Source organism: Microcoleus sp. w1-18aA5, assembly GCF_036701705.1.
Lineage (GTDB): Bacteria > Cyanobacteriota > Cyanobacteriia > Cyanobacteriales > Microcoleaceae > Microcoleus.
Map to the genome: position 1 here is coordinate 1 of NZ_JAUPTE010000046.1, position 49,258 is coordinate 49,258.

The window sequence follows — 49,258 nt, forward strand, 5'->3', positions numbered from 1 at the left end:
GATCGCGTTTGAGCCAGTCGTCGAGGACATCAAATATGCCTCTTTCGGTCTGGGCGCGTCCGACTGCGATTGTCATTTACGCAAATCTCCAAATGGATATAATTACAACGGATCTGTCTCTAGTCATGAGTCTTCCACCGTTGCCTCTGCTTAGCAGAAAACAAGTTGGATTATGAACAGACTTTACTTTTCTTTACCGTATTGACGATTATAGAGGTAATTCTTTACAAGAGCAAGTTTTTCTTAAAAAACTTTTGGGTCTTGACTTGTGACCGAAAGCATCCAGGATACAAGCCCCCGGATTCATTCCGAAAGCAGACTCAGGACCCAGAAAGAAAAAACCTGTATCGGATAAAGGAGCCCCCGAATTTATCCGTGGGGTCAATGGTTCAAATCTAAAATCTAAAATCTAAAATCTAAAATCGATTGACTTGTGCGAAGTCCCCGAATCCCTCGAAGTCTCCAAAGTCTTTGCCCTGCATTTGGGAAATTCTACTATATAGGAGCCTCTGCGCTTTGCGTCAGAAGCCCGGTGGCTTGGTAGATGTATCGCCCTCAACCTCTGATTTTTCTAAGAAACTGGGTTTCCGTGGGTAAGTCCTATATATATACTGAGGATAGAGCTCCAAACTTAGGTTTTTAAGACTATATGTTCAGCATTGACATCATTGTGAAAAATACGCCCGTCTCGCTGTCGGTGCAGCGGAAGTTGGAGGAAGACGCTGAGACTGTTTACCAGCAGGTACTGGCGGCGATTCGCAACTCCCAACCGCAAATTTTGGAACTCACCTGCGAGAAAAACCCTGAGAAAAAGGTGGCTGTACTCAGCAGCGAGATTTCTGGGGTGGTGGTTTCTCAGAAATCGGGGGCGTCATCTACAGGCAGATCCCCTGGCTTTGTCTCGATGACAGCAGAATGAGGGCTGGGGGTGTTGGTGCCGATATGAGCCAATCAGCCGTTGCTGTGCGGGATTTGGGTTTTTGCTGGCCGTCGGGCGATCGAGTGTTGCAAGGTTGCTCTCTGGATGTACCCAAGGGCGAGTTTTGGATGCTTTTGGGCACTAACGGCAGCGGCAAGTCTACGCTGTTGAGGCTGATGGCTGGGCTGCTGCACCCCCAGTCGGGGGAAATTGACCTGAGTGGGCGGGTGGGGTTTGTGTTCCAAAACCCCGATCACCAATTGGTTATGCCGACGGTGGGTGCGGATGTGGCTTTTGGTTTGGTGGAGGAAAAGCTTTCTAACGTTCAGGTGCGGGAGAGGGTGGCGGAGGCTTTGGAGGCTGTGAATTTGCTGGATTTGCAGCGGCGGCCGATTTATGCTTTGAGTGGGGGCCAGAAGCAGCGAATTGCTCTTGCTGGGGCGATCGCCCGTCACTGCGAAATTCTGCTGTTGGATGAACCGACGGCTTTGTTAGATCCGGATTCTCAGTTGGATTTGGTGGCGGCGGTGCAGCGGTTGGTGAAAAATCGCGGGATTACGGCTTTGTGGGTGACTCACCGTTTGGATGAGTTGAATTATTGTGATGGGGCTTTTTTGTTGGAAAAGGGCCAAGTTGTCGATCGGGGAGATCCGGCACGTTTGAAGCAGCGGTTGATGCAAAGCCAAGATGTTTAGCTGTTAAGTGGCGGACGTAAAATAGCTGTAGAAGTCAAAGAGTCGCTAGGAGCAAAAAAATGACCGTTGAAGAAGCCATCATCGATAAGGTGCGGGTGCTGCCACCTGAAAAGCAACAAGAGGTATTAGCGTTCATCGAGTTTTTGGATTCGGATGAGTGGGAGCATATCTATAAAGGGCGGTTTAAGGAACTCCAGCAAGAAGTTCAGATCGGAATTGATGCGGCGGATCGAGGAGATGTCATTGATGCTGACGTGATGTTTCAAAGGTTGCGGGACAAACTACGGCAGCAGCAAGCTCAGGTAGGTCAATGAGCCATGTTTGCAGGTTTACAGTTCCCGCCAGTCGAGATATCGAAGCGATCATTGACTATGTGGCTGATAACAGCAGCTTTGATGCTGCGGAACGGTTGCTCAATAGAATTAACGATCGGTGCAAGAGGTTGGCAAGCTTTCCCAGTATGGGACGGAAGCGGGATGAGCTGGCTCCCAAGGTGCGAAGTTTCCCGATCGATGATTACCTAATTTTCTATCGTGCTATTGAGGAAGGTATTGAAGTTTTGCGAGTCGTCAGCGGTTATCGGGATTTACGGGTTTTATTCTCACAATCTGATGAGGATTGACCGTGTAAGTGAGTAGCCATGAAGCATTGGAAGGTGAAGAGCTTCAAGATCAGGTAGCAGCGTGCCAGCTTGATACCAAATTAATCTCGCAATCCTCGATCGCGCAACCAAGCATCTGCCCAAAGTGTATCGGCTTCTGACAGCGGTGGTATGACTTCCCAGTTGCGATAATCTATCTTCAGGTCGTAACTTGCTATGTCGTAAATTTGAGTGAATAATTCCTGCAAATTGATGACAGGTTCAGTATCACCCGATCGCAGCGGCAGAGGAAAGGCAGGCAGCGGGTTCTGCACGTTAAAAGCGTACAAATCTGCTCTGGGACGGCGATTTCCCCGACACACGAGAACGCTATAGTGGCTTTCAATGTCATTGCCAATAACTGGCATTTTTTGACCGCGCCGCAATAAATCTATTTCAATTAAATGAGTGCGACTGGATAAAATTTCTTCTCGCTTTTCTTCGTACATTTGTCGTCCTTTTCCTGGGCGCTTATTGCTAGGCGAGAGGATTTCAATCAGGGTGATTAATTCTTGGTTTCCTCTTTCTCTAATTTCTAAATAGCCTTCCCGAACCTGGTAGGGCATGGGAATATTTACTGTCAAGGGTTGTGTGGGTGGCGCTGCAACGGCTACGTTTGATGTGATTAATTCGGTTGTAGTTCTGGGCTGAATTACGTTTACATCAGGAATGCCAATTGATAAATTGTCGTCAGCGGTTTCATAGATTCTCACTTCCAACGAGACTAAATACTTAGGACGCAGTTGGGGAGACAAAAATCTAAAAATTTCACTAATTAACAAGTGATGTAGGGCAGGCCAGAGTTCAGGATGCTCTAAATACGGGTCCATACCGGGAAAGGGAGATGGCATTGATGTGACTCCTTGACTCAAATCTATTTCTAGTTTAGTTGAATATTTGTGGAACAGGCATCTTGCCTGTTTCTTGGGCGGGCAATATGCCCACCCCACAACATATTTTAATGTTTGTGGAACCGGCATCTTATCTGTTGTTCGCACTGTTCAACGCTTAAACTTCGATCGACAATTGCATCGGAATTGACACGCTGTTTTCATCCAACACAGACACCGCATTTACGAACACAATTGTATGCGGGACTGCGGGCATTAAGTGGCGCAGTGCATTTAGGTAAGATTCGGCATCGGGGCGGCGGGCGAAACGGGCGACTGTTAACCGCTGACAGTTGGGGAGGTGGCGAATTAGATGCCAAGGTTGAAGTCGATCGCGATAAGTCGATTGTTTTGGTATCATAGGAAAATCCTTCCCACTTTTGTGGGTGGTTGAAGAAAGGCGATCGCTCTAGATTTCTCAGGTCACGGGGCGATCGCTGTTAACTGTATAAATAATCATTGAATTACGAGTAGTCGTAATTGTCAAGGGCGGAATGGGACGAATTAGACTGCGAGTTCGAGAACTCGCTCAAGAGAAGGGTTGGACTCTCAGGGAAGTCTCCAACAGAACGGGTATTCCATACACTACGATCGCCACCTATGCCAGTTCTCCAGGTATGGCAACTGTTGACTACACGGCTTTGGACAAGATGGCTCGTGCTTTTGAGATTGCGATCGAGGATTTAGTGGAAATTCTGGAACAGTAAACTGATTTATCAGCGGCAAGATGGGGCTAATTCGTTTGCGGGTTCGAGAACTAGCTGAGGAGAAGGGTTGGACGCTGAAAGAAGTCTCTGACAGAACGGGAATTCCCTACAGCACGGTTAAAAAATACGCCCAAGCTCCCAAAATGGCAACGGTAGACTATACGGCTTTGCAAAAACTTGCTGCTGTCTTCGATTTGATGATCGAAGATTTGGTTGAGGTTTTGGAACGGTAAACTGATTTGTCAGCGGGAAGATGGGTCTAATTCGATTGCGGGTTCGAGAACTAGCCGAAGAGAAGGGTTGGACATTAAAAGAAGTTTCTGAGCGATCGGGCATTCCTGACAGTACGGTTAGAAGCTATGCCCATTCTCCCAAGCTGGCAACTGTAGATTATACGGATTTGAACAAAATGGCTCGCGTGTTTGATATTGTGATCGAAGATTTAGTTGAGATTTTGGAACAGTAAAGAAAAAATAATGCTCGTGAAGACTCAAAGAGAGTTGATGGTCTAAGGACATAATAATGTTGTGTTTCTAGTATTTTACTCAAAAAAACCAGGACACAACATTGTTGTGTCCCTACTGTATTGTCAGCAATTGAGAAATTGTATTTTACTCAAAAAAGCCAGGAGACAACATTGTTTCGCTTCCCTACCTCATCTCATATCCAAACAAATTCGGATCGACTTCTCCCAAATTCAAATCTGCCAAACCATACTCAGCCCAACGCCTTTCGACCATCGCCGCCACATCCGGATCGGACTCCAAAACTTCCCCCCATTCGTGATCGGTTTCCGGCGGCATCTTCGTAGTAGCATCAATCCCCATTCTGCCTCCCAAACCAATCTTTTCACTGGCAAAATCTAACGTATCAAAGGGCGTATTCGGCAGAATAAATACATCCCGAACCGGATCGACTTTAGAACTAATTGCCCAAACTACTTGACGCGGGTCGCGAATGTTGATACTTTTATCGACAACAATCACAAACTTAGTGTAAGTAAACTGCGGTAATGCACTCCAAAATGCTAAAGCAGCCCTGCGCGCTTGACCGGGATATGCTTTATCAATCGAGATAATTGCGGCTTTATAACTCAGCGCTTCCATCGGTAAGAAGAAATCGACAATTTCCGATACTTGCTGCCGCAAAATAGGGGTATAAATACGGTTAAGCGCGATCGCCATCATTGCTTCTTCTTTCGGTGGCCGCCCGCTAAATGTCGTCAGATAAATCGGGTCTTTGCGGTGCGTCATGCAGTGGAACCGCACCAACGGCGAATCTTCCACACCGCCGTAATAACCCATGTGATCCCCGAAGGGCCCGTCGGGCAGAACTTCCCCCGGCGTAATCGTTCCTTCTAACACGATTTCCGAGTCCGCCGGTACTTCCAAATCTACGGTTTTGCACTTCGCCAATTGCACGCCGGAACCGCCGTAAAGTCCGGCAAATAACCATTCCGATAAATCTACAGGAATTGGCGTTGCTGCAGCGAGAATAATCAGGGGATCGACTCCAAGGGCGATCGCAACTTCCAACTTTTTACCAGCCTGCGCCGCTTTCCGCAAGTGCCGCGCCCCGCCCCGCACCGATAACCAGTGTACAGTCATCGTGTTTTTTGACTGCAACTGCAACCGATAAACCCCCACATTCGGCGTACCCGTTTCGCAATCTTTGGTAATTACCAAACCCAGGGTGATAATTTTGCCCGCATCTCCGGGATAAGGGCGAATCATCGGGATTTTGTTCAAATCCAGCCCTTCTCCCTCAAGTACCACTTGCTGACAAGCTGGGAAAAAGTCGCGGCCCGGTTTGGCTTTCACTACGTCAAACAACACTTTGCCGAATTCTATCGCTTGGGAAATCTTTTTCGGCGGTTTTGGCTGTTGCAGCATCCCCAGTTTTTTGCCGAGCTCTTCTAGTTCGTGAGGCTTTTCCATGTTCATCGCCCAGCAAACGCGCTCTTCCGTGCCCAACAGGTTAATGGCGACGGGGAATTCGGCCCCTTTGACGTTTTCAAACAGCAATCCAGGGCCGCCTTTTTGCAGCATTTGGTTGGAAATTTCGGCAATTTCGAGGTCGGAATCGACTAAGGCGCTAATCCGGCACAGTTGTCCCCGTTCTTCGAGTAGTTTTAGGAATCCCCGCAAGTCTCTAGCCATTGTTGTTAAAGAAATATTAAGTGCCCCTACTATTATGCGGCTATCGGGGGATGGAGTGCGGGGTGGGGGCGATCGGGCGATCGCTCAATAAATTTCTATTGTTATCGTTACTGTATGACTTGGTATTTCTCTGATTCATCAAAAATTGACTTTAGCTAATTTTTCTTTGCAATACTCTTAACCATAATTTAAACAAAGCTTATTCTATTGTTAGTTAATCTACTATTAACCAAAATTTAAAACAAGCTTATTCTATTAAAGCTCTTTCCTTGGGGGTTTCAGTCTATCCTATGGAGGAGATTTGCAAAGTCGGCTATTAAGGGAGAGGAGGAATATGAATTTTTTCACAGGACGTTGGCGACGTAGTTTTATAGTGACACTAGCAGCAGCAGCATTTTCGCTAAGTTTGATTAGTTCCGCTGTAGCTGCTGTTACCCTAAACGGTTCGGGAGCAACTTTCCCCAAACCTCTTTACGATCGCTACTTCTCTCAGATGAGAAGTGCAAATCAAATTACTGTAAACTACGAAGGAACTGGCAGCGGTGCTGGTATCAAAGCATTAATTGCAGGCACTGTTGATTTCGCAGGCAGTGATGCGCTGATGACTGCTGCACAAATCGCTGAGGTAAAGCGGGGTGTAATAGCTGTTCCCACGGCTGGCGGCGCTGTTGCAGTTGTTTACAACTTGCCCGGAGTGACGAATCTGAGGCTAAGTAATGATGCCATGAAAGGCATATTTGAAGGGAAGATTACTCGCTGGAATGATCCTAAAATAGCCGGAATTTCTGGACAAGCTAAAGGCTTGCCAAATACTGCGATTCGAGTAGCTGTACGGGCAGATAGCAGCGGTACTAGCTTTATTTTTGCTAATCACTTGCAGGCAACTGGTAGCACCATCAAAGCTGCCGCGCAACCGAAGTGGCCAGAAAACGCTGTCAGGGGTCAAGGGAACCCCGGCGTAGCTGCTTTGGTGAAAAATACAGCGGGTGCGATCGGCTACGTTCAAGATACTTTTGCTCGGCAAAACAATCTCCAAACAGCATTTATTCAAAATAAAGCTGGTCGGTTTGTAGATCCTAGCTTGGCCGAAGCAGAGAAAGCTTTCGCAGGGGAAACATTCCCCGCAGACTTCCGCTTAGTAGAAGGCAATCCTAACGACGGTTATCCCATTGTTGGTTTGACTTGGCTGTTAATCTACAAACAGTATCCTGCTGCGAAAGCAGAGGCTATTAAAAAGATGGTTAATTGGGTGATGACTACAGGTCAAGGTATCAACAAACAGCTAGAGTTTACTACAATTCCTTCAGCTACAGCTCAAAAGGTGGTTCAAGCAGTTAATCAGACTGTGATTGCCAGAGGTTAATTCCGGCGATCGCACGGGGTTATGAGTTGACGAGTTAAATGTATGACTCAAAATTCATAAATTATCAGGTTAATGTGCGCTAAATTTACTGTGTAAGGTACGCCCTGCGTACCTTACAAACCAGGTTCGCAGGGCGCACCCAGCCCATTATAATTCCTCGTCCTTTAAACAAATATTTCACTGTGTACGCACTAATTTCGGTATGACAAATATTTCAAAAAAACGGAATAAGTTGACTCGCAAACCGACAGTAATAAACACAGAAGTAGATTTGACAGATACTGCTGGTGAAGGTCTATGGATGGAGTCAGGATTTACACTATTTGTATGGGGTTTTGCCCTAGCGACAGCGAGCACGTTGTTTTGGATGAGTGCGGTAATTTTTAAAGATGCTTGGCCTGCTATTAGCCATTTTGGACTCTCCTTCTTGTGGAATCCTAAGTGGGATATCGGCGAATTGCAGTTTGGGGCTTTGCCGTTTATTTACGGTACTGTAATTAGTTCTGCGATCGCCATAATCATCGCACTTCCTTTAGGGCTGTCAGTAGCTATAGTGACTAGCGAGAACTTCTTACCCGTTTGGGTGCGATCGCCCTTGGGATTCATGGTTGAATTAATCTCGGCTATTCCCAGCGTGATAGTTGGGCTGTGGGGAATCTTTGTTTTGATTCCCTTTTTGTTGCCATTGCAGCAGTCCTTATTCGATAATTTCAGTTGGTTTCCCCTGTTCAGCAGCGAACCTTTAGGCCCCGGGATGCTGCCTGCAGGAATACTGTTATCAATTATGATTTTGCCCACAGTAGCCGCCATCAGCCGCGATGTATTGATGTCAGTTCCAGTAGATTTACGCAGTGCTTCCATGTCCCTCGGTGCCACCCGCTGGGAAACTATATTTAAGCTGTTATTACCAGCGGCTAGTTCAGGAATTATCGGGGCTACTATCTTGGCATTGGGACGCGCTTTAGGCGAAACAATGGCCGTCACAATGGTGATTGGCAACTCGATTCAAATTAACAAATCCCTGCTAGCTCCCAGCTACTCAATTCCTGCTGTTTTGGCAAGTCAATTTCGGGAAGCTCTCGAACCGCTGCACATCGGCGCTTTGATGTATTTAGCCTTAATTCTATTTGTCATCACTCTGTTGGTAAATGCGATCGCAGTATTGTTGGTTCAGCTAATCGGCGCCAAAAAAGCTAAAACTTAACATCATCGAAAGCAATTTGATCGCAACCCGCGCCGCCAGATTGCCCCGCTGGTTCAATCTAAAATCTCAAATCTCAAATCGCATGACTAAAGCACAAAATTCCAACAGTATTCTGGATGCAGAAATCAACAACCCCCTGTCGCTAAGTCGAACTTTTTTCAGTTGGGGAATGACAGTTATCGCTTTCGCTCTGACAGCTCTCGCCCTGCTCCCATTGTTTGCTATTTTATACAAAATATTGGGGGAAGGACTGACACATTTGAGCTGGGAAGTGCTAGTGTCTCTACCAGCACCCGTCGGAGTTGAAGACCAGCCCAACGGCTTTGCAAATGCGATTCTCGGCACTGCTTTAATGGTAGGAATTGCGACATTGATCAGCGTACCCATAGGCGTAATGACGGGAATATTTTTGTCGGAGTTTGGTATAGAAAACAAAGCGATAGCCAATAGTATTCGGTTTATCACCGTCATTCTCAGCAGCGTTCCCTCGATCGTAGTTGGCGTCTTTTCCTACGCCCTAATTGTCGTTACCACCAAAGCATTTTCATCCTTAGCAGGCGGTTTTGCCCTCGGCATCATCATGCTTCCAGTTGTTGCCCTGACAACAGAACAAGCATTAAAATTAGTGCCTACTTCTTACCGCCTCGCTTCTGCTGGTTTGGGAGGCGGACGCTTTCAAACTATGTTTCGCATTATCATACCCTCAGCACTTCCAACTATTACCACAGGTATTTTACTCGCTGCTTCCCGGGCCGCCGGCGAAACCGCACCGTTGATTGTAACGGCGTTGTCGAGTCAATTTTGGCCTCCTTTAGTTGATAAATTGGGCGAGATAATGCAGTCTCCCATAGGTGCAGAAACTATCTCAAAACTCAAAGAAATTCCCGAAACACTCCTGACTCCGACTCCTTCTATGTCAGTATTAATATATAGCTACGCCAGCTCTCCCTACAAAGAGCAGAACGAATTGGCGTGGACTGCTGCCTCTGTGCTTTTGGGCATGGTTTTGATTGCTAGCGTCGCATCCCGTACAGTAACTCGGAAACGCTTGCAAAACCGATAATTAAATAACTCAAGTGCATCTTTAAGTCCAATATTAACAATATAACGAGGCAAATAATGAAACCTAAAGCTAACTTGAAATCCGAAGACTATACACATCACTTCTTAGACGAGGCTACGCCGGAAATAGATCCCAATGCAATGCCAGCCCTGCGGGTTCAGGACTTAAGTTTTTATTACGGAACTCACAAAGTCTTAGAAAATTTATCGATGAATATCCCTCATCCGCAAATTACGGCTATTATTGGACCTTCAGGTTGCGGCAAATCTACCTTTCTCAAAGCTCTCAACCGGATTGGTGAATTGGAGGGAAAGGTTAAAATTAAAGGAAGAGTAGAGTTTTTTGGACAGGATATTTACAGCCCCAAAGTAAATATTAATAGTTTGCGACGCCAAATTGGGATGGTGTTTCAAAGACCGAATCCTTTTCCGCTGAGCATCTACGATAATATTGCTTACGGTGTGAGGATTTTTGGTCGCAAAAGCAAAGCAGAATTAGATGAAATTGTGGAATCTGCACTCAAAAGTGCGGCGCTTTGGAATGAAGTCAAAGACGATTTGAAGAAATGTGCTCAAGGGATTTCGGGGGGACAGCAGCAGCGACTTTGTATTGCTCGCGCTTTGGCTGTGAAGCCGAAAATTTTGCTAATGGATGAACCTTGTTCTGCTCTAGATCCGATTTCAACGATGAAGATTGAGGAGTTATTTCAGACTCTGCGGCAGCAGTTAACTGTTGTGATTGTGACGCACAATATGCAGCAGGCTGCTCGTGTTTCTGATTACACGGCATTTTTTAATACTGATGAAAGTCGCATCGGCCGCATGGTTGAATTTGGGCCGACAAGTAAGATTTTTACTTCTGCGGGCAATTCGAGTACGAGAGATTACATTCAAGGCCGTTTCGGTTAATACTTACATCTTGAACCTCTTTCAGAACAGGCAAGATGCCTGTTCCACAACAGACAAATATTTTTGTGGAGCAGGCATCTTGCCTGCTATAGTTATATCTTCAGAACAGGCAAGATGCCTGTTCCACAACAAACAAATATTTTTGTGCAGGCATCTTGCCTGCTATATTTATGTCTTCACCACTTCTGAAGCGAGAGTTGGGTATTTTCGGCGCAACTCTCATGGGCCTGGGATCAATCCTCGGTACCGGAGTATTTGTGAGTATCGGCATGGCTGCGGAAGTTGCTGGGCCAGGAGTGATTTTGGCTGTAGGTATTGCAGCTTTTGTTGCTGTTTGCAATGGCCTTAACAGCGCTCAATTAGCGGCAAATCATCCTGTTAGCGGTGGTACTTATGAATATGGCTACAAATATCTCAATCCTTGGCTGGGTTTCACGGCCGGCTGGATGTTTTTGTTGGCGAAAACGGCTTCTGCGGCTACTGCTGCTTTAGGTTTTGCGGGGTATTTTTTAAATGCAGTTGGTGTAGCCGATCGCACTTACCTGATCCTAACAGCTTTAGTCGCCCTCGCCGCCCTCACTTTAATTGTATTGACGGGAATTAGGCGATCGAATATTGCAAATACTGCCATAGTCTCAGTTACACTCCTATCCTTAGCGGTGTTTGTTGCTGTCGGTTTGCCAGAGGTAAGGTGGGAAATGGCCACCGTACAGAATGATAGCTCGATCGGCTCCATCTTCCAGGCTACCGCCCTGATGTTTGTCGCTTATAGCGGTTACGCCCGCATCACCACAATGAGCGAGGAAGTGCGGGAACCGAGGGAAACCATTCCCAAAGCCATAATTTTAACTTTGGTGCTGACAATGCTGCTTTACGTGGGAGTAGCATTAGTTGTCGCGGGCGCGGGGGGAGCCGATAAATTGTCTTTACAACCAGGGGGCACGACTGCACCCTTGGAAGTCATCGCCCGCAGTTTCCGAATGCCGGGAGTTTCTCAACTGCTAGCCGTCGGCGCAATTACCGCTATGTTGGGAGTTTTGCTGAACTTAATTTTAGGGCTGTCGCGCATCTGGCTGGCGATGGGGCGGCGCTTGGATATGCCGAGAGTCTTGGCGCGGTTGAATCCTTCGGGGACAACTCCCTACGTGGCTGTGGTGGTTGTCGAAGTTACGATCGCACTTTTAATCCTCGTCGGCGATGTCAAAACCACTTGGTCATTTAGCGCTTTTAGTGTTTTGATATACTACGCTATCACCAACCTCGCCGCGCTGCAACTTTCCCACGCCGAAAGGCTTTATCCGCAGTGGTTGGCTTGGGTGGGTTTGGGGAATTGTCTGTTTCTGGCTTTCTGGGTGGAGAGGGAAATTTGGCTGACAGGATTGGCACTGATTGCCGTCGGTTTAATTTGGCGGGCGATCGTCCGACTCCCGGCGAGAAACTAGAAGTGTGATAAATTGAAACAGCATCCCGCATTGTAGAGGGCCATGCCCGATCGAACTTCCGAGCTTGCGACTCAAGAATCTCCCGCATTCAGCGTCATCAGTCGCTATATAGCTCAAACCCTAATTACCATTCAGGAACAGCATCCCGAATGGATAACTGAAAAATACAGGAAAACCCCCTGGGCCAAACCTGATTTTCAGTCAGTTTTGATTGGAAAATTGGCAAAAAGTTTCAGCGTAGCCAGCGATACTGATTCCCTGCTGCTGACTGCAAAAAAATACCTACAAATTCTGCTGATTCCAGAATTCGTTAATTCACCTCAATTCAGCAAATTATGTGCCAAAATTCAGCAGCTAGCCCAATCTCAAACAGCACCACCTAAATCACAAAACTCGGTTTCGTCAAAGCCTCCCACTCCCACCACAAATCAAACAAATTCGCTTCCTATCGGCATTGCTATCTTGCTTCTAGATGTCGAAAACTTGCAACTCACCATCGAAACCGAAAAATTCCTAGAGGGAATTTGCCACTATCCCATCCAAATCAAAGTTGCCTTTGCCAACTGGCGCAGCATGGGCAAAAAAGATGCCGAATTTCACCAGCGCGGCTATCAACTAATTCACGTTCCCCCCGGCAAAGACAGCGCCGACTTAAAAATGGCTACAGTCGGCGCATCGATTTTCGTACATTATCCCACAGCCAAAGAGATTTTTGTCTGTTCGTCCGATCGCGCCCTCACTCACCTCAGCAATACACTGCAAGCCCACGGACTAACCGTATTTCAAGTCCGTAAACAAATAGATAAAATCATAGTTTTAAACAGCAAAACCGGACAAGTTGAAACTCATTCCCTTGTAACCATACCGGAAATTACACCTCTCGAAGAATTAGTTATTCAGCTCAAAGAATTAATCAAAAAAGAGCAGAAACGCACCTCAACTCAGTGGATAAAACTTTCCACTGTTTCAGCTTTATTTAGAGAAAATTACGGCTTAGTCCTCAATCAAGTTGTTGCCCATCATTTGCTCGGTACTAAGACCAGGGATATCTTTCTGAAATATCCCACCGATTTTGTCCTCCACAAACCCTCAGAAGCTTCTCAAACTTATGTCACTCTTTTTGAAGTGAGATTATCGCCCCCACCGCCAATACTTAACCAAGAAAATCTGAATAACCACCAGCCAGCACCTGCGACTTTGACCGATATTAATTCTCTGGAAGACTTGGAAAGAGCTCTGGTCAAAATAGTTGGCGACTTAACCGACAACTCTCCTGAAAATTCTGTATTTCTCTCCAATGTAGGCAGCGAATTTCACCGACAATACGGCAAACAAATTACCCAAATAATTAAAGATTTTAATCTGGGTAGGAAATTTACTAAATTTTTGCAATCCTGCGCTTCTCTCCAGCTAAAAAAAGCCGAAAAAGGCTGGCAAGTTTCCCTCAATTAATTAAAAATTAAAATATATAGCCATCCTAAATAATTTGTGAATTTCTTACTCCCTCCCCTTGATAAGAGGAGGGTTGGGGTGGGGTCAAAAATTTACGACTCCTGCAAGGATTGCTATATCAACATCCCCATTACTAGCAACTTGAGTTATCATACAATCTGGACGTAAAGAAATGTAAAGGGATATGCACGACAAAGTTGTGGTTGTGGTGGGTGCGACTGGCGGCATCGGTTCAGCAGTGGCCCGGAAACTTGCTGATGCGGGTGCGCGGCTAGTGCTCGCCGCCAGAGACAGCAGTAAATTAGACGCTTTAGCTAGCGAAATTTCGGCAACAGAGGTACTGTGCGTGCCCACAGATATCACCGATTTGCCACAAGTCGAGACTTTGATGCAGACAACTCTGGAACATTTCGGACAAATTGATGCCCTCATAAACGCCGCTGGTGCCGGAATTCTCAAGCAGTGGAACAAGTTAGAACCCGCTGATTTAGATGCAATGCTTGACTTAAACTTAAAAGGCAGTTTTTACACGTCTCAAGCAGCGGCGAATTTGATGAAAGAGCGCAAATCCGGCCACATTTGCAATGTCATCGGAATTTTGGGCAAGCATTCGATGGCGATGGGAACGGCTTACTGCGCTTCAAAGTTTGGGGTAGTTGGTTTCAGCAAGTGCATGGCAGATGAGCTGCGACGCTACGGCATTAAGTTTACGCTATTCTATTTTGGCGGGGTGGATTCTCCGTTTTGGGATAATGTGAGTTTGAAGGTAGACAGGTCAAAAATGCTGAGTACCGAAACTGCTGCCAATGCGATTATGTTTGCTCTTTCGGCTGACCCGCAAGCTGTGCCTATGGAGATTAATATTCAGCCGGAAAGTCATTTGTTCTTTTAGCTATTGAGGAATGATTTGAAGGCAGAACGCAGCGGAAGCTGAAGGCAAGAAAAATTATGATATTTTTAGGTTTGAGAACTTGTACAGCACTTAATTATGTAGGTGCACGGGCTGGCGCACCTTACCCCTATAATTCGCGCGTCAAACTATTTGTTTTTTGCGTAAGTCCTTTTGGCGAAGGCGTCGTGGCAAACCCAAGTTATCCCAGACACCGGGTGTCTTTTCTTTTAAGTGCTGACTTATTTCTGCCTTCAGAGGGAGCTAAGATATTCACTCTTTAGGTTATTATTAAGTGGGCGCTCAATAAAAAGTATGAAAAATATCCATTACTCAGTCTCTACCTTGCAATTTTGCCTTGAAAATCAGCAGATTTTCCATTTTTCAGTTTCCATTTTCAATTATTGATTATGGAGTTCGATCGCATTCAATTTTACGTTGAAAACGCTAAAGTATCCCGCGACTGGTTTGTCGGCAAGTTAGGCTTTCAATCAATAGCAAGTTATGCCAACAGCCACACTCACACTGAAGCTGTCAGCAGTGACAATGTATGTTTTGTTTTATCTTCGCCTCTGACACCCGCTAGTCCCGCTGCTAGTTGGTTGAAGTTTCATCCTCCAGGGATTGCCGATGTAGGTTTTCGGGTAAAAAATATTGAATTAGCGGTAGCTAGAGCGGCTGCTGAAGGCGCTAAAATCCTGGAACCGATTCAAGAAGACCTAAACGCAGGAGGCTATTTTAAGCGGGCAAAAATCGCAGGCTGGGGCGATTTAAGTCATACGCTCGTGGAGCGAATTGGCAGCCATTCACTGCTATCGGCTGCGGATAAGCTGCCGTTGTTTACCCGGATTGACCACGTAGTGTTAAATGTTGAATCTGGCGATTTGTCAAGTGCTGTTAGTTGGTATCAAAAAATATTAGGTTTTCAACCGCAGCAAAATTTTGATATTCAGACTGAGAAATCGGCTTTGCGGAGCCAAGTTATGGTGCACGCTGAAGGTGGGGTGCAATTCCCGATTAATGAACCGGCATCAGCTAATTCTCAAATTCAAGAGTTTTTGAGCGCAAATCGAGGGCCGGGAATTCAGCACATGGCTTTGCAAACTAATAATATTGTGGGTGTTGTTGCCGATTTGCGATCGTGTGGTTTGCCTTTTCTGCCAGTTCCTCCAACATACTACTCCGAATTACAGCAGCGGCAAGACTATTTGCCCGCAGATTGGCAAGCAATTGCAGCTTGTCAAGTTTTGGCAGATTGGCAAGATGATACTCCAGCAGCAATGCTGCTGCAAATATTTACCCAGCCAATTTTTGCAGAGCCGACTTTCTTTTTCGAGATTATTGAGCGCCGAGTTAGTTTAGTTAACGGCAAACAGGTGCAAGCTGGAGGTTTTGGTGCGGGGAATTTTAGAGCTTTATTTGAGGCAATTGAACGCGAACAAATGAAGAGGGGAAGTTTAATAGATGATTGACAAAAGCTTCCACTTTTTAGGTCATAAAGGCGTGTTAATCAGCACTGCGATATCTTTCCAACCATAGGCAATTTCTTTGAGTGCAACTCCTGCTCTAGTTGTTTCCTGTTCGTCTACTTTTTCACCTCCTAATAATTCATAAAACCTATAGGCTGAATTGTCTCCTAGTACCCAAACTAGCATGGAGTTCAAACTTAATTCTGCCAATTTTGTGGCAACTGTTCTCACGAGTTGCCGTCCAATTCCTTGACGCTGATATTCCTCCAAAATATAGATGGCAAATAATTCTCCTTTATATACATATTTGCCGGTGCGCTCGCAACCACCCGCAGCAAAACCCACAATTTCTCCTGATTCATTCTCAGCAACGCAGACAAAAACCCCAGTATTTTTGACGTTTGTCAGGGTTTCTTGCCAACGGCTTTCTGCTTTTTCATAGGACAGTTGCGCGAGGTAATCTGCTGGTACAATTTTTCGGTAAGCTGTTCGCCAAGTATCTAGATTCACCCGTGCGATTGCAGGTGCGTCAGCGATTTTAGCTTTTCTTACAATCATCAGAACATACTCCTTTCTGGCCCTGAAATTCTATTTTCAAGTCTAGGGCAACTATACGATCGCGTCCTTCTAGTTTAGCTCGATACAGCGCTCGATCGGCCTGTCCAATTAACTCCTCCACCGATAGACCAGCAGCAGGTACAGTAGTAGCGATCCCCATACTGAGAGTTATAAACTTACTTATCTTGGAAGCAGCATGAAAAATTTCCGCTGCTTTCAAATCGCTGCGAATTGCTTCAGCTACCCGCTTTGCTCCTTGCACATCAGTTCGCGACAAAATTACCGCAAATTCTTCGCCGCCGTAGCGGGCGGCTAAATCTCCTGCCCGCTGAGCGTTGCTAGCTAAAATCTCGGCTACTTGTTTTAAACATTCGTCGCCTCCTTGATGCCCGTAACGATCATTGTAAAGTTTGAAAAAATCGATATCGCACAAAATTAAAGACAGCGACTCTTTTTCTCGCTCCATCAACTGCCATTCTAACTCCAATTTTTTGTCAAAACAGCGGCGGTTGGGAATTTGAGTCAATCCATCCACCGCAGCGAGGCGCTGCAATTCCATGTTAGCTGCTTGTAATTCTAATTTGGCTTGCTCTAAAGCTAAATTTTGTCGAGCTAATTCTTCACTTTGGCGTTTTTCTTGTTCGTACAAAAATCGGATTGAAGCTTCAGCTTCTTGCAATTCTTGCTCTGCATATTTGCGCTTGACAAATTCTCCTAATTGAGAACTTACCACAGCTATGATCTGAAGTAAATCTTGATCCGGTGGCAGTTCTTCCCGGCAAAAAAAAGTCATTACTCCTACAACTTGGCTCCTAGCGTGAATGGGGAAACCGAATCCCGATCGCAGTCCCGCTTCCTCTGCCAAGCGCGATCGCACGAAACTGGGATCGCCCACAAGATCAGTAATCCACTGCGTAGAACCGCTTCTGGAAACCGCTCCCGGCAAACCCTCACCCGCAGCCAAAGTAATCTGCTGATCATTTTCGGCAAACTCCCTAACTTCCTCCGCAGCCTGCCAAACTGCCACCCGCTGCCAACAAGGAGTTTCCTCGATCGGACAACAAAGTGGCAGGCACCAAAGCGGATCTGTTTCAGATTTTATTTCCTCACCCAATCTAGTTTCTTTCTCCGCCTCTGCCGGCATCCAAAGTTCGCCAAAATCCCACCCAAAACTTTGGCAAATAGCTTGCAAAATTTTCGGACTTGCGCTATCTAGAGAAGTTGATTCTGACAGGATATGAGTAACAGCATACTGTGCTTCTTGACACTTTTTTATGCGTTGTTGTTTGGTAATGTCTTTGCCGATATAAACAAAATCTTGTATAACCTCGCTATCTCCATCCTTGCTTCCTGTGCTTGTCTCAAAATTAGAGCATGAAAACGCAACAATCAGCTTTAAACCTATTTTCGTTTGGCAAGCTACTTTTACTTGAGGCCAATATTGGCTTTTAAGTGCAGGAGGTAGCTGGCTGACTTTGCGTAACAATTCCTCCTCTGCTGTAATCAGGGATATGGATTGGCCGATTAATTCCGATTCGGTATACCCAAATAATTGCTGTGCAGCTTGATTCACTTTTTTGATTTGGCCCGATGTTCCTGTTACGAACAAAACATCCCCTAGGGAATTAATAATTTTGTCAATATAATCGCCAGCCGCAGCTAACTTATCGCCTTTAATACTTGTTTTATTGGCAGCCTGAAAGATAGTTGGCTGACCTCCAAGGCTATCTGTCACATCTTCACATAAAATAATCAATCTGTCAGCATTGGCTTGTCCCTTATAACCAAAAATGTACAAATCTAGATACAAATAAGATCCGTCTTTGAGAACTCGGCTAATTGATTTTAACTGACAATCTTGCTGTCGTTCTTCAATAATATCTTCAAGGATTCCTTCAATGCCGATTAGTTCAGGAAAACTATCGCGCACGTCTTTTCCTTCGCCTACTTCCTCATGAATGTAGGCAAAATCTTGCACTTTCAAAGATATTTCTTTAATCTTAAGTTCCCGATCGACTGTGAGGTACTCAATCCTGCGTAAGGATAACAGCTTATAAAGAAGAATATTAATACTTCTGGGGCTGCTCTCTACAGTTAATGTGGGAAGCATCTCGTTATTGTAGAGCATGTCTCTCAAAGGTTAGCCGGTAAAGTTAGTTGTTGTTTGGCTGCGATTTCTCATAGGAATTTTTATCCTGGCAAATGTCATCACCTGTTACCGCTGGCTAATTTATGCAAACAGTACACTTTGGATTCTCCAAGCAGTTTTTTGCTTATTTTAAAAATGGGGCCAAATATTAATTGAACCAATTTTTTTTGAGAAAACGAAGTCAAAATCAGCCTCGATTGAGGTTGAGATTTATGAACAATATGTAGCGGTTTACACTATTTGTGCGGCACATTTTAATTTTAAATTCCCCGATATGGCTGACAACCGCTCAAGTTGAGGAACAGCACAGTTTAATTCAAATGTTTGCTTTAATTAGCACCATTCCTATAGACCTTACCTCCCCTGGGTATTTGTGTCAATTTTTGTAAAGAAAGTGTTACCTTTAAATGATATAGTATCGAAGGATTTGTATAAAAGCTTAAAAATACTCTGCTAAATGCTGAGACTTATTACCGACTTTGACGGCCCGATTATGGACGTGTCCGATCGCTACTACCGAGTTTACCAGTATTGTCTCGCCGAGACTCAACGTGAGGGGCAACCAGTGCGGGAACTCCCCAAGGCAGAGTTTTGGGACATGAAGCGCGCGCGGGTTCCCGAAACCGAAATCGCCCTCCTCTCAGGATTAGACGCAGCCCAATCCCGCGATTTTGCCCAGAAACGCCGTCAAACAGTCCACACCCTACCCTACATGATTTACGATCGACCAGTTCCCACCGCTCTGGAGACTCTCGAAAAGGTGCAGCGCGCTGGAGTAGACTTAGCGGTGATGACCATGCGCCGCGTTAGGGAACTAGATGAAGCCTTCAACCGCTGCAATTTAGGGCATTTTTTCCCAGAAAACCGCCGCTATTGCCTCCCCAACGATTACGTTAAAACCGGGGATGTCAAAGATAAGCCCCTGCTGATGGCAAAAGCTCTTGCCGAACTGCCTCCGGCTTCTGACACTTGGATGGTTGGGGATACGGAGGCAGATATTATAGCAGCCAAGACGCACGGTGTCAAGGTAATTGGTGTTTTGTGCGGAATTCGCGATCGCACCCAACTAGAAATGCACCAACCGGATTTAATTGCTAACAATTTGAGCGAAGCAGTTGAGATTATTTTAGATAGTCAGTAGTCAGTAGTCAGTAGTCAGTAGTCAGTAGTCAGTAGTCAGTAGTCAGTAGTCAACAGTCATCAATCATTAGTCAACAGTCATTAGTTATTGGTAATTGTTAATTGGTAATTAGTAATTGGTAACAATCAACTAACTACTAACACCTAAAAACTACGAACCAACCAATAACAATTAACTAATAACAGTAATTAACTACTGCCAACTGTCAACTGACAACTGACTATCGCAGAAAACTGCTGACCAGCCACAGAATTAAAAACGTAAACAAAGCGATAAATTTCTCTGTTGTTATAAATGCCGGACTGACCAAAGAACCCAAAAATCCTCCCAGCAACAAGCCTATAACCAAGCCAGCCACAGTCAGCAGCACAGCCCGACCAAATTTTTGTTCCTTGCGATTAATAAAATAAAGACAAGAGCCGACCCCAAGAGCCAAAGTCAACTGTAGTAAACCATCATTAGCCGCCGGATAAATACTCAGTCCGCCTAACCCCACATACACCCCAGCCGGCCACAAAATGTCCGATCGACTAGGAGTATCGATCAGCCGCTGCAACCAAGCTGGGCTGCCACTAGGAGGAGAGGGAGTAAAGCTTGGGGGTGGGGGAGTCAGCCGCTCGGGAAAGCGGATGCGCTCGGGCACTTTAATTTTACCTTCCTGTCGCTGCCGCAGGCGATCCATAAGGATCGCATCGTAAGCTGCTTCGAGCAATTCCAAACGTTTCTTGTCACCGCTGTACTGCTCAGCTAGGCGCGTGCGGGCCTCTTGCACTTCATCAAAGGAAGCATCTTCATCGACTTCAAGAAGTTGATAGGGAGTTGGCTCACTCATGGTAATAACCCGCTGAAGACTCTCGTTATAGAGCAATCTTAACAAGAGAGGAAAGCGGGGCGGGAGCTCTGCCGCTTTCCCAAAAGTTTTGCTGCTAGTTTTTGGTGCTTTAAAACAGGAACCAGCAAACCTTACGAAAATAGAAACTAGAAGGCATTTGGCATTCGTAAATAAAAAATAATGAATCCAAAGATTGTTATTTTTATCTTGGCCGTCTAAAATTTTACCTTCTGCCAAATGCCATCAGAAGGGACTTGTCCTGCTGGAACTCACAATTCCCGACCACTGGACTTTTTTAAGTCGATCGCGGCGGTAGGAAAAAAAGCGAGCCGAGTCAGAATAAGTACAGAAAGGAGCGATCGCCACTTGAGAAAGATCGATTCCCAACTGCTGCAATTGCAGAGCATTGCAGAGGCGAACATCCAAGCGTACTTTTCCCGGTTCTGGATCGGCTAAGACAGGCGTTTCCGGCAGTTGATGCAAAAACTCGCAGATGCCGTCTGCTGTCGCACTAACGGCACTCTTAGGAGCAATGGTGGCTCCCAGTTCCGCTGCTACTTCCACAGATACCTGGTAAACCTCTCCAGCGATCGCCGGCCCCATAGCAATCTTCAGATTTTCTAGTTGACTGCCTTGTGCCACAAGTTGAGCGATCGCCTCTGGTAATATCTTAGCAGCAGTCCCGCGCCAACCCGCGTGAACTGCCGCAACCAGTCCCGTGCGATCGTCAGCAATTAGCACCGGCACACAGTCAGCCGAGCAAACCCACAGCGCCTCCAATTCTCGATGGGCAACCAAGCCATCAGCCTCAGCATAGCTTGGGGCAGCGGTTTCCGGTTTCTGAGCCACAACCGGTGACAACTCAGTGGTTTTGAGTACCGCATTGCCGTGTACCTGTTGAAGTCGGTAAACCTTAGCTCCAGGTTCGAGAACTTCCGTCAGCTCAATCGGCCCCTGGGGCGAGAAATCGCGAGTAAAAAAGCCGTGAGACCAGCGAGAAAGCAAGCTACAAGTCAGATAGGGCAAGCCTTCAGAACTCTGCCAGTCCCAACTGATACCGTCAGGCTGTCCGAAGCACTCAGAGTTTGGAACATTTGTCAAGCGATCGCCAGCTACAGTCATGAAACCTATCCTTACCCAAGCGAATCATTTAGCTTGTATTCTAAACAATCAAAAATTTTGTCCGCGAATTTTAAAAGCAGGGCCAGCTTTCAGGAAAAAATCGCAATGAGTAGGCGGTTTTAGAACAACTCACATTTTGCAGCCTTCTCGCTTACCAGGCTTTCCGGCTTGTTCCACAAAGAGTAGATTTTCCTGTGGGGAGTAGGGGGTTGGGCAGGAGAGTCCGCCCTGAAAAGATTATTGAGAATGGTGCAATATTTCAGGACGACCGACAGCGCAGAAATTTTGCAGAATCTGACAAATATAGGCAACTAATTAACATAGACGAACGCCAAAGCGCTATCATCAGTGTGGCCCTAAGACACTTTTACGCAAGTGCCATCAGGATCAAAAAAACCGGATATCGATCGCAAGTGAATGCGTAAGGCATTTGAGCTTGTTCTATGTGCAAAAAAAATTGCCTCAAGCCCGGTAAAATCAGTTAGGCCTGTATATAAAGACAAGGATTGCCATACATTCGATCCTGACTTCGAGATCCTTGTGCCCCCTGTTGAGTTGGGAAAAAAAATCGTGAAACCAGTTCCAGACAAGCAAATAACAGCCCCTTTGAACACCAAACAGCAAAAAAAGAACCCTACAGGCGCCCGGACTCGATCGCGCCTTTTGTCCGATCGCTCACTGCTGGTGGGACTGGGTTGCCTTGCCAGTCTGGGACTGCTCAGCAAAGGTTTAGTTTGGGCCCAAGCCGAAACTCCGCCAGCAGAACAAGCCGTCCCCGGCGCAGCAGAACTCCAGCCATTATTTGAAGCTCCTCTCCCGCCCCCGGAACCCGAATACAGCCAAGGGTCGCCAGAACCCTACCCTGAACCGCAGGCAGAAGTTCCACCATCGGAGCCTTTCGATGCCGCACCGGCCTGGGAGCCGGAGTACGCCAGCGAACCACCTCCCACCCAATATTATCTGCCGGAGCCCGCGCTGATTCCCCTGCCAGAAGCGACGGCCCAGGAGCCGCCTTTTGAAGCGCCAGTTAACCCAGCCCACGCTGAAATCGATCAAACAGACTACAGCGTTGGCGCTACCAGCGAGTACGAAGCTCCAACCAGAATAGAGTTTGCAGAACGATCGACTGGGTGCGAAGGAGAAGGCGGTTTGTGCGCGCCTCCTCCTGTTTCCGAGCCGGTGACGGCAGATGCAGGAGAACCCAACTACAGACAGGAACCTCCGATCGCAGACGACGGCTATATTGCAGCCCCTCCTCCTCGAAATCTGCCAGAAAGCCTTCCGGGCGAGGTTCGGGGAACTGTTGCCGGAAATAGTAGCGGAAATCCTGTGAGTAAACTCGGTCAAGCCGTTCAACAAATAGGCAGCCAGGTTTGGGGGGGTTCAAACCCGCCGGAATCAGCTTACGCACCCCCGCGCTACTCGGCTAACGCTGGATACTCCGCAGACACCGGCTACTCGGCTAACATCGGCTACTCCGCAGACACTGGGTACTCAGCAGACGCTGCGTATTATGCCGGATCTGCATCTTACGGCGGCGGCCCTCCAGCGCCCAGCATGGGACTCGGGCCGGTTCAAGTCGGTGCCGTTAGTGTCAGCAGCGGCAGCAATACCGGTTTTGCTTACTACAATCTCACGCCACGTCCCGCAGGCTTGCCCGGAAATGGCAACACCAGCTTGCTGTTTCCGCTATCTATTGCTTCGGCCATTACTTCGCCCTTTGGGTGGCGGACTCATCCAGTTATGGGCTACGGCAGGTTTCACACCGGAACTGACTTGGGAGCCCCAATGGGAACGCCTGTACTGGCAGCCTATGCCGGTCAAGTGGCGATCGCCGATTGGTTGGGCGGCTACGGTTTGACGGTAGTTCTCAACCACAACAAAAACTCTCAGGAAACTCTCTACGCCCACCTTTCGGAACTGTTTGTGAAACCGGGAGAGTTCGTGAAACAGGGAGAGACGATCGGCCGCGTCGGGAGTACGGGAATGTCTACAGGGCCTCACCTCCACTTCGAGGTGCGGCAAATGACTGACCAGGGTTGGGTGGCGATCGATCCGGGTTCTCAGCTAGAATTCGCTCTGGCAAAAATGATCGGTAGTTTGGAAACCGCCAAAGTACCGCAAATGCCGAAAATGGTGGAAATACAAACCGCCAGCGGACTCAAGGATTTGGAAAACGATCTGCCCCAGCTTCCACCTCTGCCGCTGGGCATGGACATCGAAGTTCACAACCTCCAGCCGCCATTCCCGGAACTGTTAAAAGCTGACACTTCTAAGCCCAAAGATACTGAAGCAGTCAAACCCAAACCTCAGAAGCAAGCTAACAGGTAAAAATTGGGGATTGCCTAGATTAATTTTCTTGTGGAACGGTCGAAAAGCCCACCCCACAAGAAAATTTATGTTTTGTGCAACGAGCTCGCGTGTTCGTTACTTTTCCTCGTTACCAGGCTCTTTCGGGTAACGAGGAAAAACTGATAAAAAATGGTAACTTGCAGCTTATGCTAATAGCGCAGCATTTGTGGGAATTAATTTTATTTCTGATTATTCTAGTCGGCCCGATTCCCTTAAGCTTGTCTCTTGTCTTCGAGAATCAGAAAGAAAACAATAACTATTCATTTCCCCATTTTCTCCTCGTACTCGTGACGGGATGGAGCATTGCACAAGTTTGTATCGGCTTGATTTTAGGAAGTGCCGATCGACTAAATATTACTGCGGTGATTATAGCAGAAATTCTGATTTGTGCGATCGGCTTAATTCTGATTTATGCCAAAAACCACAAAACTTTTACCTTCTCGCAGTGGCAGATTCCCCAACTCAAGCAACCTTTGGGCTACTCAGAATCCCTAATTATTGTTGCCACCGCTGTTGTAGCAGTTGTGCTGTTGGAAACTCTAGCAAGCAAACCCACAACCAATTATGACTCATTGTGGTTTCACCTACCTGCGATCGCCCGATGGTATCAAACCAATTCATTGACATTATTAGATGCTGCTGGAAATTGGATTTTTGAGCAAGAACAAGCTAGAGTATATCCCTACAATTGGCACGTTTTATCTGCTTTGTGTGTGCTTCCCTTCGGAGAAGATTTTCTAGCAGCTTTTCCTATGCTAATTGCGTGGCTACTTGAGGGAATTGCCGTCTATCTATTAAGCGTAAAATTTGGAGCAACCCGACTTCACGGTATGGCAGCAGCATCTTTAGTATTGACAGTACCGATGATGCTCAACCAAGTTAACACCCTTCAGCCAGACTTACCGCTAGCTGCAATATTTACAGTGGGTTTATATTTTGGTTTATCCTATCATAGCAGCAGAGCGCAATCTGAACTATCCCTATTTTTGGCAGCCGTAGGAATGCTAGCCGGAATAAAAATCACTGGCATAGTCTATGCAGCCTCACTTTTAGGAGGATTAGCAATATTAGAAATTAAAAGATTCGCGGTTAATAAAAAATCTACATCAGCTAAATTTAAAATTCGCCACTTTCTCAAACCAGTCTTGCTGTGGGGCGTAGCTTGTTGCTTACTTTTAGGAGGTTTTTGGTATGCGAGAAACTTGCTGCAAATCAATTATCCTGTCAGCGAAGTCGGCGATATTAAAGTTCCCTTAGAGCCTGTTCCCTTACCGTCTCCCTTACCGGCACCAACACCTCCGGTACAGCAGCCACCCGCTTCGCCACTTCTAAAGATTTGGCAAAGCACTTTAGCAGCTCAATTTAATCCCAGCAATATTTCCCACTGGCAAACTGTCGGCTTACAAATTATCATTAGATTGCAACTGCCCTTTCTGGCGATCGCGCTTCAGATATTGGCAGCGCCTCTGGCTTTTATCCAGGGTAAAACCAGAATAATTAATCAAAATAATATTATTTTAATTATACTTCTCGCCAGCACAGGAATTCTGTATATAATTACACCTTACACCTCCGGTACTGCCGGAGAGTCGATCGGTCAACTCAGCCCTATACTCGGTTTTAACCTCAGATACGGATTTCCCTTTTTAAGCGTACTCGCCATCGCCGCAGCAGCTACAGCAACTTTCTTGAAAACTCCAAATCTAGTTGTTCTGGTAGTGGTTTTCTTTAGTGGTTTGTTCGGAATTATTAGCAACACAATTTTTGATTATATTAAAAATGCTTCTTTCACCGGAGATAGTATTGTTTGGGGGAGTTTGTTGATTGACAATTTTAAGTCTAACCCCATAGAAGCTATTAATAATATCGGAAAAATATTACGCCCCAGTTGGCAATATATATTACCATATCCAATATTTTATATTTTGTCACTGACTCTGGCTGCGATATGGTTAAAAATCAATCCGGCATTAGGATGGCTAAATCATCTATTTCCTACCCGCAAAAAATCGATTTACCTAGTAATAATTGGTGTCTGTATAGGATTGATAGTAATTGGTCATTGGAGGGAAAAGCGAGATATTGCACGTACCGAACTGTATCGTGGTATTTACGAATATATTGATAAAAATACAGTACCCGATGAAAGAATAGGCTTCTTTTTAAGTTCGCGCAGCTACCTGTTTTACGGGAGAAATTTGGACAGACAAGTTTTATATGTACCATTTAGAGCCGATCGACTTTCGGCATGGATTGACAACCTGCGGCAAAATAAAATTAGGACTGTGGGATTCGGGCCCCTGACTGAGACAAACGCAGCTACCAGAAAAGCTTTATCTTGGCTGACAAGTGCCCAAGGCCCGCTGCAACCCGTTTTCGGTAAAGATTTTAATACTGAGTCGGTGCTATATCGCTTGAAAAATTAAAAGTTATTAGTTACCAAAAAGAATTGGTTTAAAGCCCCAAGCATAAGCGGGGGAAATTAAAAGAAGGCTATTCATTACTCCAATCCTTGGACTTCCACGTAGAAGTCGCTATAAAGCGGTCAACTGTCAACTGTCAACTGTCAACTGTCAACTGTCAACTGAACATGAACCAAGCTAAAACTCTATTTTCGATTATTGTTCCGACCTACAATCGCCCCGATAAATTAGCGGCGTGTCTTCAGTCTTTTGTTGAGATTGAATATCCGCGCGAGAAATTTCAAGTTATTGTCGTCAACGATAGCACCGAAATCTCTGTCGAAAATACAATTTCGCCTTTTCAAAATCAGCTAAATATCACTCTTCTGACACAACCCAACTCCGGCCCGGCAACGGCGCGAAATACTGGATCTTTTGCCGCAGAAGGCAAATTTTTAGTGTTTACAGACGATGACTGTACTGTGGGGGTAGATTGGCTGCAAAATCTGGAAAAGCGATTTGTGGAAACACCAGATTGCTTAATCGGAGGTCGAACTGTAAACGCGCTGCCGGATAACATTTATTCTACTGCCAGCCAGCAACTTATCGATTACCTTTACAGTTACTATAATGCTATTGGCGATCGCGCCCAATTTTTCACTTCTAACAATTTTGCCCTTCCGGCTGAGGCTTTCCAAAAAATCGGAGGCTTTGACACGACTTTTTCTCTCGCGGCTGGAGAAGACCGGGAATTTTGCGATCGGTGGTTGCATTCAGGCAATGCCGCAATTTACGCTCCCGAAGTTATAGTCTATCACTCACACGCATTAACTCTTCGCAAATTTTGGAAACAGCAATTCAATTACGGTAGAGGTGCTTTTTTGTTTCAGCAAATGATCTCGAAACGCGGGACTAATGGGAAACTACAACATCCGTCATTTTATCTGAATTTGCTAACTTATCCATTTTTCCACGCACCGGGCTTTCAAAAGCTATTAATTGCTGCATTGTTTTTAGTTTCTCAGGCGGGAATTGCTGCGGGATTGTTTTGGGAGAAAAACAAATTTGTTGAGGAATAGAGTTTGATTATTGAACCGCAGAGAACGCAGAGAACGCAGAGAGAGAATTACAACGGTTCCCGCTGTTATGAGGTACAATAACAACAATGAGCCAGCCAAGTTTGGAAATGTTGAGAATTTTTAAGTTGAGGGTACTTGCAATTATTGTATCAATCATAAAGGTGGTAGTTAGAGCGAACCTATGTAAAAAATATTTGAGTTGTGACCACCACAGTTCAATGGGGTAAAAATCTGGGGAGTATGGGGATAAACACCTAAATTAATTTATCTGGGAAGCAAGTTGAGTTGAACTCAAAGTCTAATGATTAAAAACTTTTCACAATTGAGCGGTTTCTCCCCTGCTCTTTAGCTTCATATAATACTTTATCAGCCGCAGCAATCAAGATTGAGGGGTCCGAGGTGTCCTGGGGAACTACACTGGAAACGCCTATACTCAAGGTGACGTATTTATTAACAGCAGATTGAGCATGGGCAATTTTAAGATTTAGAACTTCATTCCGCATCGCCTCAGCAACTTTTAGCGCTCCTTCAGCTTTTGTATTAGGTAGAATTACAGCGAATTCTTCACCTCCGTAACGAGCCAATATATCTGCCGGACGCTTAATAGCACGGCTAATCGCTTGAGCCACTTGCTGTAGACAGAAATCCCCGGCTAAATGACCATAAGTATCATTGTATTTTTTGAAATAATCAATGTCACCTAAAATCAAAGATAAGGGTAATTGATCTCGTGCCATCCGTTGCCACTCTTTATTGAAAGATTCATTGAACTGACGACGATTAGCGACTCCTGTTAAGCTATCTAAAGAGGCGAGACGCTGTAGCTTGATATTAGCTTCGACCAAAGCAGATTCAGCTTGTTTACGATCTTTAATTTCCTGTTGTAGCAATGTATTTTGCTCGGCGATTTTCTGTGCTTGCTTCTGAAGTTGGAGATACAGATTGCGGATAATTAGTTGGTTTTTAATGCGAGCTAAAACTTCGGCTGACTGAAAAGGTTTGCTAATGTAATCTACCCCTCCAGCATCAAAGGCTTTTACTTTATCAAATACATCATCGAGAGCGCTGATAAAAATTACTGGAATCTCCGCTGTTTGTGGATGATTTTTGAGCAACGAGGAAACCTCATAGCCATCCATTTCTGGCATCAAGATGTCAAGTAAAATCAGAGCGGGGGGAGAATTTTGGGCAACTTTTACAGCTAGCTGACCGTTAATTGCCTTCCGGACTTGATATCCAGACTCGGTAAGGATAGCGGACAAAACTCGGAGGTTGTCTGGATGATCGTCAACGATGAGGATATCCCCAAAGGAAGCGGGTACTTGATGACTATTCATTAATAGATGCTCGGATTAGATCAAAAAGTATATCTAAGCGAAAGTTATTAACCAAATCTGTGAGGGTGTGTGCTAAACTTGCCTCGCTTTCGGGAATTTGGTCAATTAACTGCAATATTAACAGGTCGTTACCACAAAGCACCTCTTGTCGGAACTGTGCTATCCACTCAGAAGACATGATATTTAGATCCTCTGGTGTTAAGTTTCTCGGTGTTGCTGGCTGAGGTGAGCTATGCGACAAATCCTCTTGATAAAGATAACGGACTCCTAAGTGTTGAGCCATCTTGTCAAATAGTATCGACTCTCGGAAAGGCTTATGTATAAAGTCATCGCAGCCTGCTGTCATAATCTTGGCTCGATCTTCGTCAAAAGCACTAGCAGTTAAAGCAATAATTTTTGTTGCGTTGGTAGGTGATAAGTTGGCAGGTAAGTTGTGATTCTCTCCAGCTACTCCACTTTGCTGTTCCAAAGCTTTTATTTCTCTAGTTGCTTCGTAGCCGTCCATGACGGGCATTCGCATATCCATCCAGATTAGGTCCGGTTTCCAAGTTGACCACAAAGCGATCGCTTCTTGACCGTTAACCGCTTCTCGCAGTTCAAATCCTAACGGTTTAAGTATTTTTAAGAGCAACTGACGGTTCTCTTCGACATCCTCAACAACTAGAATGCGGTACACAGGTTGATTTGGCTCTAATCCAATAACCTGCTGGGTAATCGATAAACTCTTCTCATCAGGTTCAGCAACCTCGCTAGCGAGGATATCAAATGTGAAAATTGTTCCCTGACCGAGTTGACTGCTGACAGCAATTTCTCCTCCCATCATCTCTATAAATTGTTGGCTGATGGGTAAGCCTAACCCCGTTCCTTGCATCGATTTGCGACCTGCTTCTGTTTGGACAAAAGGGTCAAATAAATTATCCAGTTCATCGGGGGCAATGCCGGGGCCAGTGTCTTCAATTTCAAACAACAAATAGGTTTTGGATCTGAAGTTGTGGAGGTCAGATTTTTCGGATATCCGACCCTTTTTCACTCGCAATGCAATGTGACCGGAAGCAGTAAATTTTATGGCATTTCCCAAAAGATTAATTAAAACTTGACGCAATTTATTTTCGTCAGCTTGCACGTATTGGGGACTATTTGATGCTGGTAGTTCAAAAGTTAGCTGCAAGCCTTTGGAAATCGCTTTGAGTTTGAGCATCTGTTCTAAATCGTTCAGTAGCTGATACAGGTCAAAGCGATTTTCATTGAGCGTAGTTTGACCTGCTTCAATTTTAGCCATTGACAAAATATCGTTGATTAAATTGAGCAAATGTTCGCCACTACGATTGATGATTCTTAGCTGTTCTTTTTGCTCAGAGGCAACGGAACTACTGCGAACCATCACCTGGCTAAAACCGAGAATGGCGTTGAGAGGAGTACGCAGTTCGTGGCTCATGTTGGATAGGAAGCGGCTTTTAGCGATGGATGCAGCTTGGGCGGCTTGGAGCGCTTTTTGCAAGGCTGCTTCTGCCTTTGTGCGTTCGCGAAGCGCAGCTTGCTGTTCGCTGACATCTATGGCATGACCTACGGCACGAATTGCTTGTCCGTTGGCATCTCGCGCGATCGTACCATAATCGGACAGGTAAACGTAGTGACCATCTCGATGGCGAAGTCGGTATTCCAACACGTAATAACTTTGAGTTTCGTTCGCAAAGGCTTCAGATAGTTGCTGAGAAATTTTGGGGAAATCTTCTGGGTGAACGTGTTCGTTCCACCACTCGAACTTAGCTTCAGCTTCTTCAGGAAGGTATCCAACGAGTTCAAACAATCCCCGCGTTCGTAAAATGATATTCTGCTTGAGATCCCAGTCGTAAATAAATCCTTTTACTGCCGATGCTGCTAGTTGAAAACGCTCGTTGCTTTGTTGCAGCGCTTGCTCCATTTGCTTGCGATCGCTAATATCGAAAGCTAAACCTTGAAGCACTTGAGTCTTTCCGTCAGCGCAAAAAACGAGATTGGCTCGATCTCTGAGCCAGAGCGTTTTGCCATTGCAAGTTATCATGCGATACTCGACGCTCAATGGTTCTCCCGTAGAAATCGTGGTGCTGACAGCTTGCCAAACGCGATTGCGATCGTCTGGATGGACGTAGTTCGCCCAACTATTAAAAAAGCCAGCAGACCACTCTTCTGGAGGAACTTCCAGCAATTGTTGCAGTTGCGGGCTGATGTAAGCTTCTTCGGTTGTTGCCTCAAGCGGAGAGATATAAACGACTCCGGGAATTTGTTCGATTAAGGTGCGATATTTATACTCTGCCTGTTTGAGCTTTTCTTCTACAAGTTTGCGATCGGTAATATCTAATATCACCCCATGCCAAACTTTAGAACCATCTTCGCGGCATTCGGGTTGAGCTTGGGCGCGCAGCCATCTTTGTTTTCCAGAAGGAGTTATATTGCGCCATTCAGAAGTGAGAGGTTGCACGTTTTGAACGGCGCGAACAACTGCTTCTTTATGCTGAGGTTCGTCTTCAGAAGAAAATTGCTTCAAAAGGGTACTTTGCTCTTCTAGTGCCTGCTCCGGCTCAATTTCAAACATATCTCGGCAACCGAGACTGATATATTCAAACTTGGCCGAACCATCGGGATAGTATCCATAGGAGTAAAGGGTTCCCGGAATGGTAGCCGTTAGGTGTTTGAGCCGACCTTCGCTAAGGCGCAGTGCTTCTTCTGCTCGTTTGCGATCGCTCACATCTTCGACAATGTACGACAATCTCGGACGGCCCTCAGAGCCAATGGTAATCGGGCAAACGCTGGCAGATAGCCACTTTTGCTCTGTAGGAGTTTCGTGAGCGTATTCAAATCGTACTGGAGCTTGAGTTTTTACAGCTTCCCAGTAATGGCTGAGCCAAAGTTGCAGGAGCGATCGCGGCATTCCCGATTTGCCAACTAAGTGATTCTGCATCGCCTCTGGGGTGCTGCCGAAGAACTGCGCGGTTGCTGGGTTCGCAGATAGATGCAAAAAGTCATCTTCATACAGCTCTACAATGCCCATCATCATGACGCTACTGTTGAAGAAAGCTCGCAAGGTAGACTCGCTCTGCCGCAACGCTGCTTCCATTTGTTTCAGTTCGGTGAGGTTACGCAGACTAACCACCACACTTGAAATAGTGCCATCTGCTTCAAAATAAGGAGCGTAGGTAGTGCTGACAAATTTCTCTTCGCCGTTGGGATATTTAACCCACAGTTCGTATTGGACAATTTCCCCAGTTAAACATCGATCTAGATTTGGTTTTAGTTGAGTTTCAAACAGGTCTGTACCCAAAACTTGACTAATAGCATTTCCGACTATCTCTTGCTCACGGCGCTGATGCCAAGTTAAGTATGCTTGATTAACAATTTGATAGGTATAATTGCGATTGATCAAACAAATTGCATCAGTAGTAGCAGCAACAATCTTTTCGTATCGTCGCAGGTTTTCTTCAGCAAGTTTGCGATCGGTGATATCTCTCCCTACTGCTTGCAATTCTACGAGCTGACCATTGTCATCAAATATGCCTCGGTTAATCCATTGCGTCCAACGTATTTTCCCGCAAACAATGACTCGATTTTCAACAGTAACAACTGAATTTTGCCAACTGATTTTATTGACGGATTGAGTGACATATTCTCGATCTTCCTCAAGCACAACGGGTTCGTAGTTACATCCCACAATTTCTTCCCGCTTTATGCCAAAAAATTGACAGTAAGCTTCGTTGACATAAGTAAAAGTGCCATTAGGTAATAACCGAGCAATGAGTTCTGTCTGATCTTCAAGAATGGCACGATAACGCGCTTCGCTTTGTCGCAGTGCCTCTTCTGCCTGTTTGCGAGCAGTTATATCAGCAAACGAGCAAACAACTCCCTTAGGAAGAGATTTATCAGATCGAAATATAGGTCGAGTATTAATGGAAATCCAGGTAAAACTACCATCTGGTTTGTGGACTCCCATCACCACGTTAGAGAAAGCTTTATTCGTTCGCAGCGTCACCATTGCCGGGTGTTCTTCTCCTGGGAATGGGGAACCGTCTTCGCGAACGGTTCGCCAAGCGGGATCGAGGGAAGTGCGCCCCATCATTTGCTTGCGAGACAAGCCCAAAATGCGTTTGGCACTGGCATTACAAGTACGAATCGCACCGTTGGCATCTTGCAAGACAATACCCTCGGCCATTGCTGCTATTACAGTACGGTACTGTTCTTCACTTTCTTGAAGCGCAGCTTGCGTTCGCTTGCGTTCGGTGATGTCGCGCACAAGACACACGACCTCATCGGCACCGCTGTTTACAATGCGCGTTTCGTAGCTGTAGATGCCATCCGGTTTTTGCAGGTCGTGTTCATAAATTTGTAGCGTTCCGGTTGCCGCTGCTGCCTGGAAACGTTCGAGCAAGTCGGTTTTAATTTGTTCGGGAATGGGGGTGTCCTGTAACTTTTTGCCAATTAGCGCTTCGCGCGGCATCAGTAAGGCACTCTCATTTCCCGCCACATCTAAATACGTGCCATCTACCCGATGCCGCACCATCAAATCGGGTATCGCACTCAAAAGCGCCTGCATTCGTTCTTCGCTTTGCCGCAGTGCGGCTTCCGTCCTCTTGAGTTCGGTAATATCTGTAGAAATACCGCACAAGCCATAAACATCGCCGTCAGAATTTTTTAGAGGAACTTTGGTCGATAAAACGTGATGCAACTCTCCATTACTATCGATTCCAATTTCCTCAAAGCGATGGACGACACCGCTGTTTGTCACGCGATCGCAAGTTTCTTTGTAAGCTAGAACAAATTCTTCAGCAAAAAATTTGCAATCGTTCGCTCCGATAATTTCAGATGCGCTATACCCAAAAAATTCCTCAGTTAAGCGATTGACATAGACGTAGGTGCCATTCAAATCTTTGATATAAATACAAGCACCTGCATTATCTAGGACGACTGATAGTTTAGCTTCGCTGCGCCGTAATTGGTCTTCTATTTGCTTGCGTTCCTCAATTTCCTGCTCTAATTGAGCATTTGTTTGAGTCAGTGCAGCCGTGCGTTCTTGTACCTGAGTTTCTAGAAGTTGATTGTAATCTTTTAAAAGTTGTTCTGATTGTTTGCGCTCGGTAATGTCAGTAAGAGTGCCGATGTAACCGATGATGTTATCATCAACATCTTTTTCCGCGATCGCTTGTGCCAATACCCAGATAATGGTGCCATCACGTCGCTGTAAGCGGAGTTCGCAGTAATAGGGAATGCCTTGTTGTACGAAGCTATACCAAGCAATAGTAACGCGATCGCGATCGTCTGGATATAGCCTTGTTGCCCAACCCTCACCGATTAATTCTCCTAAAGAAAGTCCAACCATCTCTAAACAGCGTTCGTTGCCGTACACGCAATAGCCTTGAGTATCGTTACGGAATATGCCGACAGGGGCAGTTTTCGCTAAAGTAGCAAAGCGTTGTTCGCTTTCCTGCAATGCTTTTTCTGCTTGTTTGCGTTCTGTAATGTTGGTAACAATTCCAGTGGCAAACCAGTAATCTTCAGACTTATGCTTTTTAGCGAGCAAAGTGTTAGATAACCAAAGCAAATTGCCATTTTTATGGCAGAATCGATACTCTATAGTTATTTGCCGTCCGGCATACAAATCTTGCATTGCTGGCAGAACGATTGCCTCAATATCTTCGGCAGGAACTCTAGAAAGCCACAAATTCGGATCGGCAGCAAATTCTCCTCCTTTGTAGCCAAGAATCTCCTCTCCATTGGGAGAATAGTAGTCGTATTCCCAGACTTTATCGGGATGGATGCGGGCAGAGGAAATAAAAGCGGCTGTATTGTCAAGCACTTCTTTGAGTCTGGTTTCCGATGCTTTCAGGGCAACTTGTGCTTGTTTGAGTTCGCGCAGCGCGGCTTGCCTTTCGGCAATTCCCTGCCGCAATTCCTTATTTGCTGTTGCGAGTAGGGCACTACGTTGTTTGACTCTGACTTCTAACTCGTCGCGAGCCTTTTCTAGAGCTGCTTCTGCAACTTTGCGGTCGCTGATATCGCGAGCGATCGCTAAAACCGATTGCACCGAGCCATCACTGCCAAACTCAGGCACCACACGAGAAGCATAATAAGTTAGCCCTGCAACAGATGGAATTTCGTATTCAATGTTTTGCTCGCAACCTGTTTTAAATACTTGTTCAATGGCTGTTCGCCAAAGATTAACTAACGAGTTGGGCGTACCCAACTCGTTAATAGTTTTACCGAGAAACGCGGCAGGAGGAATCCCGGATAGTCGTTCAACTATGGGATTGATATAGAGATAGCGACATTCCCGATCCAATCGCATGATAATGTCAGGCGCATTTTCTACTAAAGCGCGGAACTCTTGTTCTCGCTGTTGTAGAGCTGCCTCTGCTCTTTTGCGAGCAGTAATATCGATTGCTACCCCACCCACCAAAACTTCCCCCGATGAACTGGGCAGTGGAAACTTGTAAACCAAAAATTCGCCGATACTACCGTCTTCAAGGGGAGCAAGCTCAATCGCTTCGAGCGTTTGATTGGTTTCTACAACTTTGCAAATATTTTTTAAATATTCTTGAGTAAACTCTAGTGGATATATAGAGTCAAGAGCTATTTTGCTAACTAAATCTTTGGGCAAGTTGAATATACGGGAATAGGTTTGGTTGAAGTAGAGAAGTAGCCCATCTCTATCTGTAATCCAAGCAGCAGCGGGGCTGGCATTCATAAATGCTTGGAAGCGGGCTTCACTTTCTTTTAAGGCTGCTTCTGCCTGTTTGCGTTCGCTAATGTCGCGCAGAAAAACGGTAAAAACTTTTTCCTCTGACAATTCCAATTGAGAAATTGAGGCTTCAGCCGGAAATTCCGTACCATCTTTACGACGACCAATAATCTCGCCGCGCTTGCCCATCTTTCTTGCTGTTTGGGTAGATTGGGCAAATTGCCTTACCTGCTGCTGATGGTTTGCCGCAAAGCGTTCTGGCAAAAGTCGATCGAGTGTCTGACCGAGCATTTCCTCGGAAGTATAACCAAAAATCCGTTCCGCGCCCTGGTTGTATAAGGTAATTTGTTGGCTGGAGTCTACTGAGATAATGGCTTCGTCGGCAATGTCTAGAACCCCAGAGAGGCGTGCTTGAGAGGCTCGCAGTGCTTCCTCTGCGCGATAGCGATCGCTGATATCGCGAGCGCAGGCAAAATTGTATTCTTTCCCGTTAAATTCCAGGTAATTCAGCGTTATTTCAACGGGAATAACACTGCCATCTTTTCTGAAATGTTGAGAAGTAAATGAAAGTGTTTTCTGCTCTTTTAGTTCTTGCCAATGGTGCGGCCATACCTCAATGGGAAAATTGGGATCGGCATCCCAGACACGCATCGACAGCAACTCTTCGCGAGAATATCCTCTTTGCTCGCAGGCTGTTTGGTTCACCCGCAAAATTCTGGCATCGCGATCGACCCAGGCAAGGCCGAGAGAGGAGTGTTCGAGCGAAAAATCAGCCAGTTGCAGTTGTTCTTCTATTTGCTTGCGTTCGGTAATATCTTCAAAGAGATAAAGCCGTCCGAAATAGCGATCGCTATCGTCGCGAATTTGTGTCGAAAAACGACGAATCGTGCGCCCATCGCTAAAAGGAATTTCATCTTCAACAACGGCTCGATTCTCTTCACTTTGCAACGGTTTACAGGATTCGGCAAAAGCCGGAACATCTGCAAGTACGGGCAGGCAGTGAGGAACGATATCGTTGTTTTTTAGTTGACCCCGCTGCATCTGTTCTTCTAAGTGTTCGATACCCCAGATTTTGCAGAAGCGGTGATTGAAGTAGAGAATGGCATCGCTACGGTTATCTACAACAAAAAAAGCGAGTGGCGAAGCGTGAGTCATCGAACGCAGCAAAGTTTCTTTCCAGCGCAGCTCTGCTTCAGCCTTTTTGCTTTCTGTAATATCGGTAGAAGAACCGACCATTCTAATCGCATTGCCATCGTCATCCCACAATGCCTGACCGCGATCGAGAATCCATTTATAAGTCCCGTCTTTACATAAAATGCGGTGTTCGGTTTGGTAAAAAGGTGTTTTTTTAGTAAAGTGATTTTCGATTGTTTCCATTACCCAGGTAAAATCGTCTGGATGGACTCGTTTAGCCCATTCATCTAGATAGTGGGAAATTTCGCAGTCTTCATAACCCAGTATTTTCTTCCATCGCGCTGAGAAAAAGACTTCATTCGTTCTGACATTCCAATCCCAAATTCCATCTTTGTTACCCCGCAATGCTAACTGCCAGCGTTCTTCACTTTCTTTCAAAGCATTTTCAGCCTGCTTGCGCTCCGTGATATCCATGCTGACGCCAAGTAAGCGAGTGCGCGAATCGGGATCTACTAAAGGCGTTAAAGTGGTGAGAAAGCAACAACTCTGTTCTCCAAAAGGCAGATTCTCCTCGTAAGAGATTGTTTTGCCTTGCTGCAAACAGTCATGGTAGTGCGCTCGAATCGTAGTACCTGTATCGATGTCCCACAGTTCGTCCAGCCGTTTACCAATCCAATGCTCAGCCAAAGTTCCACTTGAGGTTTCAATGGCTCGATTCATGCTGACAACTTGAAACTCGCCATCCTCAAGCTGTTCCACCACCCAAATGGTGTCTGTCACGGAGTTATAAATGTTGCTTAAGAACTGCTCTCGCTCTTGAAGGGTTGCTTCTACCTTGATCCGCTCTCTAATTTCCTGCTCTAGTTCTCGATTAGCTGCCTCTAACTGTGCGGGACTGGGAAGCGCTAATACTTTTGGGATTAACGGCACCAGCACTATAGCTGTCACCACTGAAACCAATGCGGTGATGGCTTTGAGGCAGCCACTCAGCCAATAGGTAGGATGCCAAAGCGTCCAAATCTCCATCAGGTGAGTGGTGCCACAAGCGATGATAAAGGTGCTAAATAGCAGAAATATCCAAGGGTAGGGCAAATCTTGTCGCTTACGAACAAAATAGAGCAGCGTAATGGGAATTGAATAATAAGCCAGGGCAATCAGCGAGTCGGAAGCGATATGAAGACTCACCAATCCTGGCTTCCAGAGATAGCAATGCCCGTGAGGGATAAACGGTGCTATAGCAAAAAGGTTTTTCCAAAGTTCCAGCATTTTTTTCTAACTGCCATAACAACTTTTGCGATCGCCCTGGGAGGGTGACAACCCGCCTGAAATCTTTATGGAGTAAAGATTTTGCCCACTTATGCTACAAAAAGATAGGCAGCCGAATTGTTACAAGCTAGCTTAACGCAAAAATAATGTTACCCCATTGGTAACAAGTTAGAAGCGAGTAGATTTTGTCAATACCCCTTTGTGTAAGAAGAATATAATTAAATAATAATGATAGCAATACTCCGGATAGTTTTAAATCATCCTAATCTTCCTTCAGTCTTGTCTTATGGTACTCTGGCTGCTTAAAAACTGTCCGGAGTATTGCTAAACTCCTGTTATCAGGAATTAAAACTTGACACACGTTGATTCCCGTTTTTGCGCGATTTGCACGGCAACTGCACTGTCAAGAATCTAAGATCTGAATCTAAAACCTGAAATTACAGCACTTCCGGGTGTTATGAGGTACAATAAGAATAGATTAGAAAAACACACCACTGAAAGCATATTCAGTAGATTTGCTTTCCAAAAATAGTAGCAGCACATCAAGATCAGAAGCTGTCCATGAGAAAAACAGCAGCGATATTTTCCGTCAGTAAAAGCTCTTTTCAGAAACTGGTCAAGCAACAAAAAATTGAGGGGAATTTACAGCCCAAACGAGAGTGGTAAACCGAGATACAGTCATTTGAATAATTCCACAGCTTCTTTGAGAGAAATAGTGGCAGCACATCCCGATGCAACCTTACTAGAATTGTGTGAGTTATTTGCCCAGAAAACGGGAAATTGGGTGGGTAAAACAGCCATGTGTAACGCCTTACAAAAGTTGGGATTAAATCGTAAAAAAAACAGTGAGAAGTAGCCAATTCGGCACTGAAACAGTCATGGAATTAAAGTTATAGTATTGGGAAAAAGTCAAGCATATGGACCAAAAAAATCTAGTATTTTTAGATTAGACTGGAGTATTACGCTTGTTTAACCAGAACTCATGGACGTTCCCAAAGAGGAACGACAGCCTATGCGGTCAAACCTTTTTATCGTGGCAAGAAAGTCACAGTAATTGGTGCAATTAGTTTCCAGCGAGTAGTGGCATTAATCATGACCATAGACAACTCGATTGATAGCCAAGCATTTGAGGTGTTTATCGCTCAATGTGCTGTAAGATTTAGTAGGGTGGGTCTGCTTTGACCAGTAAATTATTAATATAATAATTCGCTCCTGATACCTTCTACAACTCAAAAACAGGTTCACCTGCCTGTTCCACAAACAGTGAGTTTTTTTGTGGGGTTGGCAGGATAACCCGCCCGTAAAAGGCTTATTGAGGATGGTGTAATATCTCAGATATTAGCAAGGTGCGCGATGCGTACCCACAGATTAGATAAATCCGTGTTCTGCTAAGAATTCTGGTGTAATTGTTCCCAAACTGTTGATTGTGGGGGTTTCTTCCCACGGTTCGGGATGAGATTTTGAGCCGCTGCGGAGAAATTTGGCGACATATTTGCCTAGAATATCTGCTTCTAAGTTTACTAAACTTCCTGGTTGCAAATAGCTGAGGTTTGTCTCACCAAAACTGTGGGGAATGACAGCAACTTCAAACCAATTGCCGTCAGCATCGCAATCGGCCACGGTTAAGCTGATGCCGTTGACGGCGATACTGCCCTTGGAAACGATGTAAGGTGCGATTTGACGTTGCCATCCCGAATTTGCTGTTGGTGGGGCAGTAAACCGCATCTCCCAAGCGTTCGCGGTTTGGGTTGATGTTGCTAAAGTGCCGATCGCATCTACGTGCCCCGTCACGAAATGTCCCCCCAATTTGCTACCGGCGCGCAGGGAGGTTTCTAGGTTCACCAAAGCATCGGGGAATGATCCCAGAGTTGTGCGCCGGAGAGTTTCTGGCGAAGCGACGGCGACAAAACCTTGCGGCAGAACTTCCACTACCGTCAAACAAACTCCATCCACGGCTACGCTGTCCCCAATGGCTAAATCTTGTAAAATCTGGTAGGAGTTGTTTGATGTGCAGGAAATTTGGAAATAATCGTTGCCTAGCGACTTCAGCTTTCCGAGAGATTGAATTAGTCCTGTAAACATAAGTATTTTTCCGTAGTCGATCGCTTATTTACATGAAACCATAGAGACAAACCATAGACAGGAGGTTTTGCCGTCCCCTCTCCCCCCGAGTCAATCTAAAATCTAAAATCTAAAATTGGAAATCGACAGTCCCCGATCCGTAGTTGATCGCTTATTTACATGAAACCACAGCCATAAACCAGACACAGCAGCTTTTGCCGTCCCCTCTCCCCCCGAGTCAATCGAAAATCGAAAATCTAAAATCTAAAATCGATAGTCCCAGATCTGTTGCAGATTCCGGCGAAGATCAAGTCATACTGGATTTAGGTGATCTTTATGTCCAAGTTCTCTACTGCCTTACAGTTTCTTAATTCTATGAGGCCGATCGAATGATTGAAATGAAAGTCGCTGGAATTGCCTTAGATGCAGCCACGCGCAGTCCTATTGTCCTATTGAGAGACGCTACGGAGCGACGGGCTTTGCCTATTTATATCGGTCAGGAGCAAGCAAAGGCTATTATTAGCGCGATCGAAGGCCACAAGCCTCCTCGGCCCTTAACTCACGATCTGATGGTCAATTTTTTAGAGGCATGGAGTCTTACCTTGGAGCGCATAGTTATTCACTCGCTGCAAGATAACACGTTCTATGCCGTCCTGATCGTCCGTCAGGGAGAAGTTAAAAAAGAGATCGATGCCCGACCTAGCGACGCGATCGCCCTGGCCCTGCGTACGAACTGCCCCATCTGGGTGATGGAAGAAGTCGTCGCTGATGCTTCGATACCGGTTGATCGAGATGCTGATGAGGCCGAACGCCGGGCCTTCCGGGAATTTATCTCAAACCTCCGTCCAGAGGATTTGATTAAGAGAAGCGGCTTCAGCCCAGGCGAAACTTCCTAAACTTTATGCGCTATCGACGGTTTGGCAAAACGGAGTTGCACCTGTCTGTATTTTCCTTGGGAACCATGCGCTATTTGGCTTCTGAGGAAATTGCCTGTCAGACTGTACAACAGGCGGTGTCTCAGGGAATCAATCACCTGGAAACGGCGGCAGGTTACGGTTTCAGCGAGGAATATCTTGGCGCGGCCCTTTCGGCTGGTTTGTCTGTCGATCGATCGCGCCTCCACGTCACTACAAAAATTTCCCCAACCGAGGATGCAGCAGCAATGGAACGCTGTATCGACGCATCCCTCAAACGTCTGAATTTAGACTATATCGATTGTCTGGCAATTCACGGTTTGAATACTTGGGAACATTTGGCGATTGTGCGATCGCCCACAGGCTGCATGGAATCTGTACGGAAAGCCCTGGCTGATGGTCGCATTCGGCACGTCGGCTTTTCGACTCACGGGCCTCTGGATCTGATTTTGGCTGCAATAAATACAGATTTGTTTGAATTTGTCAACCTGCATTATTACTATTTTTTTCAGCGCAACGCCCCGGCAATTGAACTCGCCAAAGACAAAGATATGGGCGTTTTCATCATTTCCCCAGCCGATAAAGGAGGGCAACTCTACACGCCCCCGGAAACACTCGCACAATTGTGCTCGCCTTTCTCGCCCTTAGAGTTAAACTATCGGTTTTTACTTAGCGATACTAGGATTGGGACTTTGAGTGTGGGGGCTGCAAATGCGACAGAATTAGAGCAACCTCTGAAATATTGCGATCGCGACTTTCCCCTCACCAACGCCGAAATCGCTGCGTTCGATCGGCTAGAATCGGCTATTGCAGACACTTTGAAAACCGACAAATGCAGCCAGTGCTATGCCTGTTTGCCTTGCCCGGAAAACATCAACATTCCCGAAGTATTGCGACTCCGCAATCTCGCTGTCGGGTTCGACATGACTGACTTTGGCAAATACCGCTACGCCATGTTTGAAAATGCTGGACACTGGTTTCCCGGCAGCAAAGGCAACCGCTGCACCGATTGCGGCGAATGTTTGCCCCGGTGTCCCGAAGAGTTAGACATCCCAACGTTGGTCAAAGATACTCACCAGCGACTCGGTGGCAAAGCAGGCAGGCGGTTGTGGGATTGAAAAAAATGTGAAGCAGGGAAAAGGCGATCGAGCGTATCTAAGTTTTGCAATAATTACGCTAAACTTGGGTTTAACCTTACATCTTGCACTATTCTCAAGAACAGGCTTTCCGGCCTGTTCCACAAAGAATTAATTTCTTGTAGGGAGTAGGGGTTGGGCAGGAGAGCCAGCCCATAAAAACCTTATTGAGAATGGTGCAACATCTCAGTTTAACTGAATTTACGATACAGTCGATCGAGAAACTACTTCGTTTTACGACTGTATGCGAGAGCATCCCGATTTTGCAAAAAGCGTTTTTGAGGAGTGCGAGTATCTTGCACAGCAAAGCTTACCTCTAACCGCGAACACTCCTGTGAAAGCACTCATTTGGATGTTCCGAACACACTTTAAATAGGAGCCGATACTATATGTAAAAGCAACTAAATAACACAATCTGATTAACACATAGAAACTGATTTCTTTGAGAATACCAGTCATTTTATTGTTTGCTTAGTTGGCGGTGGCGAGAGCGAACAATTTTATGATAAGTGATTAACCGAACTCGATATAAAATATAAAATCGTTCAACGGCTCGCTCACGCCGAAGTCTAAAATCTAAAATCTAAAATTAATTCCCTGTCCGATTAATTGATAGCCTGTCATCTACAACCGATCTCGCATCTACTACTATGGCTCATACTCAGTTAAACGACAGCCAGCAACATTGTCTGCAGCAAACTAAAGTTGCGACTTCCGAAAGAAGATTGAAAGCAGCTTTCAATCCGTCCACTTACAACTTGTCCGTCACCAGAAAACAGCTAATTGGACTGGTGGCTTTACAAACAATTTTGCCAGTTGGGCTAACGGGAGCAGCACTTTTGCTAACCTCGGCCGTTGCAAACAATCAACTGCAAAATCAAGCAAAGTCAGAACTGAGCCTTAGTGAAATTAACTACAATCTCCAACTCGATCGCGCCACCGACCGTTTGCAAAACTCCTCTGACCGCAAAACGATCGCCCAAACAGCCTTAGCTTACAACAGTGGCAAAAAAGTATCAGATTTGCAAAAATCTGTCAAGCAAATTCTAGAAAATCAAGTCAAAACAGGGGAAATAGACAGCGCGGCATTAGTGGGAAAAAACAGGCAGATAGTGGTTAGCGTCAACTCCAACCAGAAGGGAAAAAGTTTTAACCTGCAAAAAATAGTCGATCGAGCATTTGGTGCAAAAAACCCAATTACAGCTACGGAAATCATTGCAAAATCGGAAGTTCAAGAACAATTCGGATCTTGGCCACCCGGAAAGGGATATCGCCCTGTTCTCGTCCACTACGCAGCAATTCCCGTAAAAGATCCAAAAACTCAGACAGTGATTGCTGCCTTAGTGTTAGGAAAAATTATCAGCCAAACGTCGGCAGTTGCTAGCAGCGAAATGCTCAACTTACAGGGTGGCGGATATCAGGCTATCTACGCACCGCTGGCTGACGGCAAATTTGTCTTGGCAAGTTCGCAAGCAGTTACAAAAAAACAACAGTTACCAGACTTGCTGGCAGAAAAATCGCTGCTGAAATCTGCACTCGCCGCCGGCAAACCAGTCGCCGGAAACGTACAAATAGGCACTCAAACTTATACAGTAGCTGCCAAATCCCTTGGCAATTTAGCGGGAAAACCCGCAGCAATTTTAGTTCGGGGCATCCCCAAAACCTCGATCGCAACTTGGTGGGGCAACAACTGGCTGCTGGCAATGTCTGCGGCTGCCGTTGTCCCCTTCGCCTTGGGAGTTGCCGTCACTCGCCGGATTGCTAAACCCGCTAACTCAGATTTATCAACAGCAGACGGGAATTGGGCATTTAACTCCAGCGCCGAACCGCCGCAGCGATCGCGGACATTTGATATAATTTATGACAATTTAAATTTCGGCGAATTCCCCGATTTATTCCCTAAAAAATCGAGTTTAAACGGTAAATTAGCGGTCGATTTTCGATATAAAAAAAATCAGGGCGCTCTCCCGATCGCAAATCCCCACATCCCGCTCGCTTTCCAACCCCTAGAATTGCCCGAAAACTCCGTCTCAAACCAGTCGCGACAGGTAAATACAGAAAATACAGAATTAGAAAAAAGCGCGATCGCCTTAAATCTAGTCCAGGAAGCTTGGCAAGACTTAAATCGCCTCAACAGGGAATTGCAGCCAGAAATACTCGATCGCCAAAATACTCAAAAAGCCCTGCGAAAGAGCGAAGCACTGCTGCAAGCGATTTTAGACAACTCAACAGCAGTAATTTACATCAAAGATGTTGACGGAAAATACCTGCTCACCAACCGCCATTTTGACAATTTGTTCGACATCGCAAAAGAGCAAATAACAGGGAAAACCGATGGCGATATTTTTCCCCAAGACAAAGCAGCAGCCTTGCGAGAAAACGACCTGAAAGTTCTCGAATCCTGCTCGCCCCTAACCATCGAAGAACTCATCCCTCAAGACGACGGCCCGCACACTTATATTTCTCTGAAATTTCCCCTCTGCAACTCCGAAGGTAAAGTTTATGCAGTCGGTACAATTTCTACAGATGTGAGCGCTCGCAAACTTGCCGAACTCACCCTAGAAAAAGCCAAAGCAGAACTAGAAATAGAAGTCGAACAGCGCACCCTATTCCTCAAACAAGCCAACGAACTCTTGCGGTTTGAACTCGCAGCCAGAGTCCGCGGCGCCATCACCGTTAGACAAATGACGGCTCAGGTAGCCCGACACGCCCGAACAGTTGACGGGATTCTCGGCGCTTCTCTTGACCTAATTTTTCTAGTAGATCGATCGGGAAAATACACCTATGTCAGTCGCACCGCCGCTCAAGCTGCCGGCATGAACCCCAGAGAAATGATTGGCAAAACCTGGCAGGAATTAGGCTGGTCGCCAACAATTATGCAGCGGGTTCACCAAGAATGCCAGGGCATATTTGCCACAGCCGAACCCAAGAAAGGCGAAGTAATTGTCCCCACGGCAAACTGGGGAACCCGCGACTACGAGTACATTCTCAGCCCGGTTTGTGCGACAGACGGCAGCGTCGAAGCGGTGGTGGCGACGCTGCGAGATATCACCGAACGCAAAGACGCTGAGGAAGCGTGGCAGTTGGCCAAAGAAGCCGCAGAACTCGCCAACCGCGCCAAGAGTGCTTTTCTGGCAAACATGAGCCACGAGTTACGCACTCCCCTCAACGCGATTATCGGCTACAGCGATATGCTAGCGGAAGATGCCGAAGAGTTAGGCAACTTACAGGTTGTCTCGGATTTAGACAAAATTCGCACTGCTGGCAAACACTTGCTGCGGCTAATTGACGACATTCTCGACATTTCCAAAATTGAAGCTGACAAGATGGAGATTTACCTCGAAAGCTTCGATGTTGGAGGCTTAATCGAGGAGGTGATAACAACTATCAAACCGCTCATGGATAAAAACGGCAATACTTTGGAAGTATTGAGTTCTGCCAATGTCGGCGCGATGCACGGCGATTTGATGAAAGTGCGGCAGGTAATGCTGAATTTGCTCAGCAATGCTGCTAAATTTTCTGCTAATGGGGCGATCGTACTTACTGTCGAAAGAATTAGCAGTGAAGAATTAAAAAATAAATATCAACCGAGAGTTGCTCAAATGTTAATTTTGGATGCAGATTTTTTAATTTTCCGCGTGACGGATACGGGTATCGGCATGACACCAGAGCAGCAAAAGCGACTGTTCCAACCTTTCACTCAAGCGGACAATTCAACTACTCGCAAGTACGGCGGTACGGGTTTGGGACTGACTATCAGTCAGCGTTTTTGTCAGATGATGGGCGGCGATATTGAAGTTTCTAGCGAGTTAGATTGCGGTTCTACTTTTACTGCTTGTCTGCCTGCTTCATTGTTTAAGCGATCGGAATTTTAACAACAATTATTGTCCCAGTTCACAGTAAGAACTTCAGCAATCAAAATTTATTTTGTGAATACTAAATTACTCACTACAAACCTATTTTACCGGGTTCGATATTAACAGATAACTTTTGTGAAAAATCGGCACTTACAAATTTATGAATTACCAAAACTTTCGCCACAATAATCAAGTTTTCCGCCGCAGGCACGGCATTTTGACAAAAAGTTTATTTTTGTTCCTGATAACGGGTTCTGCGTGCCTCGGAACCTTGCTGGGTGAGCAATCTGCGGCTTTTTCCCAGGAGCCTGTCTGCCCTACTGGCAGCGCTGCTAATTTCCCGTCGCCCCCGCTTTCGCAAACCGAAAAAAGCGTGCCGAGTCTGTGGTTAGCTCAAAAACTCTTTGGCGGCAAATTGCTCGATCGCTGGTTTGTCGATCCCGGTAATGCTTGGGTAATTATCATAGTCAACCGCCAACTTTGGAGTTTGCTCGATTATATGGAACGCTATCAGTTTGTTAACCGCTTTGGCACTGTCGCCAACGATTATGGTTACAATGTGCGAGTTTGCAACCGTCAAGGCACTGCTTTGGCAGTTTATTCGTGCAAGGGCGATCGGCTTAACTGTCGGATTGATTTAGAATCTCTCTCAAATCCAGGTCTTCGAGGAAGGGTGAAAGGCTTTTAGATTAGTGTCCTTATAAGAGCTATGTACCTCACTGTAATTTAACTTCTCACTACTTGCCTAGTTTCTTGCCAGAGCGATCGATACAGCGAGATCCCCGCATCCCCAAAAGGCAGCAGAAAGTCGCTAGCAGCAAGAATCTTAGCATCCGGCAACAACACAGAATTAGTGCGAACAGCTTCCGGCAAATCTTCGGATTTCATGCCGACAATTATCGGCGAACTAGCCTTAGCCAGCAAAGATAATTGAGGAGCAACCCGAGGCTGCAAGCAAAAATCAATCCATTTTTCCACTAAAGAAACTGGATTCCCTGATGCTGGTTGTACCCACAAATCCGTCCAAAGTGCAGTTCCCGAAACCGGAACTACTAAAGCAATATCCTTTTGAGTTTGCAGCAGCGGCAGCAAGTCCCCAGATGAACCTACAGCTAACCAAGTATCGCCTAAAATTAATGGTTGCAGGTAAGCGTCAGAACTATAAAATTTAACTTGTTGGTGCAGATTTGCTAGTTCTTTTTTAAGATTTGGGACTTGATCTAATTGCTGGGTATTGTAAGATTGGCCGAGTTTTTTTAATGTTAAACCGATAACTTCTCTGGGACTGTCCGGCAGAGAAATTCGATCGCGCAATTCGACTCGCCACAAGTCTTTCCAATCTGTCGGAGTCCACCCCAAAGCCTTAAATTTGTCGGTTCGATAGGCAATTACCGTACTTCCCCAGCGGTAAGGTGCAGCCCACACTTTACCTTGAGGATCTAATTTACCCTCATCGTTGCGCCTGACGAGTTTTTGCCATCTTTCGGGCAATTGTGGCCAATTAGCAAATTTAGCAGGATCGATCGGCTTAATCAATTTTTGCCTAATTGCTAAAGTCAGCCAGTAATCTCCCAACATCACCAAGTTAGCTTGATTTTTTGATTCGGGAACCCGTTTCCACTCCTGCAACAGGGCGAATAATTCTTTTAATTGTGCTTCTTGCGTTACCTGCAAAAGCGGAGACGGTTGTACATCCCGGCTAAATTTGCTTACCAGTTGGGCCGGAATACCGTTTTTGAGCGATCGAATTTTGAGAATGGGCTTCGAGTCGCACCCTGCCGCCAATTGACTTAAAGTTAGGGTGGCGGCCCCCAATAGCAAAGACCTTCGTTTCACCTGTGAATCCGCTTTTCTAAATATTGACCCATCGTTTTGTGTTCTACAGCCCGGGAAATAATTGTTTTTCGAGTCCGGTAGTTGGCGCCGATTTTGTCTTATTTCTTCCTCAAACACAGAGCCATTGTACTCGATTCTGCTGCTAAGAGAGTCTGTTTGGCTCTTGCCCTGATTTTACCTTCTAACTTGTTGATCGAGCTTTCCGATGCCAAAAACTCCTCAACTTAACGCCTAATTTCTCTGCTGCAAGTTCCTTTGAGCCTGTTGTGCTCGCCAGCCGGGTCGATCGACCGCATCTGTGTTACATTTTTTAATATAACGAAACAACAAGAGCGCTGCCATCTGCAGTTGGATGAGGCTTTTCACACAACCGAAGTAAAAAAATATTTTTAAATCGGCGACAGCTTAATAACTAAAAAAACTAAAAATTCATTCATCTGAATCCTGAAAGCACTGGCGAGAGCGCAGTCAATCTAATAGGACGCTCTGCGATCCGACTCTCAGAAACCCGACGTTTTAGCTCTGATTGAAGGTTTGAACGAAGTATGGGGGTTAACCCACCCGGTTCCTGTGTCCAAGACTATCTAAAATCTAAAATCTACAATCTACAATCGACTCACGAATGGCGAGCGATTATCTTCAAGCTGCCTCCCTAAATCTACCGTCAGGATTGGGAACACAACAATTACGTCAAAAATTAAATAATTTAGTGATAAATCCAAGTTATGTAAAGATTTACATAAAATGTAAAGATATTAAGTTACGAGCCAAAGGATGATTGTATGGAAGCGCTCCGCCAGCAAGTTACAGTATTGAGCCAACAAGTCGAGGCCCTCTACAAACTCATAGAAAACCTCAATGAAAAGCTCTTGGAGTCTGCCAAGGAGACGAAGCTGACCCAGCAACAGAGAAACGATCGCTCTGGAACGGTAGGAAATAACCAAACCTCGCCCTATCAAAGCTACAGCAGTCTCGACGGCCTCCTCGAACACAAGGACATACTGTTAGATGACAGCTACTTCGACAAGAATTCTCAAAGCTTGGAAAAAGAGCTGAGCGCAGAGATTCAAATCCAGCGTTTAACAGCTCAGCTAACAGCAGCTTACAATCGAATTGCCGCCTTGGAAGAACAGTTGCTCTCCAAAAGAATGCACTCGCAACATCTAGGCGGGCCTAATTAAATATTGCTAGCCGGGATTGGGTACTAATCAAAAAAAAATACAAGTTGCGTTGATTTATGCTCGTCTACTTATAGAGTTATTACAGAGAGTTTTTCCCGTCGGGAATTAACAGGAAGAATACTGCATGAAAGCGAGATATTGTGTAGAAATAGGAAGGCTATTTCTTTGGTGAACAAGATTTTTTTGACAAACCGCAGAGGGCGCAGAGGACGCAGAGAGATAGAAGAAAGAGCAGAAAGAGAAGAAAGAGAGAAGTTCACAAATCCGGCATCGATTCTTATAACTCAATACGCTTGGGTTAGTGATAAAAACAGATCCTGCGTAGGTTGGGCCCGTGGAACGAACCCTCCGTTTCACTCCGCCCAACATTTTCGCTACAATTTTCCTTAACCCAA

36 protein-coding genes are annotated in these 49,258 nt (G+C 45.7%); 25 read left to right on the forward strand and 11 right to left on the reverse strand.

Translation table 11 applies throughout. The features are described from left to right. Nucleotides 1-649: 649 nt before the first annotated feature. The 4 genes from Q5691_RS17245 to Q5691_RS17260 are packed head-to-tail and all read left to right on the forward strand — an operon-like array spanning nucleotide 650 to nucleotide 2,236. Nucleotides 650-919, forward strand: coding sequence for a hypothetical protein (locus Q5691_RS17245; RefSeq protein WP_190663726.1), 270 nt, complete (start codon nucleotides 650-652; stop codon nucleotides 917-919). A 23-nt stretch (nucleotides 920-942) separates the two neighbouring features. Continuing rightward, nucleotides 943-1,614 carry an ABC transporter ATP-binding protein gene (locus tag Q5691_RS17250; RefSeq protein WP_333171476.1) on the forward strand — a complete coding sequence of 224 codons (672 nt, stop codon included), beginning with the start codon at nucleotides 943-945 and terminating at the stop codon, nucleotides 1,612-1,614. Nucleotides 1,615-1,673: 59 nt separating this feature from the next. Next, nucleotides 1,674-1,928 (forward strand): hypothetical protein, encoded by a 255-nt coding sequence (locus tag Q5691_RS17255; protein ID WP_333125018.1) that lies wholly within the window; start codon nucleotides 1,674-1,676, stop codon nucleotides 1,926-1,928. After that, complete coding sequence (locus Q5691_RS17260; RefSeq protein ID WP_333311490.1) at nucleotides 1,925-2,236, forward strand: type II toxin-antitoxin system RelE/ParE family toxin; 312 nt, start codon at nucleotides 1,925-1,927, stop codon at nucleotides 2,234-2,236. Before Q5691_RS17255 ends, Q5691_RS17260 begins: the two co-directional genes overlap by 4 nt. Before the next feature lie 80 nt (nucleotides 2,237-2,316). On the opposite strand, the gene Q5691_RS17265 is transcribed toward Q5691_RS17260, so the two are convergent. Beyond that, nucleotides 2,317-3,105, reverse strand: a complete 789-nt coding sequence (locus Q5691_RS17265) for a DUF4058 family protein (RefSeq protein WP_333311504.1) — start codon at nucleotides 3,103-3,105, stop codon at nucleotides 2,317-2,319. A 157-nt stretch (nucleotides 3,106-3,262) separates the two neighbouring features. After that, nucleotides 3,263-3,505, reverse strand: coding sequence for a hypothetical protein (locus Q5691_RS17270; protein WP_333213321.1), 243 nt, complete (start codon nucleotides 3,503-3,505; stop codon nucleotides 3,263-3,265). A 133-nt stretch (nucleotides 3,506-3,638) separates the two neighbouring features. Here Q5691_RS17270 and Q5691_RS17275 point away from each other — a divergent pair, with 133 nt between their 5' ends. The 3 genes from Q5691_RS17275 to Q5691_RS17285 are packed head-to-tail and all read left to right on the forward strand — an operon-like array spanning nucleotide 3,639 to nucleotide 4,317. Further along, nucleotides 3,639-3,851, forward strand: coding sequence for a helix-turn-helix transcriptional regulator (locus tag Q5691_RS17275; protein WP_333174585.1), 213 nt, complete (start codon nucleotides 3,639-3,641; stop codon nucleotides 3,849-3,851). A 20-nt stretch (nucleotides 3,852-3,871) separates the two neighbouring features. Then, nucleotides 3,872-4,084: a helix-turn-helix transcriptional regulator gene (locus Q5691_RS17280; protein WP_333213320.1), complete on the forward strand. Its 213-nt coding sequence runs from the start codon at nucleotides 3,872-3,874 to the stop codon at nucleotides 4,082-4,084. 20 nt (nucleotides 4,085-4,104) lie between these two features. Then, nucleotides 4,105-4,317, forward strand: a complete 213-nt coding sequence (locus tag Q5691_RS17285; RefSeq protein WP_333213319.1) for a helix-turn-helix transcriptional regulator — start codon at nucleotides 4,105-4,107, stop codon at nucleotides 4,315-4,317. Between the two features lie 184 nt (nucleotides 4,318-4,501). Here the strand turns inward: Q5691_RS17285 and Q5691_RS17290 are convergent, their stop codons facing one another. Further along, nucleotides 4,502-6,010: a UbiD family decarboxylase gene (locus Q5691_RS17290; protein ID WP_333345855.1), complete on the reverse strand. Its 1,509-nt coding sequence runs from the start codon at nucleotides 6,008-6,010 to the stop codon at nucleotides 4,502-4,504. A 334-nt stretch (nucleotides 6,011-6,344) separates the two neighbouring features. On the opposite strand from Q5691_RS17290, the gene pstS reads away from it, so the two are divergent. The 8 genes from pstS to hppD all read left to right on the forward strand — a co-directional run bounded on the left by pstS (nucleotide 6,345) and on the right by hppD (nucleotide 15,803). Beyond that, nucleotides 6,345-7,373 (forward strand): phosphate ABC transporter substrate-binding protein PstS, encoded by a 1,029-nt coding sequence (gene pstS / locus Q5691_RS17295; protein ID WP_333213317.1) that lies wholly within the window; start codon nucleotides 6,345-6,347, stop codon nucleotides 7,371-7,373. Between the two features lie 202 nt (nucleotides 7,374-7,575). After that, a complete protein-coding gene (pstC, locus tag Q5691_RS17300; protein ID WP_333345858.1) occupies nucleotides 7,576-8,577 on the forward strand; it encodes a phosphate ABC transporter permease subunit PstC in 1,002 nt (333 codons plus the stop codon). Between the two features lie 82 nt (nucleotides 8,578-8,659). Continuing rightward, nucleotides 8,660-9,640, forward strand: coding sequence for a phosphate ABC transporter permease PstA (gene pstA / locus Q5691_RS17305; RefSeq protein ID WP_333213315.1), 981 nt, complete (start codon nucleotides 8,660-8,662; stop codon nucleotides 9,638-9,640). Between the two features lie 56 nt (nucleotides 9,641-9,696). Then, a complete protein-coding gene (gene pstB, locus Q5691_RS17310; protein WP_333213314.1) occupies nucleotides 9,697-10,548 on the forward strand; it encodes a phosphate ABC transporter ATP-binding protein PstB in 852 nt (283 codons plus the stop codon). Nucleotides 10,549-10,718: 170 nt separating this feature from the next. Then, on the forward strand, nucleotides 10,719-11,990 hold the full coding sequence (locus Q5691_RS17315; RefSeq protein WP_333345862.1) for an APC family permease: 1,272 nt from the start codon (nucleotides 10,719-10,721) through the stop codon (nucleotides 11,988-11,990). A 42-nt stretch (nucleotides 11,991-12,032) separates the two neighbouring features. After that, nucleotides 12,033-13,442, forward strand: a complete 1,410-nt coding sequence (locus Q5691_RS17320; RefSeq protein WP_333213312.1) for an NYN domain-containing protein — start codon at nucleotides 12,033-12,035, stop codon at nucleotides 13,440-13,442. A 184-nt stretch (nucleotides 13,443-13,626) separates the two neighbouring features. Further along, nucleotides 13,627-14,334: an SDR family oxidoreductase gene (locus Q5691_RS17325; protein ID WP_333213311.1), complete on the forward strand. Its 708-nt coding sequence runs from the start codon at nucleotides 13,627-13,629 to the stop codon at nucleotides 14,332-14,334. 407 nt (nucleotides 14,335-14,741) lie between these two features. Then, a complete protein-coding gene (hppD, locus tag Q5691_RS17330; protein ID WP_333345865.1) occupies nucleotides 14,742-15,803 on the forward strand; it encodes a 4-hydroxyphenylpyruvate dioxygenase in 1,062 nt (353 codons plus the stop codon). Between the two features lie 21 nt (nucleotides 15,804-15,824). Here the strand turns inward: hppD and Q5691_RS17335 are convergent, their stop codons facing one another. Both Q5691_RS17335 and Q5691_RS17340 read right to left on the reverse strand, forming a co-directional pair. Beyond that, nucleotides 15,825-16,358, reverse strand: a complete 534-nt coding sequence (locus Q5691_RS17335) for a GNAT family N-acetyltransferase (RefSeq protein WP_333213309.1) — start codon at nucleotides 16,356-16,358, stop codon at nucleotides 15,825-15,827. Beyond that, a complete protein-coding gene (locus Q5691_RS17340) occupies nucleotides 16,339-18,486 on the reverse strand; it encodes a diguanylate cyclase domain-containing protein (protein WP_333311495.1) in 2,148 nt (715 codons plus the stop codon). Before Q5691_RS17340 ends, Q5691_RS17335 begins: the two co-directional genes overlap by 20 nt. 478 nt (nucleotides 18,487-18,964) lie before the next feature. Here Q5691_RS17340 and Q5691_RS17345 point away from each other — a divergent pair, with 478 nt between their 5' ends. Beyond that, nucleotides 18,965-19,648 (forward strand): HAD family hydrolase, encoded by a 684-nt coding sequence (locus Q5691_RS17345; RefSeq protein WP_333345867.1) that lies wholly within the window; start codon nucleotides 18,965-18,967, stop codon nucleotides 19,646-19,648. Between the two features lie 220 nt (nucleotides 19,649-19,868). Here the strand turns inward: Q5691_RS17345 and Q5691_RS17350 are convergent, their stop codons facing one another. Continuing rightward, nucleotides 19,869-20,480, reverse strand: a complete 612-nt coding sequence (locus tag Q5691_RS17350; RefSeq protein WP_333085136.1) for a CPP1-like family protein — start codon at nucleotides 20,478-20,480, stop codon at nucleotides 19,869-19,871. A gap of 243 nt (nucleotides 20,481-20,723) precedes the next feature. Continuing rightward, nucleotides 20,724-21,602, reverse strand: a complete 879-nt coding sequence (gene pgeF / locus Q5691_RS17355; protein ID WP_333345869.1) for a peptidoglycan editing factor PgeF — start codon at nucleotides 21,600-21,602, stop codon at nucleotides 20,724-20,726. 570 nt (nucleotides 21,603-22,172) lie between these two features. Between pgeF and Q5691_RS17360 the strand changes: the two genes are divergently transcribed. The 3 genes from Q5691_RS17360 to Q5691_RS17370 all read left to right on the forward strand — a co-directional run bounded on the left by Q5691_RS17360 (nucleotide 22,173) and on the right by Q5691_RS17370 (nucleotide 27,435). Then, nucleotides 22,173-23,933 carry a peptidoglycan DD-metalloendopeptidase family protein gene (locus Q5691_RS17360; protein ID WP_333311498.1) on the forward strand — a complete coding sequence of 587 codons (1,761 nt, stop codon included), beginning with the start codon at nucleotides 22,173-22,175 and terminating at the stop codon, nucleotides 23,931-23,933. 74 nt (nucleotides 23,934-24,007) lie between these two features. Then, complete coding sequence (locus Q5691_RS17365) at nucleotides 24,008-26,380, forward strand: hypothetical protein (RefSeq protein ID WP_333345872.1); 2,373 nt, start codon at nucleotides 24,008-24,010, stop codon at nucleotides 26,378-26,380. A gap of 164 nt (nucleotides 26,381-26,544) precedes the next feature. Beyond that, nucleotides 26,545-27,435 (forward strand): glycosyltransferase, encoded by an 891-nt coding sequence (locus Q5691_RS17370; protein ID WP_333213303.1) that lies wholly within the window; start codon nucleotides 26,545-26,547, stop codon nucleotides 27,433-27,435. 305 nt (nucleotides 27,436-27,740) lie between these two features. Here Q5691_RS17370 and Q5691_RS17375 read toward each other — a convergent pair whose 3' ends face one another. Both Q5691_RS17375 and Q5691_RS17380 read right to left on the reverse strand, forming a co-directional pair. Continuing rightward, nucleotides 27,741-28,772, reverse strand: coding sequence for a PleD family two-component system response regulator (locus Q5691_RS17375; RefSeq protein ID WP_333213302.1), 1,032 nt, complete (start codon nucleotides 28,770-28,772; stop codon nucleotides 27,741-27,743). Next, nucleotides 28,765-37,797, reverse strand: a complete 9,033-nt coding sequence (locus Q5691_RS17380) for a PAS domain S-box protein (RefSeq protein ID WP_333345875.1) — start codon at nucleotides 37,795-37,797, stop codon at nucleotides 28,765-28,767. The genes Q5691_RS17375 and Q5691_RS17380 overlap by 8 nt, the downstream gene beginning before the upstream one ends. Before the next feature lie 763 nt (nucleotides 37,798-38,560). Here Q5691_RS17380 and Q5691_RS17385 point away from each other — a divergent pair. Then, entirely contained in the window at nucleotides 38,561-38,734 is a 174-nt protein-coding gene (locus tag Q5691_RS17385) for a hypothetical protein (RefSeq protein WP_333213300.1), read from the forward strand. 512 nt (nucleotides 38,735-39,246) lie between these two features. Here the strand turns inward: Q5691_RS17385 and ribE are convergent. Then, nucleotides 39,247-39,960: a riboflavin synthase gene (gene ribE, locus Q5691_RS17390; protein WP_333150934.1), complete on the reverse strand. Its 714-nt coding sequence runs from the start codon at nucleotides 39,958-39,960 to the stop codon at nucleotides 39,247-39,249. A gap of 368 nt (nucleotides 39,961-40,328) precedes the next feature. Here ribE and Q5691_RS17395 point away from each other — a divergent pair, with 368 nt between their 5' ends. The 4 genes from Q5691_RS17395 (at nucleotide 40,329) to Q5691_RS17410 (ending at nucleotide 46,534) form a co-directional block, all read left to right on the forward strand. Continuing rightward, on the forward strand, nucleotides 40,329-40,835 hold the full coding sequence (locus tag Q5691_RS17395; protein ID WP_006635481.1) for a bifunctional nuclease family protein: 507 nt from the start codon (nucleotides 40,329-40,331) through the stop codon (nucleotides 40,833-40,835). Nucleotides 40,836-40,840: 5 nt separating this feature from the next. After that, the gene (locus Q5691_RS17400) at nucleotides 40,841-41,971 is read left to right on the forward strand and encodes an aldo/keto reductase (RefSeq protein WP_333345878.1); all 1,131 of its coding nucleotides are present in this window, start codon (nucleotides 40,841-40,843) and stop codon (nucleotides 41,969-41,971) included. Between the two features lie 668 nt (nucleotides 41,972-42,639). Beyond that, the gene (locus Q5691_RS17405; protein ID WP_333345881.1) at nucleotides 42,640-45,864 is read left to right on the forward strand and encodes a PAS domain-containing protein; all 3,225 of its coding nucleotides are present in this window, start codon (nucleotides 42,640-42,642) and stop codon (nucleotides 45,862-45,864) included. A gap of 142 nt (nucleotides 45,865-46,006) precedes the next feature. Beyond that, nucleotides 46,007-46,534 carry a hypothetical protein gene (locus Q5691_RS17410; RefSeq protein WP_333213297.1) on the forward strand — a complete coding sequence of 176 codons (528 nt, stop codon included), beginning with the start codon at nucleotides 46,007-46,009 and terminating at the stop codon, nucleotides 46,532-46,534. A 38-nt stretch (nucleotides 46,535-46,572) separates the two neighbouring features. Here Q5691_RS17410 and Q5691_RS17415 read toward each other — a convergent pair whose 3' ends face one another. Further along, entirely contained in the window at nucleotides 46,573-47,682 is a 1,110-nt protein-coding gene (locus tag Q5691_RS17415) for an extracellular solute-binding protein (protein ID WP_333345884.1), read from the reverse strand. Nucleotides 47,683-48,464: 782 nt separating this feature from the next. On the opposite strand from Q5691_RS17415, the gene Q5691_RS17420 reads away from it, so the two are divergent. Beyond that, on the forward strand, nucleotides 48,465-48,863 hold the full coding sequence (locus tag Q5691_RS17420) for a hypothetical protein (RefSeq protein ID WP_333213295.1): 399 nt from the start codon (nucleotides 48,465-48,467) through the stop codon (nucleotides 48,861-48,863). The last annotated feature ends 395 nt before the right edge of the window (nucleotides 48,864-49,258 follow it).

Coding starts and splice junctions, on each gene's coding strand:
- Q5691_RS17275 (WP_333174585.1), top strand. CDS start 3,639: ATGGGACGAATTAGACTGCGAGTTCGAGAACTCGCTCAAGAGAAGGGT.
- Q5691_RS17340 (WP_333311495.1), bottom strand. CDS start 18,486: ATGCTCTACAATAACGAGATGCTTCCCACATTAACTGTAGAGAGCAGC.
- Q5691_RS17335 (WP_333213309.1), bottom strand. CDS start 16,358: ATGATTGTAAGAAAAGCTAAAATCGCTGACGCACCTGCAATCGCACGG.
- pstA (WP_333213315.1), top strand. CDS start 8,660: ATGACTAAAGCACAAAATTCCAACAGTATTCTGGATGCAGAAATCAAC.
- Q5691_RS17290 (WP_333345855.1), bottom strand. CDS start 6,010: ATGGCTAGAGACTTGCGGGGATTCCTAAAACTACTCGAAGAACGGGGA.
- Q5691_RS17375 (WP_333213302.1), bottom strand. CDS start 28,772: ATGAATAGTCATCAAGTACCCGCTTCCTTTGGGGATATCCTCATCGTT.
- Q5691_RS17285 (WP_333213319.1), top strand. CDS start 4,105: ATGGGTCTAATTCGATTGCGGGTTCGAGAACTAGCCGAAGAGAAGGGT.
- Q5691_RS17320 (WP_333213312.1), top strand. CDS start 12,033: ATGCCCGATCGAACTTCCGAGCTTGCGACTCAAGAATCTCCCGCATTC.
- pstS (WP_333213317.1), top strand. CDS start 6,345: ATGAATTTTTTCACAGGACGTTGGCGACGTAGTTTTATAGTGACACTA.
- Q5691_RS17315 (WP_333345862.1), top strand. CDS start 10,719: ATGTCTTCACCACTTCTGAAGCGAGAGTTGGGTATTTTCGGCGCAACT.
- pgeF (WP_333345869.1), bottom strand. CDS start 21,602: ATGACTGTAGCTGGCGATCGCTTGACAAATGTTCCAAACTCTGAGTGC.
- Q5691_RS17245 (WP_190663726.1), top strand. CDS start 650: ATGTTCAGCATTGACATCATTGTGAAAAATACGCCCGTCTCGCTGTCG.
- Q5691_RS17270 (WP_333213321.1), bottom strand. CDS start 3,505: ATGATACCAAAACAATCGACTTATCGCGATCGACTTCAACCTTGGCAT.
- Q5691_RS17350 (WP_333085136.1), bottom strand. CDS start 20,480: ATGAGTGAGCCAACTCCCTATCAACTTCTTGAAGTCGATGAAGATGCT.
- Q5691_RS17260 (WP_333311490.1), top strand. CDS start 1,925: ATGAGCCATGTTTGCAGGTTTACAGTTCCCGCCAGTCGAGATATCGAA.
- pstC (WP_333345858.1), top strand. CDS start 7,576: ATGACAAATATTTCAAAAAAACGGAATAAGTTGACTCGCAAACCGACA.
- Q5691_RS17345 (WP_333345867.1), top strand. CDS start 18,965: ATGCTGAGACTTATTACCGACTTTGACGGCCCGATTATGGACGTGTCC.
- Q5691_RS17395 (WP_006635481.1), top strand. CDS start 40,329: ATGATTGAAATGAAAGTCGCTGGAATTGCCTTAGATGCAGCCACGCGC.
- Q5691_RS17325 (WP_333213311.1), top strand. CDS start 13,627: ATGCACGACAAAGTTGTGGTTGTGGTGGGTGCGACTGGCGGCATCGGT.
- Q5691_RS17265 (WP_333311504.1), bottom strand. CDS start 3,105: ATGCCATCTCCCTTTCCCGGTATGGACCCGTATTTAGAGCATCCTGAA.
- Q5691_RS17405 (WP_333345881.1), top strand. CDS start 42,640: ATGGCTCATACTCAGTTAAACGACAGCCAGCAACATTGTCTGCAGCAA.
- Q5691_RS17250 (WP_333171476.1), top strand. CDS start 943: ATGAGCCAATCAGCCGTTGCTGTGCGGGATTTGGGTTTTTGCTGGCCG.
- Q5691_RS17370 (WP_333213303.1), top strand. CDS start 26,545: ATGAACCAAGCTAAAACTCTATTTTCGATTATTGTTCCGACCTACAAT.
- Q5691_RS17255 (WP_333125018.1), top strand. CDS start 1,674: ATGACCGTTGAAGAAGCCATCATCGATAAGGTGCGGGTGCTGCCACCT.
- Q5691_RS17280 (WP_333213320.1), top strand. CDS start 3,872: ATGGGGCTAATTCGTTTGCGGGTTCGAGAACTAGCTGAGGAGAAGGGT.
- ribE (WP_333150934.1), bottom strand. CDS start 39,960: ATGTTTACAGGACTAATTCAATCTCTCGGAAAGCTGAAGTCGCTAGGC.
- hppD (WP_333345865.1), top strand. CDS start 14,742: ATGGAGTTCGATCGCATTCAATTTTACGTTGAAAACGCTAAAGTATCC.
- Q5691_RS17420 (WP_333213295.1), top strand. CDS start 48,465: ATGGAAGCGCTCCGCCAGCAAGTTACAGTATTGAGCCAACAAGTCGAG.
- Q5691_RS17400 (WP_333345878.1), top strand. CDS start 40,841: ATGCGCTATCGACGGTTTGGCAAAACGGAGTTGCACCTGTCTGTATTT.
- pstB (WP_333213314.1), top strand. CDS start 9,697: ATGAAACCTAAAGCTAACTTGAAATCCGAAGACTATACACATCACTTC.
- Q5691_RS17410 (WP_333213297.1), top strand. CDS start 46,007: ATGAATTACCAAAACTTTCGCCACAATAATCAAGTTTTCCGCCGCAGG.